This is a genomic window from Streptomyces sp. NPDC107546 (assembly GCF_055639175.1).
The window spans coordinates 1-57,088 of sequence record NZ_JBVKBA010000032.1 but is presented as its reverse complement, the minus strand read 5'-3'; the positions used below and the strand labels follow the sequence as shown (position 1 = coordinate 57,088).

46 protein-coding genes, 7 pseudogenes and 2 riboswitches (1 of these 55 cut by a window edge) are annotated in these 57,088 nt (G+C 69.1%); of the genes and pseudogenes, 21 read left to right on the top strand and 32 right to left on the bottom strand.

Translation table 11 applies throughout. The features are described from left to right. From ACZ7L1_RS32075 to ACZ7L1_RS32010, 14 genes and pseudogenes are all read right to left on the bottom strand, one after another. On the bottom strand, positions 1-427 hold the 5' portion of the coding sequence (locus ACZ7L1_RS32075; protein ID WP_471442172.1) for a transporter substrate-binding domain-containing protein. 599 nt of this gene lie to the left of the window's left edge; 427 of the gene's 1,026 nt are visible here — the first part of the coding sequence; the start codon lies at positions 425-427; the stop codon falls past the left edge of the window. 63 nt (positions 428-490) lie between these two features. Next, entirely contained in the window at positions 491-1,288 is a 798-nt protein-coding gene (locus ACZ7L1_RS32070; protein WP_471442170.1) for an amino acid ABC transporter ATP-binding protein, read from the bottom strand. Then, a complete protein-coding gene (locus ACZ7L1_RS32065) occupies positions 1,285-2,265 on the bottom strand; it encodes an amino acid ABC transporter permease (RefSeq protein WP_471442168.1) in 981 nt (326 codons plus the stop codon). The genes ACZ7L1_RS32070 and ACZ7L1_RS32065 overlap by 4 nt, the downstream gene beginning before the upstream one ends. Before the next feature lie 322 nt (positions 2,266-2,587). Next, positions 2,588-2,696: riboswitch (SAM riboswitch) on the bottom strand. Positions 2,697-2,734: 38 nt separating this feature from the next. After that, positions 2,735-3,025 (bottom strand): annotated as a pseudogene (locus ACZ7L1_RS32060) (glutathione S-transferase family protein); the annotation flags it as partial. 381 nt (positions 3,026-3,406) lie between these two features. Next, positions 3,407-3,739 (bottom strand): 4Fe-4S binding protein, encoded by a 333-nt coding sequence (locus ACZ7L1_RS32055; RefSeq protein WP_471442166.1) that lies wholly within the window; start codon positions 3,737-3,739, stop codon positions 3,407-3,409. After that, entirely contained in the window at positions 3,736-5,340 is a 1,605-nt protein-coding gene (locus tag ACZ7L1_RS32050) for an FAD-dependent oxidoreductase (RefSeq protein WP_471442164.1), read from the bottom strand. Before ACZ7L1_RS32050 ends, ACZ7L1_RS32055 begins: the two co-directional genes overlap by 4 nt. A gap of 27 nt (positions 5,341-5,367) precedes the next feature. After that, a complete protein-coding gene (locus ACZ7L1_RS32045) occupies positions 5,368-6,180 on the bottom strand; it encodes an ABC transporter permease (RefSeq protein WP_471442162.1) in 813 nt (270 codons plus the stop codon). Then, entirely contained in the window at positions 6,177-6,959 is a 783-nt protein-coding gene (locus ACZ7L1_RS32040; RefSeq protein ID WP_471442161.1) for an ABC transporter ATP-binding protein, read from the bottom strand. Before ACZ7L1_RS32040 ends, ACZ7L1_RS32045 begins: the two co-directional genes overlap by 4 nt. Next, positions 6,952-8,286 carry an LLM class flavin-dependent oxidoreductase gene (locus tag ACZ7L1_RS32035; RefSeq protein ID WP_471442159.1) on the bottom strand — a complete coding sequence of 445 codons (1,335 nt, stop codon included), beginning with the start codon at positions 8,284-8,286 and terminating at the stop codon, positions 6,952-6,954. The genes ACZ7L1_RS32040 and ACZ7L1_RS32035 overlap by 8 nt, the downstream gene beginning before the upstream one ends. Beyond that, positions 8,283-9,341, bottom strand: a complete 1,059-nt coding sequence (locus ACZ7L1_RS32030; protein ID WP_471442157.1) for an aliphatic sulfonate ABC transporter substrate-binding protein — start codon at positions 9,339-9,341, stop codon at positions 8,283-8,285. The genes ACZ7L1_RS32035 and ACZ7L1_RS32030 overlap by 4 nt, the downstream gene beginning before the upstream one ends. A 47-nt stretch (positions 9,342-9,388) precedes the next feature. Beyond that, positions 9,389-10,120 carry an ABC transporter ATP-binding protein gene (locus ACZ7L1_RS32025; protein WP_471442155.1) on the bottom strand — a complete coding sequence of 244 codons (732 nt, stop codon included), beginning with the start codon at positions 10,118-10,120 and terminating at the stop codon, positions 9,389-9,391. Beyond that, the gene (locus ACZ7L1_RS32020) at positions 10,117-11,013 is read right to left on the bottom strand and encodes an ABC transporter permease (protein ID WP_471442153.1); all 897 of its coding nucleotides are present in this window, start codon (positions 11,011-11,013) and stop codon (positions 10,117-10,119) included. Before ACZ7L1_RS32020 ends, ACZ7L1_RS32025 begins: the two co-directional genes overlap by 4 nt. Beyond that, entirely contained in the window at positions 11,010-11,906 is an 897-nt protein-coding gene (locus ACZ7L1_RS32015) for a TauD/TfdA dioxygenase family protein (protein WP_471442151.1), read from the bottom strand. The genes ACZ7L1_RS32020 and ACZ7L1_RS32015 overlap by 4 nt, the downstream gene beginning before the upstream one ends. A gap of 836 nt (positions 11,907-12,742) precedes the next feature. Beyond that, the gene (locus tag ACZ7L1_RS32010; RefSeq protein ID WP_471442149.1) at positions 12,743-14,983 is read right to left on the bottom strand and encodes a 2-oxoglutarate and iron-dependent oxygenase domain-containing protein; all 2,241 of its coding nucleotides are present in this window, start codon (positions 14,981-14,983) and stop codon (positions 12,743-12,745) included. A gap of 558 nt (positions 14,984-15,541) precedes the next feature. Between ACZ7L1_RS32010 and ACZ7L1_RS32005 the strand changes: the two genes are divergently transcribed. The 6 genes from ACZ7L1_RS32005 (at position 15,542) to ACZ7L1_RS31980 (ending at position 20,675) form a co-directional block, all read left to right on the top strand. Further along, complete coding sequence (locus tag ACZ7L1_RS32005; protein ID WP_471442147.1) at positions 15,542-16,648, top strand: LLM class flavin-dependent oxidoreductase; 1,107 nt, start codon at positions 15,542-15,544, stop codon at positions 16,646-16,648. Then, positions 16,645-18,045: an NtaA/DmoA family FMN-dependent monooxygenase gene (locus tag ACZ7L1_RS32000; protein WP_471442145.1), complete on the top strand. Its 1,401-nt coding sequence runs from the start codon at positions 16,645-16,647 to the stop codon at positions 18,043-18,045. The genes ACZ7L1_RS32005 and ACZ7L1_RS32000 overlap by 4 nt, the downstream gene beginning before the upstream one ends. 91 nt (positions 18,046-18,136) lie before the next feature. After that, a complete protein-coding gene (locus ACZ7L1_RS31995) occupies positions 18,137-19,060 on the top strand; it encodes an LLM class F420-dependent oxidoreductase (protein WP_471442143.1) in 924 nt (307 codons plus the stop codon). Positions 19,061-19,129: 69 nt separating this feature from the next. Further along, positions 19,130-19,954, top strand: a complete 825-nt coding sequence (locus tag ACZ7L1_RS31990) for a DUF1684 domain-containing protein (protein ID WP_471442141.1) — start codon at positions 19,130-19,132, stop codon at positions 19,952-19,954. An 88-nt stretch (positions 19,955-20,042) separates the two neighbouring features. Continuing rightward, positions 20,043-20,157, top strand: a riboswitch (SAM riboswitch). Positions 20,158-20,176: 19 nt separating this feature from the next. Continuing rightward, positions 20,177-20,308 (top strand): putative leader peptide, encoded by a 132-nt coding sequence (locus ACZ7L1_RS31985; RefSeq protein WP_471442139.1) that lies wholly within the window; start codon positions 20,177-20,179, stop codon positions 20,306-20,308. Between the two features lie 241 nt (positions 20,309-20,549). Next, positions 20,550-20,675, top strand: coding sequence for a hypothetical protein (locus tag ACZ7L1_RS31980; protein ID WP_471442137.1), 126 nt, complete (start codon positions 20,550-20,552; stop codon positions 20,673-20,675). A gap of 10 nt (positions 20,676-20,685) precedes the next feature. Here the strand turns inward: ACZ7L1_RS31980 and ACZ7L1_RS31975 are convergent, their stop codons facing one another. The 6 genes and pseudogenes from ACZ7L1_RS31975 to ACZ7L1_RS31950 form a co-directional block, all read right to left on the bottom strand. Then, positions 20,686-20,847, bottom strand: a complete 162-nt coding sequence (locus tag ACZ7L1_RS31975) for a hypothetical protein (RefSeq protein ID WP_471442135.1) — start codon at positions 20,845-20,847, stop codon at positions 20,686-20,688. A gap of 50 nt (positions 20,848-20,897) precedes the next feature. Then, the gene (locus ACZ7L1_RS31970) at positions 20,898-21,278 is read right to left on the bottom strand and encodes an AbfB domain-containing protein (protein ID WP_471442196.1); all 381 of its coding nucleotides are present in this window, start codon (positions 21,276-21,278) and stop codon (positions 20,898-20,900) included. Between the two features lie 72 nt (positions 21,279-21,350). Then, positions 21,351-23,115, bottom strand: a pseudogene (locus ACZ7L1_RS31965) (family 43 glycosylhydrolase); the annotation flags it as partial. Positions 23,116-24,217: 1,102 nt separating this feature from the next. Beyond that, the gene (locus ACZ7L1_RS31960) at positions 24,218-26,155 is read right to left on the bottom strand and encodes a heavy metal translocating P-type ATPase (RefSeq protein ID WP_471442133.1); all 1,938 of its coding nucleotides are present in this window, start codon (positions 26,153-26,155) and stop codon (positions 24,218-24,220) included. Then, positions 26,155-26,406 carry a hypothetical protein gene (locus ACZ7L1_RS31955; protein ID WP_471442131.1) on the bottom strand — a complete coding sequence of 84 codons (252 nt, stop codon included), beginning with the start codon at positions 26,404-26,406 and terminating at the stop codon, positions 26,155-26,157. The genes ACZ7L1_RS31960 and ACZ7L1_RS31955 overlap by 1 nt, the downstream gene beginning before the upstream one ends. Before the next feature lie 186 nt (positions 26,407-26,592). Then, positions 26,593-26,853: pseudogene (locus ACZ7L1_RS31950) on the bottom strand (Fe-Mn family superoxide dismutase); the annotation flags it as partial. 182 nt (positions 26,854-27,035) lie between these two features. Between ACZ7L1_RS31950 and ACZ7L1_RS31945 the strand changes: the two are divergent. Continuing rightward, positions 27,036-27,290 (top strand): annotated as a pseudogene (locus ACZ7L1_RS31945) (NUDIX domain-containing protein); the annotation flags it as partial. A gap of 85 nt (positions 27,291-27,375) precedes the next feature. On the opposite strand, the gene ACZ7L1_RS31940 reads toward ACZ7L1_RS31945, so the two are convergent. Both ACZ7L1_RS31940 and ACZ7L1_RS31935 read right to left on the bottom strand, forming a co-directional pair. Beyond that, positions 27,376-29,328 (bottom strand): bifunctional metallophosphatase/5'-nucleotidase, encoded by a 1,953-nt coding sequence (locus ACZ7L1_RS31940; RefSeq protein WP_471442129.1) that lies wholly within the window; start codon positions 29,326-29,328, stop codon positions 27,376-27,378. Between the two features lie 584 nt (positions 29,329-29,912). Further along, entirely contained in the window at positions 29,913-32,462 is a 2,550-nt protein-coding gene (locus tag ACZ7L1_RS31935; RefSeq protein ID WP_471442127.1) for a GH32 C-terminal domain-containing protein, read from the bottom strand. A 283-nt stretch (positions 32,463-32,745) separates the two neighbouring features. Here ACZ7L1_RS31935 and ACZ7L1_RS31930 point away from each other — a divergent pair, with 283 nt between their 5' ends. Then, complete coding sequence (locus ACZ7L1_RS31930) at positions 32,746-33,789, top strand: LacI family DNA-binding transcriptional regulator (RefSeq protein ID WP_471442125.1); 1,044 nt, start codon at positions 32,746-32,748, stop codon at positions 33,787-33,789. 217 nt (positions 33,790-34,006) lie between these two features. Here ACZ7L1_RS31930 and ACZ7L1_RS31925 read toward each other — a convergent pair whose 3' ends face one another. Next, on the bottom strand, positions 34,007-34,450 hold the full coding sequence (locus ACZ7L1_RS31925; protein WP_471442123.1) for a resolvase: 444 nt from the start codon (positions 34,448-34,450) through the stop codon (positions 34,007-34,009). A gap of 295 nt (positions 34,451-34,745) precedes the next feature. Here ACZ7L1_RS31925 and ACZ7L1_RS31920 point away from each other — a divergent pair, with 295 nt between their 5' ends. Both ACZ7L1_RS31920 and ACZ7L1_RS31915 read left to right on the top strand, forming a co-directional pair. Beyond that, entirely contained in the window at positions 34,746-37,055 is a 2,310-nt protein-coding gene (locus tag ACZ7L1_RS31920) for a molybdopterin-dependent oxidoreductase (protein WP_471442121.1), read from the top strand. 69 nt (positions 37,056-37,124) lie between these two features. Next, positions 37,125-37,676, top strand: a complete 552-nt coding sequence (locus ACZ7L1_RS31915) for an EF-hand domain-containing protein (protein WP_471442119.1) — start codon at positions 37,125-37,127, stop codon at positions 37,674-37,676. A gap of 193 nt (positions 37,677-37,869) precedes the next feature. On the opposite strand, the gene ACZ7L1_RS31910 is transcribed toward ACZ7L1_RS31915, so the two are convergent. Further along, positions 37,870-38,682 carry an alpha/beta hydrolase gene (locus ACZ7L1_RS31910; protein WP_471442117.1) on the bottom strand — a complete coding sequence of 271 codons (813 nt, stop codon included), beginning with the start codon at positions 38,680-38,682 and terminating at the stop codon, positions 37,870-37,872. A 178-nt stretch (positions 38,683-38,860) separates the two neighbouring features. On the opposite strand from ACZ7L1_RS31910, the gene ACZ7L1_RS31905 reads away from it, so the two are divergent. Continuing rightward, complete coding sequence (locus ACZ7L1_RS31905; RefSeq protein ID WP_471442115.1) at positions 38,861-39,337, top strand: MarR family winged helix-turn-helix transcriptional regulator; 477 nt, start codon at positions 38,861-38,863, stop codon at positions 39,335-39,337. 198 nt (positions 39,338-39,535) lie between these two features. Then, entirely contained in the window at positions 39,536-39,931 is a 396-nt protein-coding gene (locus ACZ7L1_RS31900) for a VOC family protein (RefSeq protein WP_471442113.1), read from the top strand. Here ACZ7L1_RS31900 and ACZ7L1_RS31895 read toward each other — a convergent pair. The 4 genes and pseudogenes from ACZ7L1_RS31895 to ACZ7L1_RS31880 all read right to left on the bottom strand — a co-directional run bounded on the left by ACZ7L1_RS31895 (position 39,870) and on the right by ACZ7L1_RS31880 (position 44,805). Then, positions 39,870-40,657: pseudogene (locus ACZ7L1_RS31895) on the bottom strand (carbohydrate kinase family protein). The gene ACZ7L1_RS31900 and the pseudogene ACZ7L1_RS31895 sit on opposite strands and share 62 nt — an antisense overlap. Positions 40,658-40,867: 210 nt before the next feature. Then, positions 40,868-42,337, bottom strand: coding sequence for a glycoside hydrolase family 32 protein (locus tag ACZ7L1_RS31890; RefSeq protein WP_471442111.1), 1,470 nt, complete (start codon positions 42,335-42,337; stop codon positions 40,868-40,870). Next, positions 42,330-43,709 carry a glycoside hydrolase family 172 protein gene (locus ACZ7L1_RS31885; protein ID WP_471442108.1) on the bottom strand — a complete coding sequence of 460 codons (1,380 nt, stop codon included), beginning with the start codon at positions 43,707-43,709 and terminating at the stop codon, positions 42,330-42,332. Before ACZ7L1_RS31885 ends, ACZ7L1_RS31890 begins: the two co-directional genes overlap by 8 nt. A gap of 88 nt (positions 43,710-43,797) precedes the next feature. Next, the gene (locus tag ACZ7L1_RS31880; protein ID WP_471442106.1) at positions 43,798-44,805 is read right to left on the bottom strand and encodes a LacI family DNA-binding transcriptional regulator; all 1,008 of its coding nucleotides are present in this window, start codon (positions 44,803-44,805) and stop codon (positions 43,798-43,800) included. Between the two features lie 436 nt (positions 44,806-45,241). On the opposite strand from ACZ7L1_RS31880, the gene ACZ7L1_RS31875 reads away from it, so the two are divergent. The 5 genes from ACZ7L1_RS31875 to ACZ7L1_RS31855 all read left to right on the top strand — a co-directional run bounded on the left by ACZ7L1_RS31875 (position 45,242) and on the right by ACZ7L1_RS31855 (position 49,865). Beyond that, a complete protein-coding gene (locus ACZ7L1_RS31875; RefSeq protein ID WP_471442104.1) occupies positions 45,242-46,582 on the top strand; it encodes an ABC transporter substrate-binding protein in 1,341 nt (446 codons plus the stop codon). A gap of 133 nt (positions 46,583-46,715) precedes the next feature. Beyond that, entirely contained in the window at positions 46,716-47,519 is an 804-nt protein-coding gene (locus tag ACZ7L1_RS31870; RefSeq protein WP_471442102.1) for a carbohydrate ABC transporter permease, read from the top strand. Continuing rightward, a complete protein-coding gene (locus tag ACZ7L1_RS31865; RefSeq protein WP_471442100.1) occupies positions 47,516-48,421 on the top strand; it encodes a carbohydrate ABC transporter permease in 906 nt (301 codons plus the stop codon). The genes ACZ7L1_RS31870 and ACZ7L1_RS31865 overlap by 4 nt, the downstream gene beginning before the upstream one ends. Before the next feature lie 41 nt (positions 48,422-48,462). Further along, positions 48,463-48,657 (top strand): hypothetical protein, encoded by a 195-nt coding sequence (locus ACZ7L1_RS31860; protein ID WP_471442098.1) that lies wholly within the window; start codon positions 48,463-48,465, stop codon positions 48,655-48,657. 26 nt (positions 48,658-48,683) lie between these two features. Then, complete coding sequence (locus ACZ7L1_RS31855; RefSeq protein WP_471442096.1) at positions 48,684-49,865, top strand: NosD domain-containing protein; 1,182 nt, start codon at positions 48,684-48,686, stop codon at positions 49,863-49,865. 311 nt (positions 49,866-50,176) lie between these two features. On the opposite strand, the gene ACZ7L1_RS31850 is transcribed toward ACZ7L1_RS31855, so the two are convergent. Then, on the bottom strand, positions 50,177-50,422 hold the full coding sequence (locus ACZ7L1_RS31850; RefSeq protein WP_471442094.1) for a hypothetical protein: 246 nt from the start codon (positions 50,420-50,422) through the stop codon (positions 50,177-50,179). 19 nt (positions 50,423-50,441) lie between these two features. Between ACZ7L1_RS31850 and ACZ7L1_RS31845 the strand changes: the two genes are divergently transcribed. Further along, positions 50,442-51,014 (top strand): hypothetical protein, encoded by a 573-nt coding sequence (locus tag ACZ7L1_RS31845; RefSeq protein WP_471442092.1) that lies wholly within the window; start codon positions 50,442-50,444, stop codon positions 51,012-51,014. Positions 51,015-51,153: 139 nt separating this feature from the next. Next, positions 51,154-51,717: a cysteine hydrolase family protein gene (locus tag ACZ7L1_RS31840; protein WP_471442090.1), complete on the top strand. Its 564-nt coding sequence runs from the start codon at positions 51,154-51,156 to the stop codon at positions 51,715-51,717. 63 nt (positions 51,718-51,780) lie between these two features. Here ACZ7L1_RS31840 and ACZ7L1_RS31835 read toward each other — a convergent pair. The 3 genes and pseudogenes from ACZ7L1_RS31835 to ACZ7L1_RS31825 form a co-directional block, all read right to left on the bottom strand. Continuing rightward, a pseudogene (locus tag ACZ7L1_RS31835) lies at positions 51,781-52,086 on the bottom strand (ATP-binding protein); the annotation flags it as partial. Between the two features lie 98 nt (positions 52,087-52,184). Next, positions 52,185-54,074 (bottom strand): ATP-binding cassette domain-containing protein, encoded by a 1,890-nt coding sequence (locus tag ACZ7L1_RS31830; protein ID WP_471442088.1) that lies wholly within the window; start codon positions 54,072-54,074, stop codon positions 52,185-52,187. A gap of 572 nt (positions 54,075-54,646) precedes the next feature. Continuing rightward, a pseudogene (locus ACZ7L1_RS31825) lies at positions 54,647-54,739 on the bottom strand (IS5/IS1182 family transposase); the annotation flags it as partial. A gap of 365 nt (positions 54,740-55,104) precedes the next feature. Here ACZ7L1_RS31825 and ACZ7L1_RS31820 point away from each other — a divergent pair. Both ACZ7L1_RS31820 and ACZ7L1_RS31815 read left to right on the top strand, forming a co-directional pair. Beyond that, a complete protein-coding gene (locus ACZ7L1_RS31820) occupies positions 55,105-56,352 on the top strand; it encodes a sensor histidine kinase (protein ID WP_471442086.1) in 1,248 nt (415 codons plus the stop codon). Next, positions 56,340-56,990 (top strand): response regulator, encoded by a 651-nt coding sequence (locus ACZ7L1_RS31815; RefSeq protein WP_468784126.1) that lies wholly within the window; start codon positions 56,340-56,342, stop codon positions 56,988-56,990. The genes ACZ7L1_RS31820 and ACZ7L1_RS31815 overlap by 13 nt, the downstream gene beginning before the upstream one ends. Positions 56,991-57,088: the final 98 nt, after the last annotated feature.

Here is a 57,088-nt window from a genome sequence, read left to right as displayed (position 1 = left end):
CGATGCCGACGAACAGGTTCTCCCACGTGGAGTTCTTCACCTCGGGCTTGAGACCGAACACCGCGGCGACCAGGCGGCCGAGGTCGGGCTCAGAGCCGGTGAGGGTCTTCTGGTCGTTGCCGACGTACGCCAGCGGCGGGAACCCGGCGGGCAGGGCACCGATGCCGATCTCCAGCTTGCCGCTCTTCTTGACGGCGGCGGGCAGTTCGGCGCTGATGGACTTGACCTCGGAGACCTTGATGGTGGTCTGGGTGGCGGCGCCGTTGGAGACACGTCCGATGACGACCTCGCCGGACTTGGCGCTGTCGGTGGCGGTGGCCGCGTCGCTGTTGCCACCGCAGGCGGCGAGCCCGGTGGCCAGGGAGGCGACGGCGGTCGCCGCGGTGATGCCGCGTATCAGGCTGCGTCGGGTGAACTGGGTGGGCATGGCCGTTCCTTGTCGCTGAAGGTGATGAGGGTGGCGTGGGGGGAGGTCTGGGGGTGCGGAGGGTCAGAGGACCTTGCTGAGGAAGTCCCTGGTCCGCTCGTGCCGGGGGTTGTCGAGGATCTCGGAGGGCGGGCCCTGCTCGACGATCTTGCCGCCGTCGATGAAGACGACCCGGTCGGCGATCTCGCGGGCGAAGCCGATCTCGTGGGTGACGATGATGAGGGTGGTGCCGCTGGTCGCCAGGTCCTTGATGACGGCGAGGACCTCACCGACGAGCTCGGGGTCGAGGGCGGAGGTGGGCTCGTCGAAGAGGATGACTCCGGGGCGCAGGGCGAGGGCTCGGGCGATGGCGACGCGCTGCTGCTGGCCGCCGGAGAGCTGGCGCGGGTAGGCGGCGGTCTTGTCGGCGAGGCCGACCCGGTCGAGGAGTTCGCGGGCGAGTTTCTGGGCCTCGGGCTTGCCGAGCTTCCCGGTGGCGACGGGCGCGGCAGCGACGTTGTCCAGCACGGTCAGGTGCGGGAACAGGTTGAAGTTCTGGAAGACGAAGCCGATCCGGCTGCGCTGGGTGAGGATGGCCCGCTCGCTCAGCTCTTTGAGGCGGTCGCCGTGCCGCTTCACACCGATCGGCTCGCCGTTGACGCTGACGTAGCCGATCTCGGGCTTCTCCAGGTGGTTGATGACCCGCAGCAGCGTGGACTTGCCGGAACCGGACGGGCCGAGGATCACGGTGATCTCGCCGGGCCGGACCGTCAGGTCGACGCCGTTCAGCACCCGGTGGGTGCCGTACCACTTGTGCACGTCGTGGACCACGACGGTGGCGGCCTCGACGTCCGCCAGGGCCTCGATGGTGTCGGCGGTCATACGGCGGCCTCCCGGCGGATACGGGCCCGCAGGTCGGTGAGCCCGGTGCGGAGCTTCTGCAGCGGCGTCGGCGGCAGGCTGCGGGTGGCACCGCGGGCGTAGTACCGCTCGACGTAGAACTGGACGACGGAGACGACGCTGGTCAGGATCAGGTACCAGACGGTGACGACCAGCAGCAGCGGCACGATGTCGCCGGGGTAGGTGGAACCCATGGTCTGCGCGGAGCCGAACAGGTCGAGCAGGGAGACGTAGAAGACCAGCGAGGTGCCCTTGATCAGGCCGATGAGCTGGTTGACGTAGTTCGGGATGATCGAGCGCAGCGCCTGCGGGAAGACGATCCTGCGGAACTGGTAGCCCTTCGGCAGGCCCAGCGCCGCGGCCGCCTCGTGCTGGCCCTGGTCGACGGAGAGGATCCCGCCGCGGACCACCTCGGCCGCGTAGGCCGCCTCGTTGAGGCTGAGGCCGACGACCGCGACGACCATGTCGGTGGCGAGTCTCGACTCGTCGAAGGAGAAGAAGGCCGGGCCGAAGGGGATGCCGACGCTCAACGTCTTGTACAGGGCGCTGAAGTTGTAGAGGAAGATCAGCACCACGATGAGCGGGATCGAGCGCAGCGCCCAGACGTAGGTCCAGCTGATCGCGCGCAGCACCGGGCTTTTCGAGAGCCGGCCCAGTGCGAGCACGATGCCGCCGACAAGACCTAGCACCGCACTGTAGGCGGTGACTTCGAGGGTGATCACGAGGCCGTCGAGGATGGTGGGGCGCAGGAACCAGTAACTCCAGCGGTCCCACTGGTAGAAGGAGTTGGTGACCAGTCCGTGCACGAACTGGGCGACCAGGACCAGTACGACCGCGGTGGCGATCCAGCGTCCGGGGCGCCGCAGCGGCAGAACTCGCTGTGCGCTGAGGGGCTTTGACGGTTCGTCGGCGGTCGGCGCCTCGGCGAGGATGACGGTGGCTCCAGGGGGTTCACTCATGGTGGGCTCCGGCTGGGTGGGAACATCCCGGAAGCACGGCGGCATGCGGCGGCGCACACGACGGCGAGGTACCGGGCGGGGAGGGCAACGGCACACCGCGGGCGCGGTGTTCGTCAGGAAGTGCGGGGACTGCGGGGAGGTGTCAGCCCCGACAGCGGGCACGGCCCGGTGCGGTACACAGTGCGCTGTTCACGCGGAGCAGATCGACGGCACGGTCGGCGACGAGCAGGTTCGCATACGGCCGTACGCAGCCCTGCGGGCGGCGCGTCGCCGTCCTGGGAGCTGCGTGCATGGCGTCACCGTCACTCTTCCGGCCCTGGGGGCCTCGCGCTTACCGAAACTTCATCGGTCGGGTCGTCACCTGGGGCACCCCACCGCGGCGCGAGGGTTGCCGGTCAGCAAGCCAGGGCTTGACGCTGACACTCATGACCGTTCTGAGCCGTAATTAAGACAACGGCCCGAACATATGTCAACGGCGGTCCACCAGATGGAACGGCCAGAGGGCGGCGTAGGCCGTCCAGTCCAGGATACGGATGGCCGCTCCGGAGTCCTCCAGGCCCCGGCAGTGGGCGCTGTGGCGGCGTTCGATGCCGTCGAGGTCGAGGTGGCCGCCGAGGGCCGGGTGAACGGCCAGGCGGCAGCCGTGGGCCCACAGCGTGGGATGGTCGGCGACGCGCTGGACGGCTGCGGCATCCAGGTGATCGCGGTGCACGGTGTCGAGCTGGACCAGGGCGACCCACAACTCGACATCGGCGGCGGAGCGCAGGGCACAGGTTTCCCATAGCAACCGTCGGGAGGCGACGGTCTCCTGTGATGGAACTCGCACCGATGTCCTCGGCCGGGTCGGGGCGCCCGAGGACATCGCGTGGTGCGCGGTGTATCCGGCGTCGGACGAGTCGGCGTGGGTGACGTGCCGACGAGCAGCGTGCTCACTGCTGAAGGCTCACACAAAAGGGCCCCGCCGGCTCTCGCCCGCGAGGACCCTTCGCACCGTCGTGACCACAGGATTTGAACCTGCGACCTTTGCCCACTTTTGCGGATCGTCAGAGTGGCGTGCGACAAGTCAACCTTCGAGGTCGGTGTCCAGCGTCCTCGGCCGAGTGAGGAGTCTGGGTGTTGAACCTGCGCCGGCTCAGGCCGGTCAGTCCGGATACTCCGGTCCGACCGCGGTGCGGGCACCGAGCGTCCTTCCCCTGCCCCAGCCGAGTTCACGCCGGTATCCGCCGAGCAGACCGGATTCCTCGAGCTGTGTCACATCACGGAAGCGCGAGCCCGGAGCGACCGCGGTCACCAGCGGGGCGACGAACAGCGCGTCGGTCGGGCAGTACGCCTCGCACTGGAAGCAGGTCTGGCAGCTGTCCTGTCGCGCGATCACCGGAACGCCGTCGGCGCCGCGGTCGAAGACGCGCGTCGGGCACACCTCGATGCACCGGTCGCAGGCGATGCAGCGGTCCGGCTCGACGATCTCGATCATGCGGCTCGGCCTCCGATCGTGACCAGTGCCCGCGACGCCGGCTCGGGAGTGCTCCAGACCTCGTCGAGCCCACCGGTGAGCAGCCGATAGTGCTGGGCCGGATCCTGCGTCGGCTTGTCGGCCCGCTTGCGCATACCGCGCGATTCGGTGCGCTGCAGTGCCGCGTGGTACATCCAGCGGCCGTGAGCCACCATCGCGGCCGCTTCCCTGGCCCGGAAGAGCTCCTCACCGCTCGCCCCCAGCCCTTCGCGGATCGCGGACCACGTCCCGTGCAGCGACCGCAGAGCCGGCTCGAGACGGTCCGCGTGCCGCAGGTAGTTGCGGTCGTACGGCAGGACCTCACGCTGTACGGCGGCGACGACCTCACGATGGCCGACGTTCACGGCACCGGTCGGGCGAAGGCCGGCCGTCCCCACGGACCGCAGTCGGCTGCCCGGTCGGCCCCGCCGGTTGGCGAACACGGCGGCGCCCCGGCCCGCCCAGCTGCCCGAGGACGCCGCCCACGCGGCGTTGTGGCTGCCGCCTCCGGTGAAGCCGCCGCAGATCAGCTCGCGGGTCGCGGTGTCGCCGGCCGCGTACAGACCGGGGACGTCGGTCGAGCAGTCGTGGTCGGCGATGCGCACACCACCCGTCCCGCGTACCGTGCCTTCGGCCAGCAGAGTGATCTCGAACAGGTCGGTGAAGGGGTCGATGCCCAGCCGGTCGAAGACCAGGAAGGTGTTCGGCTGACCCTTGCGCATCGCCCGCTGTTCGTCAGGGCCGGCTCGGTCGAGCCGGGCGTAGACCGGCTCCGTGAGCAGCGTCCTCGCGATCACCGACCGGCCGCGGGTGCTGCCCGCACCTTCCAGCACCGAGCCGTCGGCGCGGTAGAAGGTCGCCCAGGAGTAGTAGGCGGTCTTGGTCAGCGACGTGCCTTTCGGGGCGATGGCGTAGGCGTTGGAGAACTCCATCCCCGACAGCCGCGCCCCCGCCTCCACGGCCAGCAGCGCACCGTCCCCGGTGTTGACGTCGCAGCCGAGGGTCTTGGAGCGGAACGCACATCCGCCTGCGGCGAGCACGACCGCCCGCGCTTCGATGCGGACGGTGTCGCCCGTCGTGCGGTCGAGCGCCTGCGCGCCAGAGACGACGCCGTCGGCGTCGGTCAGGAGCTCCAGCGCGGGAGTGTGGTCGAGGATGCGGACGCCGAGCCGCCGTACCCGGGTGCGCTGCCGGCGCATGTACTCGGGTCCCTGAAGGTCGCCGCGCAACTGACGGCCGTGGGCGTCGACGGGGAACGGGTAGCGCTGGATGCGGGCGAGTTCGTCCATGCGCGCGTGGGTTTCGTCGAGGACGCGCGCCATCCAGTCGCGGTCGGCGAGGAATCCGCCGAGCGCCTCGCGGCTCGCCATGGCGCCCTCCCGCAGTTCGGGGACGTCGTCGACGTACCAGATGCCGGTGCCGACGGAGGCGGTCGCTCCGCTCGCGCCCGTGTAGCCCTTGTCGGCCAGAACGACGTCGGCACCGGCCTGAGCGGCCTTGATTGCGGCCCAGGTGCCCGCGGGGCCGCCGCCGATCACCAACACGTCGGTGGACAGGGTCTGTTCCGGTTCGGTGCTCGTCATGACGTTGCGTTCCTTCCGTTGCGGGGTTCAGGGCTTGAGGCGACCGGTGCCGAACATCGCGGCCGACCAGGCCGTCAGTACCGCCGCGAGGGCCCAGACCACGGCGAGGGCCCAGTCCGCGCCGACGTCGCCCTGGCCGAGGAAGCCGATCCGCTCGACCTGGACCAGCCAGAAGACGGGGTCGAGGCGGCTCAGGACGTCCCAGAACTGCGGCAGTTGGTGGACCGAGTAGAAGACGCCGCCGAGAAGGCCCAGCGGCAGCAGGATGATCGATTCCATGGAGTAGACGTGGTCGAGGGACTTGGCGTGGCCGCCGGCGATCACGCCGACCTGTGCGGCGACCAGGAGCACGCCGAGTGTGCCGAGCAGCAAGACGAGGGGCCGGGCCGGGGTGCCGCCGTGGGTGAGCGGCAGTGCGACCGCCAGGACGCCCGCGCCCACGACGACGCCTCGGGCGATGCCGCCGCCCACCAGCGCCGCGTTGATCTCCCACCACCTGAGCGGGCTCGCGAACACGTCGTTGATGTACTGGTCCCGGCGGGCCTCGAACAGGCTGGTCGTCCCGTTGAAGAAGCCGACGTTGACGATCGCCTGGGTGAAAAGACCGGGCACGATGAAGCTGCCGTATCCGATGCCGTCGATGGTGTCGACGTGCTGTCCGAGGGCCGACCCGAAGACGACGACGAACAGCACGGTCGACATTACTGGGCCGACGATGCTGTAGCGCCAGATGGTGAGGAAGCGCAGGATCTCGCGCTCCAGGAGCCACAGGAACGGCGCGCGCTCCGCCCGGAACGGCTCGTCGTACGCCGGGAGGGCCGGGGCTTCGGTGCCGCTCACGAGGCGACCTCCTCCGCCGTGATCACCCGGTCGTAGACCTCCGAGATGTCCCGGGCGGCGTACCGTTCCCGCAACGAGGCCGCGGAGCCGCGGTCGACAATCCGGCCCGCGCGCAGCAGCGCGATCTCGTCACACAAGGTCTCCGCCTCCTCCAGGTAGTGCGTGGTCAGCAGGACGGTGGTGCCCGCTGCGTTGAGGCCCTTGACGACCCGCCAGATTTCCGAGCGCAGCTCGACGTCTACGCCGGCCGTCGGTTCGTCGAGGATGAGCAGACGGGGGCGGTGCATGAGCGCCCGCGCGAGGACGAGGCGCCGTTGCATGCCGCCGGACTGTTCATAGGCGCGTACGTCGGCCCTGTCGTCGAGGCGGAACAGGGCGAGCAGTTCGTCAGCGCGCCTGGCGGCGGCCTTCCTGCCGATGCCGTGGTATCCGGCGTGGTAGATCAGGATCTGCCGGATGGACAGGAACCGGTCGACGTTGATCTCCTGTGCGGCCAGGCCAAGGAGCCTGCGGGCCTGACGGCTGCGGTGGTCGTGGCCGAAAACGGAGAGGGTGCCGGCGGTGGGGCGGACGATGTTGCACACCGAGCCGATCAGGGTGGTCTTCCCGGCGCCGTTCGGGCCGAGCAGGCCGAAGAAGGAGCCGTCCGGTATCTCCAGGTCCAGCCCGGCCACCGCGATGAAGCCGTTTTCGTAGGTCTTGCGGAGCCCCTCGACCCGCAGCGCGGGCGGACTCCCGCCGCTCCGGGAAGCGGTGGGAGTCGCGAGCGGGTCAGCCATGGAACTGGTTCGCCGGGACCGGGAGCCCGTAGTGCTCGCGCAGAGTCGTGCCCTCGTACTCCTCGCGGAACAGCCCCTTGCCGCGCAGGATCGGCAGCACGTGCTCGACGAAGGCCGCCAGGCCCGACGGCAGGGCGGGCGCCATGATGTTGAACCCGTCCGCGGCACCACCTTCGAACCAGGCGATGATCGTGTCCGCGACCTGCTCCGGCGTGCCGACGAACTCGAAGTGACCACGCCCGCCGCCGAGCCGGGAGATGATCTGCCGGACCGTCAGCTGCTCGCGCACCGCGAGTTCGGTGATCAGGTCGGAGCGGCTCTGCGAGCCCTCCAGCTTCGGCCTGGCGAGGATGAAGTCCGGCAGGGGCGCGTCGAGTTCGAAGACCGACGGCTCGGTCTCGAACACGGCGGCCAGCTGACGCAGCCCGTACTCCGGAACGCGCAGCTCGTCGAACTGCCGTGCAAGCGCCCGGGCCTCCGCCTCGGTCGACCCGATGTACGGGACGATGCCGGGCAGGACGATCACGCCGTCCGGGTCGCGGCCCGCGGCCCTGGTCCGCGCCTTGATGTCGGCGTAGAAGGCGGCCGCGCGCTCGTACGTCGTGTGCGCAGTGAAGATGGCCTCGGCGTGGCGGGCCGCGAAGTCCTTGCCGTCCTCGGAGGAGCCGGCCTGGACGAGCAGCGGGTAACCCTGCGGTGGGCGCTCGACGTTGAGCGGGCCGGCCACCTTGAAGTATGTGCCCTGGTGGCCGAGCCGGTGCAGCCGCTCGGGGTCGGCGTAGCGTCCGGTGGTTCTGTCCGCGACGACGGCCTCGGACTCCCAGCTGTCCCACAGCGCCTTGGCGACCTTCAGGAACTCGTCGGCGCGGGCGTAGCGTTCGGCGTGGCCGGGGCGGTCGTCGAGGCCGAAGTTGGCCGCCTCGTCGGCCCCTGCCGAGGTGACGATGTTCCAGCCCGACCGGCCCCCGCTGACGTGGTCGACGGAGGCGAGCCGACGGGCGAGGTTGTACGGCTCGTTGTACGTCGACGACACGGTCGCGATGAGGCCGATCCTGCTGGTCGCCTGGGACAGCGCGGTCAGCAGGGTCAGCGGTTCGAGCTGGCCCGGCGGGCGGAACTCGCCGGTGCCGATGAGGGCCGGCCCGTCCGCGAGGAACAGCGAGTCGAACTTCGCGCTCTCGGCCAGCTGCGCCAGCTCGATCCAGTGCCCCAGGTCGAAGTCCGCCCGGGGGTTGCTGTGCGGAAGCCGCCACGCCGCCTCGTGATGGCCCGCTTCCATGAGGAAGGCGTTGAGGTGAAGCCGCCGCCGTCGTCGTCCCCCGCTCATGAGGTGACCTTCAGCTTGGAGCTGTCGTAACCGGCCGGGAGGAGGTTGTCGGTGATCGACTTGACGTCGACCTTCTTGGTGATCTGCCCCGCCTCCAGGAAGGCGTCGGCCAGCTTCTGCTCCAGCTCGATGTCCGCCTGCTCCACCGGCGTCACCCGGTTCGAGTAGGCGGCCAGGGACGCCTTGGCGTCGGCCAGCGGGATGCCCTGCTCCTTCGAGAGCGCCTGCGCGTACCTGTCGGGGTTCTTGACGGCCCAGGCGAACTCCCGCGAGAGCCTCTTCAGGACGTCCGTGAGAGCAGCACGCTTGGTCTTGTCCTTCAGCGAGGTGTCACTGGCGACGTAGTAGCTGCTCGTCTGGTCGATCGGCGGGAGACCCTTCACCAGGATCCGCGCGCCGTTCTTGACCGCGATCGCGGACTGCGGGTTCCAGATCGACCAGGCGTCCACCTTGCCGGTGTTGAACGCCGTGGCGCCGGCCGCCGGGTCGAGGAAGACCAGCTTCACGTCCTTGGGGGTGAGGCCGACGCTCTTCAACGCGTTCAGGGCCAGACCGTGGGCCGAACTGCCCTGGGGAACAGCGATCTTCTTGCCCCTGAGGTCGGCGGCCGTCCTCAGCTTCGAGCCGTTGGGCACGATGATGTTCTCCACCGCCTGGTCCGGCGTGAGCGAACGGTTGACGGCGACGACCTTGAAGCCGTACTCCTTCGCGGCACCCGTGATCGGCGGTACGTCGCCGACGCTGCCGAGGTCGATGTCGCCCGAGGCCGCGGCCTGCACGAGCGGCGGGCCGTAGGTGAACCGGGCGAACTTCACCTTGTAAGGCGCGTTGTCGAACACGCCGGTCAGCTTCGCCAGCTCCTGGCTGCCGTCACCGCCGTTGTCGCCGATCGTGAAGGTGTACTTGCTCCACTCGGGGTGCTTGGCGTCGCTCGCGTCGGCGGCGTTGCTCAGCGGCGCGGCCGTGTCCGACGAGGACGATCCGCAGGCGACGAGGGTACCCGCCAGGGCGAGCGAGCCGACGGCGCCGATGAGTCTGCTGGTTCTCTTACGCATGGGATGTGGTGTGCTTTCTGTGCTGAGTGAGGGTTATGGGGGGAAGGTCAGTGCTGGCCGGCGAGTCCGAGGTCGTCCAGCAGCCGGGCGCGGAGTTCCTCGCGTGCGACGCTCGCTTCGCGGTCCGCGGCGGAGAGGTGCACCTCGTGCGAGGTGCCGATGCTGCCATTGCTCATGACGACGATGCGGTCCGCCAGGGCGATCGCCTCGTCGACGTCGTGGGTGACCAGCAGCATGGCCGCGTGGTGCCTGGTTCGCAGGGCTCGTACAAGGTCGTGCATGCGCAGCCGTGTGATGGCGTCCAGGGCCGCGAACGGCTCGTCGAGCAGCACCAGTTCGGGCTCCGAGACCAGGGCCCGCGCGAGCGACACCCGCTGGGCCTCGCCGCCGGAGAGCTCCCTGGGCCACGCTTTCTCACGCCCCGAGAGCCCGACCTCGGCGAGCACATCGAGGGCCCGCTGTTCCGCGTCGGGTCCGTGCAGGCCGAGCGTGACGTTGCGCAGGACCCGCTGCCACGGCAGCAGCCGGTCGGCCTGGAAGACGATCGCACGCCGCGCCGGGACCTCGACCCGCCCTGCGTCGGGCCGGTCAAGGCCGGCGAGCAGTCGCAGCAGGGTGCTCTTCCCGCAGCCCGAGGGGCCGAGCAGGATCACCAACTCCTCGTCGGCGATGGTGAGGTCGAGGTGGTCGAGCACCACCCGGTCACCGAACCGACGGACCACCTGCTCGACGACGACCCCGGTCTGCCGACGGAGCTCCGTCGCGATCGTGCTGCTCATGACGCCTCATAACTGGGTCGCCACCGCAGCAGCACCCGCTCGAGAACCCGGACGAACTGGTCGGCGAGCAGACCGAGGAGCGAGTAGATCACCAGCCCCACGAAGACCTGATTGGTCTGGAGATAGGTCTGCCCCTGAGTGATGAGGAAGCCAAGTCCCTTGTCGGCGTTGACCGTTTCCGCGGCGACCAGGCCCAGGACGCTGTACGCCAGGGAGAACCGCAGGCCGACCAGGAACCCCGGCAGGGCCCCGGGCACCAGCACCCGCGTCACCAGGCGCCAGGTGCCCGCGCCCGTCGTCCGCGCCATCTCGATCAGACGCTGGTCGACACCCCGGATCGCGGAGAACAGGTTGAGATACATCGGCACACCGGCTCCGAAGGAGATCAGCAGCACCTTCGTGAGCTCGTCGATGCCGAACCACACGATCATCAGCGGGAGCACCGCGAGGAGCGGGATCGTGTTGAGCACCTGCACGAGGCCGTTGAACAGGTACTCACCGCTGCGCAGCAGCCCGCCCAGCACCCCGGTGACGATGCCGACCGTCAGCCCGATCGCGAGACCGATGCCGGCCCGCTGCAACGAGATGGCCAGGTCCGGCCCGAGGACGCCCTGCTGCCACAGATCGGCGGCGGACTTCACGATCGAGGTCGGCGCCGGAGCGTAGGTCTTCGCCAGTACCCCCAGCCTGGCGAGGATCTCCCAGGCGACGAGGATCACGACCGGGGTCGTGTAGATGCCCAGCGGCCAGCGCAGGCGCTCGCGGAGCGCGGTGAGCGGAGTCGTCCGGCGGCGGGCGTCGCGCGGCAGGAACACCTCACGCTCGCGCGCGCTCGTCGTCTCGGCGGCCGGGCCCTTGGTAACGGCCAGGGCCGGGACGCGGACTTCGGTCATGCGGCCACCGCCAGCACGCTGCTGTAGTGCGAGGCATCGCCGACGAGCTGCTCACTGCGGCGGCCGTCGACACCGGCCGGCACCTCTCCGGCGACCGTCACCCGGTTGAGGCGGCGCGGATGATCGTCGTAGTTGTCCACCCCGTAGTGCTGGGTGATCCGGTTGTCGAAGATCAGCAGCTGGTTCGGGGACCAGGTCCAGCGCAGGATGTTCTCCGGACGCGTCACGTACGACTGGAGGAGGCGCAGCAGATCGGCCGAGTCGCTGCTCGACAGGCCGACGATCCGCTTGGCGAACCCACCGATGAACAGCCCGCGTTCGCCCGTCAGCGGATGCACCCGTACGACCGGGTGCTCCGCCTCGTACGGCGTCGACACGAAGGCCCGGTCGTACTCCTGCCGCTGTGCGGTCGTGGCCGCGGGGCGGGCGTAGTCGTACTGGTTGGTGTGCACGACGCGCAACGTGTCCGCGAGGGCGCGCAGTGGTGCGGGCAGGTCGCGGTAGGCCGCGGCGGCGTTGGCGATGAGCGTCTCTCCGCCATACGGCGTGGTCACGATCGACCGGAGCGTGGTGAGCTGCGGCGGGTTGATCACGAAGGTGACATCCGTGTGCCACTCGTTGGCCTTGGACGTCTCGCTGTCGACGGCGAGCACGTTCGTCGTGCCGTCGGCGGCCGGCACGTTGGGGTGGGCGGTGGTGAGTTCGCCGAACCACCGGGCCACGCGCTCCTGGCCGGCGTTGTCGAGGTTGACGTGATCGAAGACGATCGCCTTGTGCTCGTTGAGGGCGTCACGGAGGGCCGTGACCGTCGAGAGATCGGGGGTCGCCGTGAGGTCGACGCCCTCGACGACCGCGCCGATGCGGCCGGTGAGCTTACGGATGGACACAGGCATGAGGGAGTCCTTCTCGGGAGGAAGTGGGCGCACAGCTGAGAGCTGGGTGCTCGGTGCGGAGAGCGGAGAGCGTGAGTGAACGGCCGACTCGCGAGCCGATCGAGGGGAGATCGGGCAGTCGGTGCGATGGCGACGCAGGGGAGACCGAACCTCAGCCTGTGCGGAGCGCGCGGAAGAGGTGAGGCCGGAGGAGCAGTCGCTCAGGAGGCGGACACGGCGATCCCACAGGGCGGCGCTGCATTACGGGCGGTTTCGGACCGCCTCCGCACGACGCGCACCGTCGGTGCGCACCGGTTGCCGCCGGGGACCACTTACCGGGTCAGCGACAACAAAACGCGCTGGAGACGTGCGCCAGATCGATGTGGCGCCGCCGAGTGAGCTCCACGCGCGGGTTCATGGCACGGGAGTTCAGCAGAGGTCCACCACGTTGGTCAACAACTTTCCGGACAGGTCTCGCATCGCGGACACGTGACCGGCGTGGACGCTGCGCGCAGACGTTGGCCCCTGACGCGCGCGTCAGGGGCCAACGTCTGCGCGCCCGCACCGGCCGGTCGTCCCGCTCGGCCCGCTTCGCTTCTCCCGATCAGGAGCCCCCATGGCCACTCCCTGCCGTCCGCCACCCGCGAGATCCGGCTCGTCACTGCCCCTGAGGGGCTGCCCGGCCCCGCTCCGCAACAGGAGTCCGTCCGCGCCGGAATCGACAACCCGCACGGGACACCGGGTGCTCAGGTGACCGCCGAGGTACAGGCTCAAGTGCAGTACGCGTCCGGGTTTCATGTGCATGCGAATCCTGGTGTCAGTGGGAGGAACAGGCTCGCGGCCCGATGCACCGAGGGTCAACGCGGCGCAAAGAGCCCTCCAGCGTTCTGCAGGACGTACCGCGCCACGTTCGTGCCGAGCGTGATCCCCGCCTCGTCGGCCGACCGGGTGTGGATGCCGGAGAAGACCCGGGCGTCGACGTTCTCGTCCGAGAGCTGCTTCCAGGTGGTGTAGGTCCGGGTCACGCCCGGCGCGGTGGGGCTGGGCAGTTCGAACGGGGCGGTACGCGGACCGACAAGCGCCGACAGGACGGTCTGCGCGGCGCCCGCGTAGGTGTTGTGGCCGCTCGGGTAGTCCGGATACGCCGGGGTGGTGTGCAGCGGCGTCCAGTCGGGGTCGGGGTCGATGGTGTCGGTGCGGATCGCGGTGACGGGACGCCAGCGTTCATAGGCGTACTTGCTGTCGGAGGTGGCGATCTGCGTGTCCACCAGCGCCACATGGAACAGCGCGACCAGCCGCGCCTGCCCGGCGATCCCCTGATGTGTGCGGGAGAGCGCCACACGCAACGGCTCGGTGTAGAGGGTGAGGGAGGAGCCGAGCCAGAAGGTGGCGGTCTCGGTCTGGCGGGCGCTGCGCACCGCGCTGTCGACGGCGCCGTAGGCGCGCACCTCCGCGAGGTCGGCGGCGTAGCGCTCGGAGTCCAGGGCGGGCGGCGGGGCGAGCCGGAACTGGCTCTGCGTCCTGAGCAGGAACGGCTTGGCGAGCCGGTTGCCGTACTGGGCCGCCGGAGCGTACGCGGGCGGCGTCGGCTGCCAGACGCCCGGCGCCGCGGGCTTCACCGGATAGGGCGCGTCGACCGAGGCGGGGTCGAGACCGTCGTCCTGCCTCGACGCGAGGACGACGTCCGCCTGCCGCTCTCCCGCCACGACGCCCCGTTCCTCGGCCGGGCCGTCGGGAATCGCGTCGAGGGTCTCCTTGAACGTCGCGTCGAGCTGCTCCGTTCGGCTCGGGGCCAGCGTCACCAGCGCGCGGTGCACAGCCCCGGCGAGCGCCGCCTCCTGATACGCACCGCGGTCGACACCGGCGGGCACGCTCTGGGTGGCCCTCGCGGCCGCGAGCCAACTGATGGCCCAGGTACGGCTGTTGGTGATCTGGATGGACGCCCCGGCCGTCGCGATGGTCTCGGCTGTGGCGTCGTACCAGGCGAGAGCCGTGGACGTGCGGCCGGCCGCCGAGGCCTGTGGAACGGCGACGGAAGCGCTCAACAGCACCGCCGTGCCCAGGGCGACTAGGGCGGGCCGGGTTCTGGTCGAACTCACGTGTTCTCCTTGGGTTTCAGTGGGGTGAGGCTGCCGACGGGGTACGGCACCCGCGCCACGGGCGGTCAGGTCGTCTCCTTGGGGCGGGGGCCCACTCCGGCGCGTTTCGCCGGCGCGAATGCCGCCGGTCGTGGGGTCGGGGACGGCACCGGAGTGGACCTGGCGTGTCTCGAAGGCCCAGTCGGTCGTCGAGTAGCGGTGGAGGTCCGACCGCGGACTCACGACCCGGTGCTGAGTGGCCTTCAGGTATCCCCGGGTGGCGATCTCCAGCATCTCTCCGATGTTGAACACGAAGGCGTCCGCCACCGGCACCGCGTCGATCCACACCCCGTCCTCGCGCTGCACCTGGAGCCCGCCGACCTCGTCCTGCTGGAGCAGGGCGAGGTAGCCGTAGTCCTTGTGCGCGCCCACCCCTTGGTCGGCGTCCTCGGCGGCGGGCGGAGGATGGTGCACGATCTTCACGTGCACGGCCGCCTCGTCGTCGAACCACTGGTCGAAGTAGCCCTCGTCCTGTCCGAGGGCCGCCGCGAGCGCCCGCAGCACCTCACGGCTCACCCGCAGCGCTTCCGCCTGCCGGCGCAACACGATGTCCTTCAGCTCCGGCAGCGCGGACGGCCATTGATTGGGGCCGATCAGACGCAGGTAGTCGGGATCGTCCGGGCCGGTTTCAAGCGCCGTCCGCTCGGGGCCGATGTCGATCTGCTCCCGCCGGTCGGCGCTGCCCGCGGTGTATTCGGTGCCGGTGCGCGTATTGCCCCGGGACTGAGGCGAGTTGAGGTTCTCGATCTCCAGCCGCTGCTCCTCCGGCAGCGCGAAGAAGTGGCGTGCCGCGCCCAGCACCTCTTCCCGCAGTGCTGCGGGGACGCCGTGCCCGGTGACGTAGAAGAAGCCCACCTCATGTGGGGCGGAGCGGAGTTCGGCGAGGAAGGCGTCGCGGTCGGCGTCCGGGGCGTGGAAGCGGGAGATGTCGATGCCAGGCAGGGCTGTGGACTGGGCCATGGGGGTTTCCTTCACGGCAGGGCGGACGCGTGCGCCTCACAACTGCGCCCGGAGAGCGGCTGTCCGAGGGCAAGAGAAGGCTGCAGGCAGAAAGAAGAAGAGCTTGATCGCGAGCCGTCGAACGGCGATCAGCAACAGACCTGGTCGAACTGATCGGCACGGCGGCTCACCCAGAACGGGTCGAGCAGCACCGTGTGCGCCGGGCCAGTGGTCTTCATGGCCGGATCAAAGCACAACGGGAAAGATGGGTCCACCACGCGTCCCAGCGGATGAGATGCCCCTCCGCCATGGTCGACCTTGACACTCACAGGGGCGGGCGACGTACGTTGAACGGGAAAGTTCCTGACCGGTGGAGGCTTTGATGCACGTACTGGGCGCGGCACCGCGCGGTGCGTGCACCGGTGCGCGGCTCATCACCCGGCGGCATGTCGACTACTGCCGTACCTCCTCCGCCGTCTGTCCTTCCGTACACGCCTGACCCCTGCCGGCCGTCCCGCCGGCTGTCTCGTCGTGGCCCTGTGGCCGCGAGTTTCTCATGTTTCCCGGAAGGAACTCCCATTGTCCGGCCCTGCCCTGCACCTCGCCGTCGAGATCGACGGCGACGGCGCCCACCCCGCGGCCTGGCGCCGCGCCGCCCACTCCCCCGATCATCTGCTCACACCGCGCCGCGTGGCCCAGGTCGCCGCCATCGCCGAGAACGCCGGGTTCACGCTGATCACCCTGGACGACGGCGTGCTGCCGCCCGGCGCCTCACCGGATCCGGTGGGCCGTATCGGCGCGGTGGAGCGGGCAGCCTTCATCGCGGCGTCCACGAGCACCATCGGGATCGCGCCCGTCGTCCCGGTCACGTATGCCGAACCCTTCCATGTCTCCGGCCAGCTGGCGTCCCTGGACCACGTCTCCGCCGGTCGCGCCGGGTGGGTGGTGACGGAGGAGGAGCGTCCCGAGGCGGCGCGTGCCTGGGGGCGGCAGCTGATCGCCGACGCCGCCGCACGGGCCCGGGAATCCCGTGACGGCGTGGAGGTGGCCCGCGCCCTGTGGGACTCGTGGGAGGACGACGCGGTCATCCGGTCCGTGGCCACCAGCCGCTACCTCGACCGCGAGCGGCTGCACTACATCGACTTCACGGGCGAGACGTACGCCGTCAAGGGGCCGGCGATCGTGCCGCGCCCGCCTCAGGGGCAGCTTGTCGTCCTGGGCAGGCCGGACCGGGTTCCCGCCGCACAGCTCGACGTCGCTCTCGTCGAAGGGCGCGAACTCGCGGAAGTCGCCACGGCCGCTGCTGCCGCCGGTACGCCCCGCGTCTTCGCCGAGGTCGACGTGGCGCTGGACACCCCGCAGGCCACGGCCGCCGAGCGCGTCGCCGACCTGGAACGGCACGCGTCGTGGACCGACCGGAGGTGGCTGCGTCACGTCGGCTCGGCGGACCAATTGGTCTCACTGCTGGCTGAGTTGAGCCGTCACGTCGACGGCGTACGGCTGCACCCGCTGGTGCTGGACGAGGACCTGCCCGTCCTCTCCCGCCTCGTCCTGCCGGCCCTGTCCGAGCGACGCCTCGTCGCCCGACCGCTGCCCGGTACGTCCCTGCGCTCGACCCTGGGTCTGGAGCGCCCCGCCAATCGCTTCGCAGCCGCGGCCGTGGCCGCCCAGGAGGATGCCCGATGACCCGCACCGACCCCCTCGACGTCCCCCGGCCACACGCCCAGCTGCACTTCGGAGTGTTCTTCCAGGGCGTCAACCACTGGACCATCTGGTCCGCCCCCGACAGCGGCTCCCAGATCGACCCCGCCTCCTTCCGCCGGGTCGCCCAGACCGCCGAACGGGGCCTGTTCGACGCGTTCTTCCTCGGCGAGGGGCTGCGGCTGCGCGAGGTCGACGGCAGAATCCATGACCTCGACGTGGCCGGACGGCCGGACGCCATCACCCAGCTCGCGGCGCTGGCCGCGGTCACCCGCCAGATCGGCCTGGTCTCCACCTCCAACTCCACCTTCAACGAACCCGCCGATCTGGCCCGCCGCCTCTCCGGCCTGGACCTGCTCTCCGAGGGCCGCGCCGGCTGGAACGTGGTGACCACGGACAACGCCTGGACCGGCGCGAACTTCCGCCGCGGCGGCTACCTCGACCACGCCGACCGCTATCGGCGCGCCGAGGAGTTCCTCACCGTGGCCCGCGCGTTGTGGGACGGCTGGGGGGACGGAGCAATCGCCGACTCCGCGGGTGCACGGGAATGGTCGGTGCCCGGTGCCGTACGCCATGTACGGCACCGCGGACCGCAGTTCGACGTCGACCTCGCCCCGACCCTGCCGCGCAGCGCCCAGGGCCACCCGGTGATCTTCCAGGCCGGGGATTCCGGTGAGGGACGCGACTTCGCCGCCCGCAACGCCGACGTCATCTTCTCCGCGCACGGCAACGACTTCGACGACGCACTCGCCTTCGCCGAGGACATCCGCACCCGCCTGCGCGCCGTCGGCCGACCCGACGACGACCTGCGGATCCTGCCGGGCACCGAGATCATCATCGGCGCCACCGAGGAGGAGGCCCAGGAGAAGAAGCGCTGGATCCGGCTCCAGCAGGTCACGCCCGCCACGGCGCTGGGGATCGCCGGACTGCTGTGGGGCATCGACCTGTCCGACCGCGACGCCGACGGCCCGCTGCCCAAGGAGGATCCGGTCGTCACGGAGAACGACGGCTCCTTCGGCGCCCGGCGCATCGCCGACCCGCGCGCGGTGGTGGCCGAATGGCGGGCGAAGGCGGAGGCGCACGGCTGGTCGCTGCGCGAGACCGTCATCGCGCTCGGCCCGCAGCGCGGGCACGTCGGCACCCCGTCCGGCCTGGCCGACAAGTTCGCCCACTTCGTGCGGCACGGCGCGATCGACGGCTTCAACGTCACGCCTTACCTCATCCCCGACGGCCTCGACGACATCGTCGACCTGCTCGTCCCGGAACTGCAGGAACGCGGGATCTACCGCACCGAGTACACCGGCACCACCCTGCGCGAGCACCTCGGCCTGCGCGCACCCCTCACCCACAGGTCCGCACCGGACCGACGACAGGCGGGCTGAGCCCCCGAGCCGGCCCTTGTACACATGACTGACAAGAAGCTGTCACACGCCGACCGGAATGCAGGTGCGGCCGACGCCCGTTCTGACTGACATGACTGTTGGAGTAGCGCTCAACGCGTCCGACGCGCCGAACCAGGTCGACGCCACCGTCCAACTGGCCCAGGAGGCCGCGGAGTTCGGTGTCACGTCGGCCTGGTTCGGGCAGACCTTCGGCGCGGACTCACCCCAGCTCGCGGCGAGCGTCGGGCGCGAGGTGCCCGGACTGCAGGTCGGCACCTCCGCCATCCCCGTCTTCGGCCGGCACCCGCTGCTCGTCTCCAGCCAGGCCCAGACCGCCCAGGCCGCGACCCACGGCCGCTATCACCTCGGTCTGGCTCTGGGCACGAAACTGCTGACGGAGACGGGCTTCGGCCTGCCTTTCGAACGACCCATCGCCCGGCTGCGTGAATTCCTCACCGCCCTGCGGCAGTTGACCAAGACCGGTACGGCCGACTTTCACGGCGAGCTGCTCACCGCCACCACACCGATCCCGGCGCGGGTACCAGGTGCCGAGAACGGCGTCCCCCTGCTCGTCGCCGCGATGGGGCCGCAGGCTCTGCGGGCCAGCGGCGAGCTTGCCGACGGAATCCTGCCCTATCTGGCAGGACCGCGCGCCCTGGCGGACCACATCGTGCCCGCCCTGAACGCCGCGGCCGAGGCCGCAGGCCGCCCCGCGCCCAGGATCGTGGCCCTGGTGCCCGGCGTGGTCACGGACGATGTCGACGCGGTGCGGGCCAAGGCCACCGAGAACCTCGCCTTCTACGAACAGATCCCATCCTACGCGCGAGTCATCGAACTCTCCGGCGGCCGGCGGGCCGCCGACCTGGCCGTGATCGGCGACGAGAAGACGGTCGAGGCCGAGGTACGCCGTTACCGCGACGCCGGCGCCACCGAGGTCGTGTTCTCGGGCACCGAGATCGCGGGAGAAGCCGATCGCCGACGCACCTGGCGACTCCTCGGCGAACTGGCCGGCTGAGTACACCCGTCCGCTCGACAACCCCCTGTATCCCCTGCCCGAAGGCCCCCGGCACAAAGGAGATCCCCCATGACCACCGAGGCCGCCACCACGGACCTCCACGCCTTCACCGAGACCTGGCTGGAGTGGTACCGAGCTCAGGAGGCCCGGCTCGCCGCCCCGCACGGGTTCCTGGCGATCACCGGCCTGCACTGGCTCGACGACCGACCCCAGCGCTTCCCGGACGCGCCCGGTGCGTGGCGCACCGGCCCTGAAGGCGTCGTCGTAGACCTCGACGACGCCGAGGAATTGGTCGTCGACGGGGCGCCGGTGCGCGGCGAGCACCGCTTCGGCGTGCTTCCCGAGCGCGGCGGCGTCGACGCCCTCTGGGGAGACGCCGTCATCGAGATCGCCAGGCGCGGCGGCCAGGACATCGTGCGCCCCCGGCACCCGGACGCGCCGCTGCGCACGGCTTTCACCGGAACGCCCGCCTACGCCCCCGACCCGCGCTGGGCCGTGACGGGCCGCTACATCCCCTTCGACACTCCGCGGCCGACCACCGTGGGCGCCGCGGTCGAGGGCCTTGAGCATGTCTACGACGCCCCGGGCAGAGTCGAGTTCGAACTCGACGGGCGCCCGCTGTCGCTGACCGCGTTCCCCGGCCACGGTGCGGGACGGCTGATGGTGCTGTTCACCGACGAGACCTCCGGGGTCACCACCTACGCCGCCAACCGGGCCCTGGCCCTCGATCCGCCCGCCGCCGACGGTACGGTCGTCCTGGACTTCAACCGTGCCACCAACCTGCCGTGCGCCTACACGGACCTGGCCACCTGCCCGCTGCCCCCAGCCGAGAACCGGCTGCCGGTGGCGATCGAGGCCGGCCAGAAGATTCCCCGCGAGCGCGGCGGCTCCTGAGCTGGACGCACTCTCGCCCCGACTCCCCATACAAGGCGTCCTTTTGCGCCGTTGGCGTACGACAAGACCGCTCCGTACGATCACGAACGGCATTGAGTGTCAGCGTCAAGCCCTGGCTCGCTGACCGGCAACCCTCCCGCGCGGTGGGGGTGCGCCAGGTGAAAGCCCGCCGGGATCACCGATGATGTCCGCAAGCGCGTGGCCCCGTGACCGGGGCCGGATATGTGGAGGACCGATATGCGGCACGGTGGTGACCTCAGCGCCCGCTTCGCCGGCGCCACCGTGTTCTCCCGTCTCTCGCGCCGGCGTCACATCGACCTCAAGCGCTTGACCAGCTGTCTCTGTCAAGCCTGACGGGCCTTCCCGCCGCTGGTCGCAGTACGGCACCTGTCGTCGCCGCACCCGCCTGCGCCTGATCTCCGTCTGTCTTTGATCCCCCCTTGACGAGCGCAATCCCGGCGGCCAGTACGAGATCCCCGCCAGCTGCTTCCTTGGTCGGGAAGTAGTGGTCGAGCTGCGATCTGCCGGCGATCTGCTGATGCCCGCGGCGCGGCGGAGCTGCTCGTTGTTCGTCGCATGGACTCCCTTTGTGTGGATGAGTTCCGCAGCGTGCTCCACGATGGGGGCGTCGCAGGTGATGGTCGCGGAGTGGGTGTCCAAGCTCACCGCGGACAAGCTCCAGAAGCTGGCCGACCTCGGGCTGGAGTGGGCGGCTGCCTGAAGCGGTGCGGTCAGACCGACCGTCGGTGGCGGGCGAGGGCGGCGTGGAGTTCGCTGTGCAGCAGGTCGGGCAGGGCGGCGCCCGTCACCGGCGGCGCCAGCCAGGACCGGCAGATCGTCAGCGTCCGACCGACGGCCCGCGAGGCCGCGTCCGACCGGCGAAACGGGGTCACATCCTGCCAGGACGTGACCCCGTTTCTGCTGTACGAGCCGCACACGGCGGTCAGGCCCAGGGGCTGACCGGTGTGAAGGAACTGTCGGCGCGGAAGGTGGCGTTGTCCTGGTAGGTGTCGAGGCGCAGCTCGTAGTTGTAGTGGCGGATGTAGCGGCCGGGGTAGTTGTACGATTCCAGGCTGACCGAGCCGGTGGTCGAACCGGGCCGGGCGCAGTAGGTGGCGTCCTTGTTGAAGAGTGCCGTGCCGTTGCTCGCGTCGGCGCGGATCCGGAAGTCCTTGTGGCGCAGGTAGCGGCCGGAGGGGTCACGGAAGGAGTAGCAGCTTCCGTCGGCCAGGCCGGGGACGACGGTGAAGGTGGCGCTCTGCTTGACCGCCGTGGTGCTGGAGGACGTCACCGGGTCGAGGTAGCCCAGGCTGTCCGAGCGCACGACGGCGTAACGGCCGGGGAAGTTGACGGACCGGAGCGAGCGGGTGGTGTTCGTGGGCAGGGCGGTACCGCCCGAGACGGGGTCGACGCTGCTCAGGGTGGGGACGACCTTCTTGATCAGGCCGTCGGTGTCGAACTCCATCTTGTCGACGGTGGTTTCGCGGTGGGTGCCGTCACCGCCGGGGATGGCGAAGCGGTGGTAGGCGATGTACCAGTCGTCGGTGCCCGGCACCTGCACCACGGAGTGGTGACCGGTGCCCTTGATACCGAGCGAAAGGTCCTTCTCCAGGATCACGCCCCGCTTGGTCCAGGGTCCGGTGGGCGAAGAGCCGGTGGCGTAGGCGACCCGGTAGTTCTCGTCGCGCGTGTCGTTCTCCGACCACATGAGGTAGTAGGTGCCCTTGCGCTTGATGACGAAGGAGCCTTCGTTGTAGCCGCTGGGAGTGATCTCGGTGACCTTCGAGGCGTCGAACGAGACCATGTCGTCGTTCAGCGGGACCACGTAGGCGTGACCGTTTCCGAAGTAGAGGTAGGACTGGCCGTCGTCGTCGGTGAAGACGTCCGGGTCGATCATCTGGCCGGCGTAGGCTCCGCGGGCGATCAGCGGCTTGCCCAGGGGGTCCTTGAAGGGACCGGTGGGCGAGTCGGAGACCGCGACACCGATGCTGGTGTCGGCGGAGTAGTAAAGGTAGTACTTCCCGTTCTTCGCGGTCGCCGTCGGGGCCCAGGCCCGGCTGTCGGCCCAGCCGATGTCGGGACCGAGGTCGAGAATGACGCCGTGGTCCGTCCAGTGGACCAGGTCCTTGGACGAGTACGCCTTGAACTGCGTACCGCTCCAGCCCGCGAAACCGTCCGTGGTCGGGTAGATGTAGTACGTGTCGCCGAAGCGGACGATGTTCGGGTCGGCGGTGAGCCCCGGCAGGACCGGGCTCCTCATGATCTGCGCGGAGACCGTCCAGGTCCGCTTCGTCCCGTCGGAGCCGGTCACCTGGTACGTCACGGGGTTGGTGAAGTCGCGCGGTGTGCCGGAGGCCGGGCTGATCGACGAGCCCTGGGGAGAGGGTGAACTGCGGGGCGATCGCGGTGAGGCCGGTGCCCTCCTTCATCGGCAGGGTGATCCTGCTGTTGGCGTCGTCGATGAGGGCGGCGATCTTCCGTGAGGGGTCGGTGACCGTGGCGATGCCCGTGGTGTTCCCGCTGACCGTGAGGACCTCGGCGGGCGTCAGCGCGCGGTTGTAGACGCGGAAGTCGCGCATCTTGCCCTTGAAGAGCTTGTCATTGGTGAAGAGGGACTTGCCGATGTAGTCGGCCGTGGTGGTACCGGACCCGATGGAACCGGGGGTGAGGGTGACCGACGTGTTGCGGGCCACCTCCACGCCGTCCCTGTAGAGGACTCCCGTGGTGCCGGTCTGGGTGTAGGTGACGTGCTTCCAGACCGAGCGCGGCAGCGCGGTGGAGGTCCGAGTGTTCTGCTCGGTGGACGGGGCCCCGGAGGCGATGGCGGTCCGGAAGGCATCGCCGGTGGTGAAGAGGTACCCGTTGCCGGCGCCGTTGCTGGTGTTGCCGAAGCCGTAGAGGAAGTACGGCGTGGCCTGGGCGGCGTCGATCTGCACATCCATCGAGACGGTGATGGAGTTCATGCCGCTCATGATGTTGTCCGGCACCTTGATGTAGGTGTCGGAGCCGTTGAACGTCAGTCCCTCCCCTGTGCCCGACCAGCCCGCGGTGCCGTTGACGGTTCCGTTGCGGCCGTTGCCCGAGGAGTCCACTGCCACGGTGCCCGAGGTCGCGTCGAGTTTGTACCAGAGAGCCAGACCGTCGGTGATATCCGCTGCCTGGGCGGGAGCTGACAGACCGACCGTACCCGTCAGGAGCGCGGCGGCGACCACGGCGGCGACGGCGCTCGGCCGGAATCTTCGGCGGCTCTGAGGTCTCACGCTGTGCATGGGTTCACATCCCCGTGATGAAGACATTCCTGAGAGGGCGGCTCGCGGCCTTGGCCGAGGTGCTGACGTGCCGCCAGAACGACATTGCGCTGCGTGAGTGTGAATTGGGATACGAGTCGGCGTCAATACTTTCGAACGACATCCGATATACCGAACACCAATGACCTGTACGGACGGCTTATCTGACGATCGACCACTCCGACGTCTTGACATCCTTTTTGCCAGCCCTATAGCGTCTGGCCGATTTTCCGAGGGGCTTTCTAAATATCGAACGATGGGTCATCGGTTCCCTTCTGCCACGGCTGAACTCCTCTCCTCGATTGAGGCACCCGCGCCACGGCCTGGATGCGCCGTTGACGCTGTGCCCCTCGACCACCGACCCGGCTGTGGCGCGAGGGTGGCTGGAGCGGACGGCGGCCGGGGTGGAGGGGCTGTGCTTCAAGCGGCTGGACGAGCCCTACGTCGGGAGCGCTTCGTGCCCGTCCCTGATCGGCTTCATGCTCTGGTCGACGTCCACGGCCGACGCCGGTTCATCCGGGGCAGGGATGTTCACCCAGCTGAATGGCATCGACAGCCGGACCCGGCGCGTCAGCCGCGGAAGCGGGAGAGCCACGTGCCCCTGGCTTTCTGCTCGGGCACGGCCTGCTCCTGCTCCTGGCCCTCCTGCTCGTCCCGCAGGAGGCCGGGGCGGCCAAGGGCTTGGAGGACCGCCTCCTACGAACTGGGGCGGTGGACATCTCGGCTTCTACCAGCGGCTTTCGACTTCTCGCGGCCCCCTGACACGACGCCGATCCACCGTCGGGGGCCGCTGACACACGAGCGCCGTGTCGCCTCCTCCAGCGTCACTACTGCAGGCAGGACGCTTAGCCATCAACCGCGATCGCGTCCCTCTGCATGGGAGCAGCCTCAACTGCCGGAACCTCCGGCAGGCCTCCTGATCGATGCCGTGGAGCGTTTCGGTGGTAAAGACGTAGGCCGCTACCAACGGACCGCTTCAGGACGAGCCACGATCAGTTTGGGTGAAGTGACTGGCCCGACCCTTCAGCTGTACCAGTCGACCCACCTGGGCAGCCTTGGCCCTGGGCATGAGGGTCCAGGTGCCGTCGGTGCGCTGCAGGGCGACGGCCTCGTTGACACCGTCGCCGACGACCGCGACCCGGTAACCCTGCTCCTGCAAGTCCCGTACGAGGCCGGCCTTGTCCTCGGGTGTGCAGCGGGCGTGCACCTCCTCGATGCCCAGGGCCGATGCGACTGCCTGCGCGGGGGCCTCCCGATCGCCCGTGGCGAGCACCGGGCGGACGCCGAGGCGCCGTAGGCGGTCCACGGCACGGTAGCTTCCGGGGCGTACGACGTCCCCGACCTCGATCAGGGCCTCGGCCACGCCGTCCACACGGACCAGGACGGGCGTGTGGGCGGCGGCCTCAGCCACAGGCATGACGTCCGCAAGGGCCGTGGGCAAGGCGTCGTCCGGCGCGAGGACTTCGACCATCCGTCCCTCGACGCGGCCGCGTACGCCCTGCCCCGGTACGGCACTGAAATCGCTCACCTCCGGCGCCGGATTCACCGACAGGGCTCGTTGGGCGTAGGAGGTGATGGCCCGGCCCAGCGGGTGCTCCGACCCCCGCTCGACCGCGCCGGCCAGCCGCAGTACCGCTTCTTTCCCCAGCCCGTCGGGCACCGCCGTGACGCGGGCTACGGTCATGTGGCCCGAGGTGAGCGTGCCCGTCTTGTCCAGCACAACGGCGTCGATGTGCTGCAGTCCCTCCAACGCCTGCGGCCCGCTCACGAGCACCCCCAGTTGGGCGCCCCGCCCGGTCGCGGCCATCAGCGCGGTCGGTGTCGCCAGGCCCAGCGCGCAGGGGCAGGCCACGACCAGGACCGCCACGCAGGCGGTGACAGCGGCCTGCGGATCGGCCCCCGCGCCGAGCCAGAATCCGAGCGCCGTGACGGCCAGCGCCAGCACGACGGGCACGAAGACGCCCGCCATCGAGTCGGCCAGCCGCTGCACCCGGGCCTTGCCGGCCTGGGCCTCGGTCACCAACCGGGTGATGCGGGCGAGCTGGGTACCGGCCCCAACGGCTGTCGCCCGCACGAGCAGCAGTCCACCGGAATTGACGGCTCCGCCGACCACAAGGGATCCGAGCTGCACCTCGACCGGCTCGCTCTCCCCAGTGACTAGGGACAAGTCCACCGCGGAGCTGCCCTCCACCACCTCGCCATCCGTGGCCACCCGCTCGCCGAACCGCACGACGAAGACCTGTCCGACGCCCAGCTGCTCGATCGGGACGAGCCGTTCCGAGCCACCCTCCCATAGGAGGTAGATGTGCGCCACGCCGTCCGAGGCCGACGGCACGAGCGCGAACGGCATCCACATCCCGGGCTCCCCGGCTCCCCCGAGGAACAGCGCGTACGCGGACCAGGAGAAGGAGGCCACCACGCCCAGCGACACCAGGGTGTCCATGGTCGCCGCCGAATGCCGCAGCCCCCGTACGGCCCGCATATGGAACGGCCAGGCGCTCCACACCGCGACCGGCGCGGCCAGCACGAAGCACAGCCACTGCCAGTTCCGGAACTGCAGGCCCGACACCATCGACAGCACGAGCACCGGCAGCGCGAGCAGCGCCGTGATCAGGAGCCGGTCACACTCCTGCCGCGCGCCGTCGGCGTCTTCGTCGTCCTGACGCTGCTGCTTCCTGGGCGCCTCGGACAGTGCCGCCGTATAGCCGGCCTGCTCGACGGTCGCGACGAGCTGCTCCGGGCTGATCTGTGCCGGGTGACTCACCCGGGCTCGTCCGGTGGCCAGATTGACGGTGGCTGTCACCCCGTCCAGCTTCCCGAGCTTCTTCTCGACCCGCTTCACGCAGGCCGCGCAGGTCATCCCGCCGACGGTCAGGTCGGTCGCCACCAGGACGACCACGGGTTCCGCGCCCATCAGCGGCTTCCCCCGTGCATGTCTCCCATGTCGTCCATGCCTCCTGCCCCGCCGCCGTCCCCACCGCCGCCGCCCCGGCTCGTGCCGGTGCCGTGCATGTCTGGCGCAACGGGCCCAGCAGTGGCCCCGAGGGCGTACGACACCGCGAACACCAGGGCCAACAGCAGGAGGAACCCGCAGAGGGCAGGCGGGGGTGTCAGCTTCCGCAACACCGCGCCCGCGCCGGAGGAGGATTGCCGGGACTCGTCCATCAACCGCGTCTCCAGATCACGTCGTACGGCGAAGGTCGGATGAGCCGTACTGCTTCAGGAGTCGGGGCAACCGGTGGCCGAGTTCCGGAGCAAAGTTGTGGCACCCGTCGCTTCGTGTGCCCGGAGAGGGGGCCGGGAAGCCTTCCGGTCTCCCGGCCCGTCGGCGACGCTGCGGTCGCGCCCTTTTCAGGCGCCGGCGGTCGCGGCGGCGTACCGGGCGGCGACGTCCTCCCAGTCGACCAGGTCCCACGGCTTGGTGACGTAGTCGGGGCGGACGTTCTTGTACTGCAGGTAGTAGGCGTGCTCCCAGGCGTCGAAGACCAGCAGCGGCGTGGTGCCCTGGCCGACGTTGCCGTGGTGGTCGTAGACCTGCTCCACGATGAGGCGCCGGCCGAGGGGCTCCCATGCCGGGACGCCCCATCCGGAGTTCTGGACGGAGGAGGTGGCGGCTACGGTGTTGGCGGTCGGCCCATGGGCAACAGCGCGAGGGCCCCATGGCGGCCGCTTCGGGTCAGGGCCGCACTGAAGACCCCCGCCTCCCAGGTTTCCACAACACCTGGTGAAGCGGGCCCGCACGTCCGTCGGAGGCACCGCAAGCCGCCCGGCGGGCCAGCCAGAGGGACGTCACCATGTCCACCGACGATCCAGCACACCGCGAACCGCATCCGGGCATCCCGCTGATCGCCCACACCATCCTTACCGACTCCCGCCACCGGGTCCTCATCGTGCGCACCACGGGCAGGAATCCCCGCTGGATCCTGCCAGGGGGTCTGGTGGAGCCGCTGGAGGCACCCCGCGATGCAGCTCATCGAGAGGTACGGGAGGAGACCGGTCTTGACGTGGAGATCGGGCATCTTTTGGCGCAGGAGTGGGCTGCTCCTCGGAGGCCGGGGCGACGCGCCCGGCTGACGTTCGGAGACGGGGCGGTGGTGCCGCCCGGGTCGAGGGCGGCACCGCCGGTGCCGCTTGTCAGCAGGGGATACGGAACGCCCGCTCCGCGTTGTCCGCCCGGGCGAGCTGTGCGGCCTGCGCACGGGAGGCCGCACCGTCCCGGCCGAGGGCGTGAGGCGCCATGGCGATCTCGCCGACGCTTGCCGAGGACGCCGACAGGTTCCTGGCCGTGACCCGGTTCAGTGCGGCGGGGCTGAGGACCTTGCGTGCCCGGACGAAGGCCACGAAGCTCTCGAAGTCGCGCGTGTGGCGGACCGGGGCCGTGAATCCGGTGAAGGCGGTGAACCCGTCGGCGCCGAGCAGCGTGTACGAGGTCGCCGCCAGCCGGTAGTGGCGGGAGAGGTCCAGACGGTGGCCATTGATGAGGACGTCGGCCGGGTCGACCCGGTCACCGGCAGCGCCGCCGGCGTCGAAGGTGTAGCGGACGTTGCGCGACACGGCCAGCGGCGCATACCGAAGGCTGCCGTCGGCCGCCTTGGACCACTGCTGCTCCAGAGCGTCGTGAAGCTGCTGTCCGCTGACGGTGACCGTCAGGATGGGGTCGCCGTAGCCGATGGCGCTCCACGCCTGGCCGAAGGTGATGGTGCCGCCGGACGGGGCGTCGTAGGAGAGGTCCTTGTTGATGACGCTCTGTCCGACCCGCGGCGCCGCGGCGATCAGGGCGAGCTCGGCCGGGGTGTTGGGGTGGTCATTGCCGTCGTTCATCGGGCCGAGCGGCTGCTGCCCGGCCCAAAGCGCCCAGTCCGCGGCGAGGTCGCCCATGGTGCTCTCGCCGCTGGTGTTACGCGCGCGAGTGAAGGAGGCGGTCTGCCTGCCGATGGGTGTGCGGGCACGCTTGGCGGCATATCCCTGCCAGTAGTCGGCCACCTGCTGCAGTTCGCGGTCCGGGGCGATGTCGCGGGTGTTCGGGTGGTTGGTGGTCGTGGTCAGGGCGCGGACGACCTTGCCGCTACGCGGATCGAGCCGCAGGTTGATCTCGTTGATCAACTGGCCGTGGCACCCCGCTTCGACGAACGGCCGGGGCACGCCGTGCGGGTCCGGAAGCATCATGTTGAAGCGGCAGTGCCAGTGGCCGGTGACGATGGCATCGATGTCAGGAGAGACCTTGAGTGCCAGGTCGTAGGCGGGTCCGGACGGGTTGCTGCCGGCGGTGAAGTCGCTGCCGGCGACCGCCCCGTCGTGCATGCTCAGGACGATCGCGTTCACCCCGCGTGCCTTCAGCTCGGCGGCGCGGCGGTTGGCGGTGACGATCTCGTCCAGCGAGGAGAGCGCGGGCTGGTAGGAGGTGGACCCGGTGTCGGTGCCCACGGCGGTCAGATGGATGAAGCCGATCGGCAGTCTGCGTCCGTTGCCGACGTTCACCCACTCGATGTTGTACGGCGGCAGTACGGTGCGGCCGGTGCGGGACCACACCATGTTGGCGCTGTAATAGCGGAAGTTCGCGCCCCGGAAGCGCCGGCCGGTGGAGTCGGGGAACGTGTCGTCCTGTCCGACGACGGGGAAGGGGACACCGTCTTCCATGTGCGCGGTCAGGAAGGCCGGGGACTTGTCGAACTCGTGGTTGCCCGCGGTCGCGAAGTCCAGGCCGAGTCGGTTGAGCGCCTCGATCGTCGGCTCGTCGGCGAGGCTCTCGGCGTCGAACTCCCAGCCGGAGAAGAGGTCTCCGGGCGCGAAAAAGATCGAGTTGCGGCGGCCGCTGCGCAGGTGTTCCAGGTGTGCCGCCAGGTAGCCGACCCCGCCCACGGTGTACGTTCTGCCCCCGGCTCCCTTGATGACGGCGTCACCTCCCGGGGCCGCCTGCAAGTAGCCGTGCAGATCGGTGATGTTGAGCAGCTGGACGTCCACCAGATTGTGCGCGGTGGCGGCGTCCCGTGCGTCGTCGGTGGCGTACGCGGGCGTGCCGACCGCGGCAGCGGTGACAGCGGCCCCGGCCGCGGTGAGGAAGGTGCGTCGTCCGATCTCTCGCGCCATCTCGGCCTCCTGGTCGTCGGGAACCACCTGGAAGTCAAGTGGGCGTTCGGAGCCCGGCGGCCACCGTGAGACAGACCTGACATGAACAGTCAAAGGACGCCGTACCGGGCTCGGTACGAAGGCCGTCAAACCATGGCGGGCTTCCGTCGGCGCACGCCGGCGAGGCCACGCCCGGGGCCACCCGACACGCGCGGACGCGCTGACGGTGCTTGTCACGTCCGGACGAACCTCGGCGCCCGAGCACTCATCTCTCGCAGACGGAGCAGCGATCCGACCGGTCCGACTCCCCTCTGCTGCCATATTCGTAAGCCACTTCGAAGAGGGCCGGGAGGTGGCTGTGACGACAGTTCGACGCCAGGGAACGTTTCGAACGGCTGCTGGACAAGGACTCCTTCACGGGAACCGGGCTCTTCGTCCGGGCACGGCCCACCGGTGACGGCGCCCGCCGCATTGATGCGGAACCTCCTGGCGTTCGGTGCGGCTCTCGCAGTCCAAAACAACGTCAGAAGGCGGGCACCGCCTTCACGGGCCGACCTGGCGTGTTGCCCGGCAGCGACGTGCCGGGCAACACACCTAGGGTTGGGTCACTTCCATATGGATGCCAGTTGCCACGCCTGCAGGCGGGTGAGGTTGGCGGTTCCGTCGTCGGCGAAGACGTCGACGCCGGTGCTGGAGGGATCGGGGAAGATCTGGTCGGTGAGGACGACCTGTTCGCCTGCAGCGTTCCGGGCGTATACCTCGACGGAGGAGGCGTCGACGAGGACGTGCAGGCTCAAGGGCTTGCCATGGAGGGCGAGGGGGGCGCGCTGGACGCTTGCGAAGGTGGGGTCGAAGTCGGTCGCGCCGGAGGCGGTGCGGTCGATGTAGACCTCGCCGGTGGCGGTGTCGTAGCCGATGCGGGTGCGCTGTCCGGCGCCGGTACGGACGTCCAGGCCGAAGCGGTTGGCGGTGCCCGGGGTGAGCTCGGCCTGGAGTTCCAGGGCGCTGCCGTGGACGCCGAGCGGGGTGGTGCCGTTGGTGACGGTGGTGGGCCGGACGGTGGTGCCGGCGGTGCGAAGAGATTTCAGTTCGCCGACCGGCTGCTGGACCAGCTCGGTCCTGCCGTTCACCGTCCGCAGGGACAGCTGGCGCGGGAACGTATCAGCGCTGCGCCAGGAGCTGGTGGGGATGTTCCCGCCGTAGTTCCAGTTGTTCATCCAGGCGATCATGACGCGTCGGCCGCCGGGTGCGTCGTTCCAGGTGTTGGCGGCGTAGAAGTCCGCGCCGTAGTCGAGCCAGTGGGCCCGCTGGGTCGTAGATTGTGCGGGTTTGTCGGCTGCGGTGAACTGGTCGGCGAGGACGTGTCCCCAGCCGCCGGTGTTGGCGTCGACGATCTGGATCTGGACCTGCTTGCCCTTGTAGGCGGTGGTGTTGAAGGACGCCCAGTCGAGGTTCTCGGAGTCCGAGCCCGTGGCGCTCTGCACGATCTTGCCGTCGACGAGCAGGTTGACGCCGGTCTCGTTGGAGTGGGGCGTTGCCTGGGTGTCGGAGAGGACGACCTGGTCGATGTTGATGTGGCCCCAGCCGCCTGTGTTGGCGTCCACGACCTTGATCTGGGCCTGCTTGCCCTGCAGGTCGGACAGGTCCCAGGAGGCCCAGTTCAGGGCCTCGGCGTTGGCGCCGGTGGCAGAACGCACCACTTTGCCGTCGACGACGAGCTCGACGGCGGTAGGGGCGTCGGAGCTCGCGGCGTGGTGGCCGCCGCTGATGAGGAAGTCCAGGTACTTCTTGTCGATGGTGAAGGTCGGCGAGGTCAGGGTGCCGGTGGTGGCGTCGCCGTCCAGGTAGCTGTTGACCAGACCGTGGCCGAGGTAGCCGGAGACCTGCTGCTGGTTGGGGAGAGTGCCCTGGGCCGGCCCGGTGCCGAAGGCGTCGCCAGTGGTGGTCCAGTCGCCGATGGGGCTGGTGTAGGTGCTGCCCTCGAAATCGGCGAGGACTTCGCCGGTCGGTGTCGGCTCGTCGCCCAAGATGGAGCCGGGCTGGTACGGGTGGTTGCCTCCGCCGACCTTGAAGTTGATGTAGTTGCTGGTCACGGTGAACGCGGGCGAGGTCAGCGTGCCGGTAGTGCCGTCGCCGCCGTGGAAGCTGTTGGCGAAGTCCTGGCCGTCGAAGCCGGTGACCGGACCCTGGCCGTCCACCGCCCCGGTCGCCGGGGCGCTGCCGAACGCGTCACCGGTGGCCGTCCAGTCGCCGAACGAGCCGGACTCGAAGTCCTGCATGACGGTGCCGCTCGGCGGGGTGTACGTGCCGGAGTCGTCGGAGGTGAACTTCTTGCCGTCGAAGTCGCCGACGAAGTGCTGGGCGCCGGAGCCGCCCGCGATGCCGCCGGGGTTGAGGTTGACGGCCAGCACCCACTTCGTCTTCTTCGGGTCGCCGTCCACGGGCAGCGGGAACAGGTCCGGGCACTCCCACACCCCGCCGGTGGCGCCGGCCGGGCCGAAGTCGCTCTGGTGGGCCCAGTGCTTGAGGTCGGCCGAGCTGTAGAAGGAGATCTTGTGCTGGTCGGCGAGGGAGACCGCCATCAGCCAGCTGTGCGTGGGCGCGTACCAGAAGACCTTCGGGTCGCGGAAGTTGTCCGAGCCGATGTCCAGGACCGGGTTGCCGGAGTACTTCTTCCAGGTGGTGCCGCCGTCGGTGCTGTAGGCGAGGGCCTGTTGCTGCTTGCCGGACGCCTTCTGCGCGCTGGTGTAGACGGCGACGAGCGGCGGGTTGGTCTTGGTCCCGAAGCCGGTGGTGTTGTTCTTGTCCAGCACCACGCTGCCGGAGAAGACCATCTCCTGGTCGTCCTGGGGGATGGCGAGCGGGAGCTGCTTCCAGTGGACCAGGTCGGTGCTGACGGCGTGGCCCCAGGACATGTTGCCCCAGGTGTTGCCGGACGGGTTGTACTGGAAGAACAGGTGGTACTGGCCCTTGTAGTAGATGAGGCCGTTGGGGTCGTTCATCCAGTTCTGGGCCGGGGTGAAGTGGAACTGGGGGCGGTACTGCTCGTGGTAGAGGGTGTCGGCCGTGGCGGGAGAGGCGGCGACCAGGCCGAGCCCGGACAGCACGGCCAGCGCGGCGAGCAGTCTTCGGCGCGGGCGGGACATTCTGGACATGGTGCTCCTTCGCAGACGTGCCGGCTCAGCGCAGGCGTGCGGGACTGACCCGCGTCGGGGGCGCGCCCGAGTGCGGCAGGGCTGTACCCGCGGCCTCATCCCAAGGCCAGGGGCCAGCCTGTCGAAAGCGTGCGGCGCCTAGCGGTTCCACCCACCGGCTGGAAACGTTTCGCCGCAACGTACGAGCACGATCTCGCCCATGTCCAGACTCTGTGCAAGAAAATCCCTGCATGCGAGGATGAGCTTGGCTGTGCGGTGCGCGATTGACCAGGAGGAGAAAACGTTGCCAAGCCCGGAGAACGACGCGGGTCGGCGGTCGGCAACCATGCGCGACGTCGCGACCATGGCCGGAGTCGGCATCGCCACCGTCTCACGGGTCGTCAACGGCAAGCCCGTCACCCCTGACCTTGCCGAACGGGTGACTCGCGCCGCCGAGTTGCTCGGCTACCGCCACGACCTGACGGCCAGCAGCCTGCGTCGCAACGACCGCCGCACCCACACCCTCGGCCTGATCCTCGAGGACGCGGCCAACCCCTTCTCCGCCCAACTGCACCGCGCGGTGGAGGACGCCGCTGCCAAGCACGGCGTTCTCGTCCTGGCCGGCTCCACCGACGAGGACCCGGTCCAGGAACGCGGCCTCGTGAAGACCTTCACCGCCCGCCGGGTCGACGGCCTCATCGTGGTGCCCACCGGACACACCGACACCGACCTTGAGGCGGCCCGCCAGGCCGGCACACCCGTCGTGTGCGTGGACCGCCCCACGAGCGGGCTGCAGGTGGACACCGTCACGGTGGACAACCGCGCGGGCGTGCGGGCGGCAGTGAAGAGGCTGCACGCGGCGGGTCACCGGCGCATCGCCTTCCTCGGCGACCTCCCCGAGATCTGGACCGCCGAAGAGCGCCACGCCGGATTCGTGGAAGGACTCGCCGAGGAAGGATGCGTCCTGCACCCCTCCCTCGTACGGCGCGGCCTGCATGGCGCGGACGCCGCCCAGGAGGCCACCCGCGAACTCCTCACCCGCCCTCAGCCGCCCACCGCGCTTGTCTCCGGCCAGAACCTCCTGACCGTCGGCGCCCGCCGAACCTTGCAGGAGCTCCGGCTGCAGCACCGCGTCGCACTGATCGGCTTCGACGACCTCCCCCTCGCCGACCTGCTCGAACCCGGCATCTCCGTGATCGCCCAGGACCCCGTCGCCATCGGCCGGGAAGCCGCGGCCCTGCTCTTCGACCGTCTCGACGGCGAACGCGGACCTGCCCGCCACCGCGTACTGGCCACCCACTACCTCGCCCGCGGCTCCGGCGAACTCCCTCCAGCCGAAGACAGCTAACCTCTCTCGGTCACCACGCTCGTGAGCCGGGTGGCGCGGCGGGAAGCCGGTGCCTGGGAAGGCTCGGCCTCGGGGAACATCGGTACAGCGGTTAACGCTAAGCCGGTGATCATGGTCAGGCCGAGGCCCCGAGAGCGGTGACGCGGTTCTCGTACTCGCGGCGGGCCTTGCACTGGGCCGGGGCCGCCGGGACGCCATGGCCGCCGTCGAGCGGCTGTCAGCGGGCGAGGAGCCCGCAGTGCACGGCGGGGACGGCGGTGACGCGCAGGGTGTAGCCCTGGCCGCGCCGTACGGTCACCCCTTGGTCGAGCGCGGCCCGCTCGGCGGGCTCCAGCTCAATGGTGCGAACGAAGTCGGCGACCTTGCCCGGCATTTCGAGGGTGACCGGCAGCTCCGGAGTAGGCGCGTCCTCCTCGATGGCGGTGTGCTCGGGCATGAGGTCGGCGACGGCCGTGCGGATCGCGCCGCGGCTGACGCCGTGGTCGCGGGCGAGGGCTGCGATCGCGCGGCCCTCCAAGTACGAGGTGCGCACGTCGCCGGTCCTGTCGGCCGGGACGGCGGGGCGTCGTCCGCCCTTGCTGCCCTTGGCCTCGGCGGCGCGCAGTCCGTCGTAGGTCAGCTCGCGCTGGAGTTCGCCGGCGGCGGCGAGGGTCTGCACCATGAACTTCGCCGACGCGCGGGTGGCGGGCGGTGAGGTCCATGGCAGAGAACGCGCCGTCGTGGGTGCGCAGCGCCACCTGGTCGCGGTGGAGGACGTCGAGCACGTCGAGGATGTGGCCGGTGCCGCGTACGAGGCGGAACAGGGTCGATGCGGCCGGGGCTTCTGTGCGGCCGTTGGCGGTCGCATCCAGCGGCGCGGTTGGGCAGGAGGCCATAGGGGAAGTCTCCGTCCCGCGGACCGTCGACTGACCGTTGTCCGAGAGCAGCGGAAACTTCAGGGATGGAGTTGATGCACGGTGGAACGACGCGTGTCGGTTGCGACGCACTGGGGCAGTTTCATTGCGGTGGTCGATTCCGGCCGGTTGGTGCGAATTGAGCCGAGGGGCGATGACCCCGCGCCGTCACCTATCGGCCCCGGAATGGTGGCAGCCGCCGACGACAGCGCTCGCGTGCTGCGCCCCGCGGTGCGCAAGGGCTGGCTGAAGGGCCTGCCGCGCGTCCACGACACGGCCAGAGGCGCGGACGCCTTCGTGGAGGTGAGCTGGGACGACGCGATCACGCTGGTGAGCGATGAACTGCGTCGAGTTCGTTCACAGCACGGAGACAGCGCGGTGTTCGGCGGATCTTACGGCTGGGCGAGTGCGGGCGGCTTCCACAACGCGCAGGGTCAACTCCATCGGTTCCTGGCGTTGGGCGGCGGATACACCGACTCTCGCAACACGTACAGCACCGCGGCTTTGGAGGTCATCCTCCCCCATGTGATCGGCGGGCATCCGTGGAGCTACCAGTCCCGGATGCCGATGTGGGATGAGATCGCCGAGAACTGTGAGTTTGTGGTGGCGTTCGGAGGGCTGGCCCTCAAGAACAGCCAGATCAACCCCGGTGGGCTGGCCAGGCACCAGACGCAGAACCTGCAGCGCCAGTGCCGTGAGGCCGGGGTGCGGTTCGTGAACGTCAGCCCCATCCGCAGCGATGTCGCCGGCTTCCTCGACGCCGAGTGGCTGCCCGTCACCCCCAACACCGACACCGCCGCCATGCTCGGCATCGCACACACGATGCTGGTCAACGGGTGGCACGATGAGGACTTCCTTCGCCGGTGCTGCGTCGGGTTTGACCGCTTCGCCTCCTACTTGGTCGGCGAGCTCGACGGCGTCCCCAAGGATGCTGCCTGGGCGGCGAGGATCACGGGCATCAGTCGCGACGCGATCGCCGATCTCGCTCGCCGCCTCACCACGCAGCGTTCTCTCATCATGGTCAACTATGCGGTGCAGCGGGCAGACCACGGCGAACAGCCGATCTGGATGTCTGTCGTGCTGGCCGCCATGGCGGGCTCGATGGGCCGGTCTGGCTGCGGCTGGGGTGCGGGTTACGCGACGATGGACGCGACCGGCGTTGCCCGAGGCCGCCCCTTCGTGGCGGCGATCCCCGGGGTTTCCAACCCCGTTCCGGATTTCATCCCCGTCGCAAGGATCGCCGACACCCTGCTGCATCCGGGTAAGACCATCGACTACGACGGTCGGCGCCTCACGCTGCCCGAGCTTCGCCTGATCTACTGGTGCGGAGGGAACCCGTTCCACCATCACCAGGATCTCCATCGGCTGACCCGAGCATGGCAGACTCCTGACACGGTGGTGGTTCACGAAGCCTGGTGGAACACCACGGCCAAGTTCGCGGACATCGTCCTTCCCGTCGCCACCGGCTTGGAGCGCGACGACTTCGCCGCCGGATTCTCGGACCCCCACATCGTCGCGATGCCGAAAGTCCGCGAGCCGGCGGGTGAGTCGCGCACCGACCACCACATCTTCACCGCCTTGGCCTCCCGGCTCGGATTCGAGCAGGAGTTCACGGAGTCGCGCTCCGAGATCGAATGGGTCCGACACCTTTACGAGCAGACGAAAGCCGAACTCGGCGACGATGCCGCCTTGCCGAGCTTCGACGACTTCTGGCGAAGCTCCGCCGCCGAGCTGCCGGCGTTGACGGGACCGTTTCCCGGCAGCTTCGAGGCGCTCCGTTCAGATCCGCAGCGGTTCCCCCTACAGACGCCGTCGGGCCGGATCGAGATCTTCTCCGAGGAGATCGACTCGTTCGGCTACGACGACTGCGCCGGGCATCCGACGTGGTTCGAACCAGCCGAGTGGCTCCGTGGCGATCTATCGGACCGATTCCCGCTGCATCTGATCTCGAATCAGCCCGCTTCACGCCTGCACAGCCAGTACGACAACGGTGGCCACAGCCTCAGTTCGAAGATCCGTGGCCGTGAGCCCGTGACGATCAACCCGTTGGACGCCGCGTCACGCGGCATCGAGAACGGCATGATCGTACGCGTCTACAACGACCGAGGCAGCTGCCTTGCGGGCGCAGTCCTGTCGGACGACGTCATGCCAGGCGTCGTACAACTGTCCACCGGAGCGTGGTGGGATCCAGTCCAGCCAGGGCTGAGCGGAACACTGGACCGCCACGGCAATCCGAACGTCCTCACGGCGGATCGGCCGTGCTCACGCCTGTCCCAAGGACCGAGTGCCCTCAGTGCGCTGGTCGACGTCGAGCTCTACGGCGACCCCCTTCCCGATGTGCTCGCCTTTGCACCACCCAAACTCGAACACTGACACGAGCACCGGAAACTCTTCCACTCCCCCGTTTGCGCGCACGTAACGACATGAATACTGTGCGCAACCGTGACTGCACTTCAAAACCTCAAGTACGCCCAGTGGTTCAGGGGCGCCGACGTCGACGGCGACGGGTTCATCACCCAGCGCGACGTCCGAATGATGAGCGAGCGTTACATCGCCGCCCGCGGCACCGCTCCGGACTCCGCGCCCGCCCGCCTGCTCACCGAGGGGATGGACGGGTTCTGGAGGAACGTGATCGCCCCGATGGACCAGGACGGCGACGGGAAGGTCGATCTACGGGAGATGACCGAAGGGTTCAGGCGGGTCCTGACCGACCCCGCCCTGTACCCGCAACAGATCGAGCCGGTGACCGATTGCTTCTTCGACCTCGTCGACCTCAACGGAGATGGCAAGATCGACCAGGCGGAGTTCCAGCAGATGTTCGACGCGGTCGCCGGCGTTCCCGGCGAGGACTGCGCCGCGGTCTTCGCCGCTTTGGACCGGGACGGCTCCGGTGCACTGGACCGCGCCGAATTCCACCAAGCGGTCACGGAATTCTTCTACGGCAACGACCCCAACGCTCCTGCCAACCACCTGTTCGGCAGGGTCGCCGACTGACGGCCTCACCACGCTCGGGGGAGAAGGTCGGCAAGGAGCGGTCGACGCCGAGTTCGCCAAGACGATCAAGGGCAGCGACATCGCCGCGCGCGCTCCCCGGCAGCGGTGCGTGACGGCCGCGAAGCGACTGACCAAGGCGAGGGCCCGCAAGCTCATCACCGCCCTGGTCGGCCACGACTAGGGCGTGCGGGCTTCAGCCTGCCGACGTGTGTGCCGTGCCCCTGGTGCGGATGTGCTGACTGAGAAAGAGAGCGGCGCGCTCCAGCGCCTCGTCGGCTTCGTCCAGGACGCCGGCGAACGCCTGGAAGACATGTGGAACGTCAGCGGTGACATCCAGGATGACGTCCACTCCGGCTTCCCTCGCGCGCGTGGCCATGCGTGTGGAGTCGTCCAGGAGCATTTCGTTGGTGCCGGCCTGCAGAAGCATCGGGGGGAAGCCGGTCAGGTCGGCGAGGGTGGCGGGGCTGAGCATGGGCTGGTGCGGGTCCTGTCCCGCAAGGTACATGGTCCCGGTGTGTTCCATGCCCTCACGGGTGAAGAACGGGTCGATGCCCGCCTTGGCGTCCATGCTCTCGCCTGTCCGGGTCATGTCGAGTCCTGGGGAGAACGCCACGATCGCGGCGGGCATGGGTAGGCCCGCGTCGCGGGCGGCGAGGCAGGTGGTGACGGTGAGGCCGCCACCGGCGGAGTCCCCGGCGAACGCGATCGCCGAAGGGTCTTCGCCGCTGTCGAGAAGTGCGCGGTAGGCGCTCAGCCCGTCCTCGATCGCGGCCGGGAACGGGTGCTCAGGGGCAAGCCGGTAATCCAACGAGAATGCCCTGAACCCTGTTTTGGTCACCAGGTTCCCCGTCAGCGACATCGCCGTCTCCGGTGAACCGACCACGTAGGAGCCGCCGTGGAAGTAGAGGATCGTCCCGGCCTTCGGAGTGCCGGCCGGCTCGACGAGCACCGCGGGCCGGTCGCCGAGCGTCGCAGTCCGGGTGCGGATCCCAGCCGGGACGATCATTTCCCCCATCATCGCCCTGAACCCTGCACGCAGCTCCTCCACCGACCGAGGGCCCTCAGGCTGAGGCCGTCGGACCATCGCGTCGATCTCCGCGCGCTGTTGCCTGCTCACTGTCGCCTCCATCGCGAGTAAATGCCAAGGAACTATATGCCTAGGCATTTAGGTTAGGATATATGCCATGGCATCCAAGTCAAGCGGTGGCCGGGTCGACCTCCCGGGCTTCTTCGCCGATCTCGTCCGCTGCGAGACGCGCCTCTACAACGCGCTGAACGACCGTCTTCGCGAGCGGCATGGGATCGTCACCTCGCAGTTCGAGGTCCTGAGCTTCCTGCGGGACCACCCCGGGTCCCGGGTGGCGGACCTCGCCGCTGAGTTCGCCGTCGGGATCGGTGCGACCAGTAAAGGCATCGACCGCCTGGAGAAGCAGGCATGGGTCGTACGGCGAACCAATCCATCGGATCGCCGCTCATCACTGCTGGACCTGACCGATGACGGCCTGCAACTCGTCGAGGCCGCGGAGGCGACCTTCACCGAAGCGCTGGCCGAGCTGACCGCGGACACCCTCGGGGGCCCCTCAGGACTGGCCGCGGTACAGATCCTCTCGGAGCTCCGCTCCGTGCTCGAACGCGATCAGATCGGCCTGCCCACAGGCTGACCGGAATGCGCATCCAGTGCGACTACCCATTGGCCGCGTGATCAGCGTCTGTCACGAGGATGAATCCCGCGGATTGATCACGACTCGATACGCACCCTAGATGATCGACTCCAAGGGTTGGTGGTCGTAGCGATTCCGGACCGGAGGGGTGGCGCGGCCCCATAGGCTGAGCCCCCGTCTGCACTGTATGGGGGAGTAATGACCAGTAGGTTCACCGAGTTGGTTGTCGACTGTCACGATCCGGAGCGGCTCGCGGCCTTCTGGTGCGCGGTCCTGGGCTTCAAGGTGATCGACCGGAGCGAGGGCAAGGTCGAGATCGGTTCCTGGGAGCCGACCGTGGAGGAGGTTCGGGCCCGCCAGATGCCGCCCACCCTGGTCTTTATCCGGGTGCCCGAGGGCAAGAGCCTGAAGAACCGGCTCCACCTGGACGTCAGCCCGATCGACGGCAGTACCGACGACGAGGTGGCCAGGCTGCTTGGCCTTGGCGCCGCCAAGGTGGACGTGGGCCAGGGCTCTGGCCGGAGCTGGGTGGTCATGGCGGACCCCGAGGGCAACGAGTTCGACGTCGTGCGCACCCTGGCACCGTCCAACTAGTCCGCGACCTCTTCGAGGCGCAGCCGGTTGAGCCGGCCGCCGAGTGTCCGAGGGCGGCGAGTCGATGCAGCAGTCCCGCGGTGAAGGAGTCACCCGCGCCGACAGTGTCGACGACCTGCGTTGTCACCGCTGGCACCTGGACCCGCCGTCGAGCGAGGCCAGCGCGCCGTCAGCGCCGAGAGTGATCACGACGAGCCGGGCCCCGGCCGCGTGCCAGGCGTCGCAGGCCTGCTCGGGCGGGGTGCCCGGCCGCAGCAGTTCCAGGTCGTCCTGACTCAGCCGCAGAATGTCGGCGAGGGAACACCAGCGGGCCAGCTGGCCGCGGTAGACGTCGGGGTGCACCAGCAGCGGCCGGACGTTCGGGTCGATGCTGACGGTCGCACGGGAAGCGGCCGTTGCCAGGAATTCCTCGACGACTGCCGCGCCAGGCTCGCGTACCAGCGCCAGGGAGCCGGTGTGCACACAGGTCGTCTCGGACAGGTCCACCTTGGCCACTTCCTCGGGCGTCCACTGCCGGTCGGCGGTGTTCTGGGCGTGGAAGGAGAACGTGGCCTGTCCCGTGGTGTCCAGCTCCGCCACGGCGAGCGTGCTGGGCTCGGTGGCCGCTACGGCGTACGACAGGTCGACGCCGGCCGCCTCCAGACGGGCCCGGAACAGGCGGCCGAACACGTCGCCGGACAGCCGTGCGAGGAAGCGGACCGGAGTGCCGAGGCGGGCCAGGGCCACCGCGGTGTTGGCGGGTCCGCCGCCGGGCAGTACCCGCAGTGCGAGTTCGTTCGCGGCCCTTGAGGGTCCGGTGAAGGCGTCGGCGACGCCCCCCCCGGGGTTGTGATCTGATGTGAGCTCATGAGCTGCTCGATTTCGGAAAATAGGCTTCGGCAGCCCGAGACGCCCGCCGGCGCGGAGCGACGTCAAGCAGGGCGTCTCGCGGCAGCATCAGTTGGTGTGCTGGCCATCGCGCTGTTCAGGCGGCGTCAGGTCCCATGCTCCGATCGTGTACGCGGCGGATCCGACGCCCGTGGCGCCCATCTGCACGCGCCAGGGCCCGTCGCCGACGGGGTACAACCGCAGGGTCAAGGCCCGGCCGGCAGCGGTGAAGATCTCCGCGACCGAGTGATCCAGCAGGATCCGCAGGGTCATGTTGGGCCCCTCCCCCGGCAGGCGCCAACTGCCGCCCTTCGCACGCGGGTCGAGGGAAGCGTGGTCGCGGTCGACGACCAGTTCACCGCTGACCAGGTGGTGGACGATGTCGAGGTACTCGGTCCCGTCCGGTGAGGTGAGCAGCCGCAGGCGACCACCGCGCTGCAGAGTCACGGTCAGGTCCGTGGCCCAGGACACCTCGCCGAGCTCCACCGGCTGCTCGGCGCTCGCCTTGCCCTCCGCGGCGATCCGCCGTTCGCCGCGCAGAGCGCGCAGTTCACGGGCAGGCCGCTGGACCAGTTCGCCGTCCGGGCCGGGCGTCAGTTCGCGGGGCAGGGAGAGCATGCCCGCCCAGCCCGCCTCGTCTGTCCAGGCGCTGGGAGCGCCGACACGTTCCTCGTCGCGGGCCTCCCAGATCCAGGCCCACATCAACCACCGTCCGTCGGGAGCGTGCAGCAGGGCGGGGGCGTAGAAGTCGGGGCCGTGGTCGAGGAGGTGGGGTGTCGCCGCGGCCTGGAACTCGCCGTCCTGTTCGCGGCCCGGCCAGTAGATCGCGCAGCTCGCTCCCTCCCGCGGGTCCCAGGCGCTGGCGAGGACCGCGCCAGTGCCGTCGGGGAAGGCGGTGTACTGGGCGCACTCCCAGCCTTCCTCCGTGTTCCGGCCATCGCGCAGGGGGTGCGGCGGGCGGGCCAGGAAGACGCCCTCGTACGACCAGTCGTCGAGGTCGTCGGAGGTGTACTGCAGGGCGGCCCCGCGTCCGTCGGCCAGGGCCGCACCGACGAGCATGCGCCAGCGGTCGCCGTCCCTCCACACGTACGGGTCGCGGAACATCGTGGTGCCGTCGGCCGCCTCCGGGATCAGGAGGCTCTGGCGCTTGGTGAAGGTGGTGCCGCCGTCGACGGACGCCGCCGAGGTCACCGGCTGATGCCAGCGGTCGTCGCGCTTGGCGGAGTAGAAGGCGGTGAGGCGGCCGTCATGGGAGACGGCGTTGCCCGACCACACCCCGCCCTCGTCGTCGCCGCCCGGGGTGGGGCCCAGCGCCACCGGCATGAGTTCCCAGTGGATCAGGTCCCGGCTGCGGTAGTGGCCCCAGTGCATGTTGGCGTGGCGGGCGCTGTGCGGGTTGTACTGGAAGTAGACGTGGTAGTGGCCGTCGTGGAAGACGAGGCCGTTGGGGTCGTTGATCCAGTGGGCCGGCGGGCGGAGGTGGACGGCCGGGAAGTGGGTGTCGAGCGCCACCGCCGCCCGGGTCTCGGTCTCAGTCATCGGCGCGCCCGTCGTAACGGCGGCGGATGGCCGCGGCCTGCTTGATGTTCGCCTCGGACTCCTGCAGCGAGCGTTCGCCGCGCTGCCGGGTGCGCTCGGCGAGATTGTTCATGTGGCGTTCGAAGCGGGCCTGGTACCGCTCGCGCATGACGGCGATCTCCTCGGCGACCGCGCCCGTACGCGAGGCCGGGACCGGCATCGGCTGCCCGGCCGGGCGCACGGGCAGGCGCTTCTCCAGCGGCAGGATCGTGGCCTTCGGGGAGGGCAGGGTCTGGTACCAGTACGCGGTCGAGGCCCAGTCGTCGGCGAGGTGGTTGCCGTGGCCGTGCTCGATGGAGACCTTGATGCGTTCCTCGAAGCGGATCGGATCGGCGACGTGGAAGCGGTAGTTGACCGAGTAGCCCGGGACGTCGGCCTCGTGGAGGATCGCGCCATGGTAGAGGTAGGCGTTCTTCTGCATCCCCCAGGCGTGGTTGAAGTAGTCCTCGGTGCCGGTGCCGTGCAGGGAGGGCGGCCAGCTGGTGGAGCCGTCGGGCAGGAAGTCGTCGTCGATCCAGATCATGTCGTTGCCCTCGCCCCACCAGCTGCCCTGCCGGTGGTGGACGGAGAGGTTGCAGCCGACGTAGTGGCCCTTGCCCTCGGTGTCGAGGATGACGTAGTTGTCCTCGCCGGTGAGATCGACGATGTTGACCTCGGGGCTGTTGGTCTGGATGTCGGGCGCCCAGCCGTTGCAGGGGTCGTTGCGGTTCCAGCGGGCGTGGAAGTAGAGGGTGTCCTCGGGCAGGTCCTCGGGGAACAGCTCGTAGTCGATGTAGAAGTACTGCTGGATCGGCAGGTCGTTCTCGTTGACCAGCTCGATGCGGGCCCGCTTGTTGAACGGCATCGGCGCCCAGCAGTTCAGGGCCGCGCTGCCGCCGAAGATCAGCGACTCCTCGGGCTTGGCGGAGACGGTGAACAGGGCCGACTGGTAGCTGTTGGGCATGCAGTGGCCGATGCCGAAGAAGTCGCCGAGCGGGACCAGGACGGCGGGCTGCTCCTCGTCGTCCCAGGTGATACGGATGAGGACCTTGCGGTAGTAGTCCGGGTCCGGCTCCTCCCAGTTGACGCCGAGCGCGTTGTGGATCTCCATCACCGGGGCGACGGTGTCGGCTTCAAGGGGGTCGATGAGGCCGGGGCCGAGCGTCTTGCGGCAGAACTGTGTCATCCAGATGTGCGTGATCCGGCCCGGCCCCTCGAGGTCGGCCAGGACACGGCTGGAGTGCGCGGGGGTCGTCCAGTAGTCCTGGTTGCGGCCCCGCTGGTCCCAGCTGGAGACGCGGGCGGTGCGGGCCCGGGTAGGTCGGGTGAGGTGTTCGAGGGCGTGCGAGGGCATGGGAAACTGACCCCTTCAGTGATGGTTCGCTGAACTCGGGCGGCGGGAGACTGGACCTCTCCTGCCGCCCCCTTGCTGTGGTGGTGGCTCAGGCCGGGCAGCCGCAGGACTCCCGGTAGGTGATCTCCGGCTCCAGACGAATGGTGCGGGGGCGGGTGGTGAGGCTGCCGTCGATGCGGCTGAGCAGCAGCTCCATCGCCGTGGCCCCGATCTCGTGGGCCGGCTGGGCGACCGCGGTGATGCCCGGACGGAACAAGTCGGTGTGCGGGAAGCCGTCGAAGGTAGCGAAGGCAAGGTCTCCCGGGGTGACGAGCCCCAGCCCTTTGGCCGCCGCCAGCACGCCCACCGCGGTCTCGGTACCGGCAGCGACCACGGCCGACGGCCGGTGCGGCTGGCGCAGGACACGCGTCATACGTTCGCGGGTGTCCTCCGCCCGGCCGCTACCGGTGACGATCAGGCTGTCGTCGACGTCGATCCCGGCTTCGTCGAGTGCTTCGAGGTAGCCGCGCCGCCGCTCCGCGATGGTGGACACCGCGGTGTCGCCTGCGGCCAGCGCGATCCGCCGGTGACCGTGGTGCTCCACCAGGTGCAGCACCAGCTCCCGCATGGGCGCGGTGTTCTCCACACCCACCTGGTCCGCCTTGACCCCGTTGAGACGGTCGATCAGGACGACCGGTGTGCCCTGGTCGATCACAGCGGTGATCGCATCCCGGTGGGACCGGGCGACGGGAGCGATGAGCAGGCCGTCGACCCGGCGCTCGGCCAAGACCTCCAGCGCCCGTGCCTCCAGCTCCGCGTCCTCGCCCGAATTGGCCAGAAGCACGGTCAGACCGGCGCCCATGGCCTCGCGTTCGACACCGCGGGCCATCGCCGCGAAGGCCGGCTCGGACACGTCCGTGAGGATCAGTCCGATGGAATCGGTGCGGGAGCGACGCAGCGCCCGGGCGAGGCTGTCACGCCGGTAGCCCGTGGCCCTTACCGCCTCTTCGACCCGAGTGCGGGTTTCGTCGCGGACCGGCCGTGTGCCGTTGATGACGTGGGACACGGTGGACGTGGAGACGCCGGCCATCCGTGCAACGTCGGAGATCGTGGCCACTGCCGCTCGCCGCCTCCCTGTGTCGTCGGGCCGGATCCGTGATCCAGTCCGTAACTTCCTAACGCCATACGGTCTACCGGTCCATGCGGTTGGCCGGTTCGCCGTCCACTCGTTCCGCTCAACCCCAGGCTTATCGAAACGATTGCGCAGACCATCGCACGCCGTGACGCAGGCCGTCAATGGATGTGGCCTGCACAGAGCGATCGCCTCGGAGAAACTCCTCTGTCACACGGTATTGACACGCCGGGCCTCGCGAGGCACCTTTCATCGAAACGTTTGCGTCACGAGCGCAGAGCCGCCCCGACGGCGAACATTCGAGCACACCGGACATCCCTGCCGGAACAGACGGCCTGCATCGATACCGAACATCTCCCCGGAGCCCTGTCACCCCCACGCCGGTTCCGCCTCCACCCAGTTCCCGGAAGGCAGCAGCACGATGGCGACCTCTCCTCAGCCCGCGCCCCAGACGTCGAGACGGCACTCCGGCATCTCCCGGCGACTCCTGCTCACCGCCACGGCGAGCGCCCTGTTCGTCACCGCCACGGCCTGCGGCTCCGCGGTGAACACGGCGGGCGGATCGTCGTCGGACGGTCTGATCACGCTGTCCATGCACAACCCGGACAGCAAGACGCAGGACCCGGCGACCTGGCAGATGGTGCAGGAGTTCAACAAGAAGCACCCCGACATGAAGATCAAGCTGGAGGGCCAGCCGGTCGACCAACACGAGCAGCGGATGACCATCGCCGCGCAGTCCGGCACGCTGCCGGAGATCTTCTGGGTCTACGACTCGCTCGCCAAGACCATGGTCAAGAGCGATGACCTGCTGGACCTATCCCCGATCCTCGCCGAGAACAACCTGAAGGCGAAGTTCGCCCCGAGCATGCTCGCCGGCTTCCAGCAGAACGGCGTCCAGTACGGCCTGCCGTACCAGGCTCTGGTCACGGGCTTCTACTACAACAAGGCCATCCTGAACGAGCACAAGATCGCCGTCCCGGAGACCTTCGAGGACCTGCTCGCCGCGGTGAAGAAGCTCAAGGCGGCGGGTGTGGTGCCGATTGCGCAGGGCGCGAACAACTCCTCGTTCAGCGTCTGGGCCTTCCTGACCATGCTCAACCGCTTCGGCTACGAGGCGAAGTACCAGGACATCCTGGCTGACAAGGCCGGCTACGACAACGCCGACTTCCTGCGCCTGTACAAGCGCGTGGAGGAGCTGGCGAAGGCGGGCGCCTTCCCCTCCAACATGAACACGCAGACCTACGCCCAGGCAGTCGCCTCCTACACGGACGGCAAGGCGGCCTTCCTGGATGCCGGCGTGTGGGAAGCGGCGAAGATCCAGAAGAGCGCCGTGGGCAAGGACACCGGCTTCTGGGCCGGGCCGACCTTCTCCGACGGCGTCGGCGAGCAGAAGCTCGTGATGAACGTGCCATCGGCGCCGTTCGTCGTCAGCGCCAAGGTCAAGGGCGACAAGAAAAAGTACGCCGCGGTGAAGGCGTTCATCCAGTTCTACTACAGCGACGCGGGCCAGAAGATCCTCGTCGACAACGCCCAGCCGCCGGTCACCACGTACAAGCCGCAAGTGGACACGGCCAAGAACTCGGTGTTCGCCGCCGTCCTGGCCGAAGCCTCGAAGCCCGGCTGGAAGAGCCCGAAGGCGCAGCCCGACCTGGTGGTCTCCGCGGCCACCGCGAGCGCCATGTACGACAGCTTCTACGGCGTGATGGGCGGCAGCCTCAGCCCTGAAAAGGCCGTGAAGAACGTCCAGAAGACCATCAAGTAGTCACGCTGCCGGCGCCCGCGTGCAGCACGGGCGGCACGCGGGCCCGGACGACGGGAACAGCATGAACTGGCTCACCACACGCCGGCACTTCACCCTTATGATCGCGCCGGCCCTGATCATTTACAGCCTGTACATGATCTATCCGATCCTGTACTCGCTGTATTACAGCTTCACCGACTTCGACGGCGTCTCCGCCAATGGCTTCGCTGGCTTCGACAACTACCAGCAGATGGGCCAGGACGACGCCTTCTGGACGTCGATGCGCAACACCGGGATCATCCTCGGCATCGCCCTGTTCCTGCTGATCCCGCTGGGCTTCCTGCTTGCAATCCTGCTCAGCGGCCGGGTGAAGGGCAGCGGCGCGATGCGGGCGCTCGTCTTCGCCCCGGCGATCATCGCGCCGATCCTCGTCGGCCTGATCTGGATCTTCATCCTGGACCCGAAGATCGGCCTGGTGAATGCCTTCCTGCTGGCGATCGGCGTGCCAGCGCACCCGCAGTGGATCGGCGGTCCAACGCTCAGCCCGTACTCGATCGGCTTCGTCTACCTGTGGCAGCAGATCGGCTTCGTGCTGACCATCTTCTACGCGGGCCTGCGCATGCTGCCGCGCGACATGATGGAGGCAAGCAGCCTCGACGGGGCGAGCCGCTGGCAGCAGCTACGGCACATCCAGATCCCGATGATGCGCGAGACGTTCGGCATAGTCACCGCGCTCGTCGTCACCGGCGTCTTCAAGGTCTTCGAACTCGTCTACGCCCTCACCGGCGGCGGTCCCGTCCACCTCTCCGAGGTCATGGTCAGCTACATGTACCACATCACCTTCACCACCCAGCAGTACGGCTACGGCATGGCCCTGGCGGTGGTGGTGTTCGTGGTGGGATCGCTCGCCTCCGCGGCCACGTTCTTCGGTAACCGCCGTAAGGGAGAAGTTCGTTGAGCACCGACACCAAGGTCAAGATGTCGCTCCCGTCCCCAGCTGCCACCGGTGAGGCCCCGAGCAGGCCGGGACGCCGCAGCCGCGGAAGGATCGTGGTCTCGGCGGTCGCCTACCTGATCACCTTCGTGATCCTGTTCCCGCTGCTGTGGATCGTGTTGCTGTCGTTCCAGAGCAACGACAACATCCTCAACCATCCGTTCTCGCTGTCGGATCTCACACTGGCCAACTACCGGCAGGCCCTGGAGACCCTCAACCTGCTGGTGATGTACAAGAACACTCTGATCCTGGCCGTCGTCTCGGTCACGGTCGGCCTGGTCATCTCCTACATGGCCGCGTTCGCGCTCACCCGCATGGTCTTCCGCAGCGGTAAGCGCCGTACACAGAACACCCTGCGCTTCTACTTCCTGGCCGGCCTCGCCATCCCGGTCTACATCCTGCTTTTCCCTGTGTACCGACTTGACATCACCTTCGGCCTGTTCGGTACGTACTTCGCGCTGATCCTGCCGTACATCGCCGTCACGATCCCCTTCAACATCCTGCTGCTGACCGGCTTCCTGCGGGACTTCCCCGAAGAAGTCGAACAGGCCGCGGTGATGGACGGAGTCGGGCTGTGGCGGATGGCCTGGAAGGTCGTCTTCCCTCTCATGCGGCCGGTCGTCGCCACCCTCGCGATCCTCAACGTCATCTACGTCTGGAACGAGTTCCCCTTCGCGGTCACCCTCATCAACGACCCGAACATGACCACCGTGTCCCTCGGCGTCTCCCAGTTCCAGGGCGTCTACAGCGTCAACTACGGCGCCATGATGGCGTCCGCCACCCTCGTCCTGCTGCCGCAGCTGGCGATCTACGCGGCCTTCCAGAAGCAGGTCATCGCCGGCATGACAGCGGGCGCCGTCCGCTGACCCTCACGCACACCCGCCTTCCCAGTCTGCGAGGAGCCGTCATGCACCCTGCCCAACCACCCACCCCGTCCCGCCGCACCCTCCTCCGAGGCGCCGCGGTTACAGCCCTGACCACCGTGGCGTTCCTGTCCTCCGCACCACCTCAGCCGGCCGCCGCGGCCGTCCCGGAGAAGCCCAAGCCCGGCAAGCCTGACGCCAAGGCCCATCCGTACGCCAAGATCGTCGGCCTCCTCTGACCCAACCACCTACCGGAAGGACGCCCATGGCCAACACCGTCTACGACGTCACCACCTTCAACGGCAGCGTCTCCCCGCAAACCGACATCGGCAAGGTGATCAACGAGATCATCGCCGACATCAAGTCGAACCAGACCACCCAGAACACCAGACCCGGTGCCGTCATATACATCCCGCCGGGCCACTACGACCTGCTCACCCGCGTCGTCATCGACATCAGCTTCCTGACGATCAAGGGCTCCGGGCACGGCTTCCTGTCCCGGGCCATCCACGACGACACCTCCGACACCAGCAACTGGTTCGAGGTGCAGCCCGGCTCGAGCCACATCCGGGTCAAGCACACCGACGGCAACAACGAGGCGTTCCTGGTCCAGCGTTCCGGGGCACCCGCCGAGGTCGGCCGGCTCAACGGCATCGTCTTCCAGGACTTCTGTATCGACGGCGTGGCGTCCACAAAGCCGTACGTGGAGGGCAACCACAAGATCGGCATCTCGGTCCAGTCGGACAATGACTCGTTCCGCTTCGAGGGGATGGGCTTCGTCTATCTCACCCAGGCCATGGTGGTGAAGGGCGCAGACGCGTGCAGCTTCACCAACAACTTCGTCGCCGAGTGCGGCACTTCGATCTCCCTCACCGGCGCATCACAGGTCGCCAAGATCACCAACAACCATCTGATCAGCGCCTGGGCGGGCTACTCGGTCTTCGCGGAGAACGCCGAGGGCATCCTCATCTCCGGCAACACCATTCTATGGGCCTGCAACATCACCCTCATCAACTCCAACCGCTGCACCATCTCCGCGAACAAGCTGCTGAGCAACTTCCCCAGCATGATCGCCCTGACAAACGGCAGCTCGGAGAACCTGATCTCCGGCAACCACTTTCGCCGGGTGTACGGCGACGGCACCAGCACCCGCTTCGACGACCTCCACGGCCTGGTCCACATCAACGGCGATGACAACTCAGTCACCGCCAACCAATTCTCCTTCTCCGTCCCGGCCGCCAACATCTCCCCGTCCGGAGCCGACCCGACTCTCATCCTCGTCACCGGCGGCGCCCGGAACTACCTGGCCACCAACAAGATCAAGGCCAACCTCGGCGTCAAGGTCGTCCTCGACTCCTCCTCCACCGACACGAAGATCCTCTACAGCGCCGCAGAGTCCCAGCTCCAGGCGTACACCAACGACTACAAGCTCGTAGCCACCCCCTGAGCACACCACCCGAGTGCGGACACGGAAAGCACCAGCAAGGTCTCCGTGACCGCGCTCGTTCATGCCCGGGTGCAGCAGGGCGCCAGCATCGCCGACCGACCTGAACCGCGATCACGAAAAGCACGGCGAACCCAGGGGATCCGGGAGGGGTTCGGCCGGCGGTGCTGGATTCAGTACATGCCGCACGCCGGAGCGATCGAGGTCCGTGACATCGGATGGGTGGGTTGATCACTTGCCCTTCGGGTCGGCCGCCGCAGCTCCCGCCGCATCCGGGAACGAGCCCGGCGGCAAGCTCCGCCCGGCCCTTGCCGTCAGCGCCGGCGGAGTTCCTCCGCCCAGTCCCGGAGTCGGTCCTCGAGAACCAGGTTGTCGCCGCAGGCCACGGCCTGCAGCAGCTGGGCGCACATGGTCGCTTCGGCGGCGAGGCCGGCCTGGCTGCCCAGGATCGGGAAGACGGTGCGGACGCGGGCGGCGGTGTCCGGCTGGAGCAGTGTGTAGGCGTAGAGCGTGGCGGCGTCGAAGCCCTCCGGGGCGCCGCCCCATCCCTCCCAGTCCAACAGCCGCAGGGGCGACGCCGTGAGGTTCGCCCAGTGCACGTCGGAGTGCGGTGGTCCAGCGGGTGACGGCGGGTGCCGGGACGCCGACGAACTGGGGGATCGCCCGGTCCATGTACTGCTGTCGTACGGCGACGCGGTCGGTGTCGACGGGCGCCACCTTCTCCAGCGTCCCGGCGAGCTCCTGCCGCCAGGAGTCCGGCAGCTGGGCCTCATGCCGGATGATCGGATCGTCGGACAGGACCGGCTGGTCGACGCGCACCGACAGCTCCAACCGGTAGGCGGTGCCGTCGTCGACGGCGTCGTGGACGGCCAGAAGCGCGGGCCGGTGCCCGTCCAGGTCACCGAAGGCGTGCTGGGCGTCGAGAGCGCCGTCCCGCAACTTCCCCGACGCCTTGTCTTCCGGCGCGGACACCAGCCGCAGCCACGCAGGTTGGCCGTCGGCGGTGCGGGCCGGGGCACCCAGGGTGCGCCCGGCCCACCCCCAGAACTCCCCGCCCGGCTCGACTCGTACGTCCAGGGCCTTCGCGGCGCGGGCGTGGTGGGCGCGCATGCTGCGCTCGGTGTCCGGGTCAGTTTGGGCAGCACTTGGTGATCGCAGGGCGAGAAAATGTCGATGAGAACTGACACCGGTCGTGGGGGCACTGCGACGCGACGCTGCGAAAATCTCCGAAACCTCCACCGCAGCTCGGTTGATCCACCAGACTTGTCCCAACGGAGAAGGGACGGCAAGTATGGCGAACAGCGCCCTTCTGGTGATGGACGTCCAACGGGACGTCGTGGCCATCGCCGATGACGGTTCCGGATATCTGCCGCGCTTGCGCAGGGCGATCGACGGTGCCCGGGCTGCAGGTATCACCGTGATCTACGTGGTGCTCGGGTTACGGCCGGGCGATCCAGAAGTCAGCCCCCGCAACAGGGTGATGACAAACGCCGTGCGGGCCGGCCTGTTCACCGAGGGAGCCCCTGGCACCGAGATCCATGACGACGTCGCGCCCCAGCAGGGCGACGTCGTGGTCACCAAGAGGCGGGGGAGCGCGTTTTCGGGCAGCGACCTCGACTTGGTGCTCAGAGCTCGCGATATCGACAGCCTTGTTCTCACTGGCATCGCCACCAGCGCTGTAGTGCTGTCCACCCTGTGGCACGCCATCGACCTGGACTTCGGCCTCACCGTCCTGGCGGATGCCTGCCTCGACACCGACCCCGAGGTGCACCGGATGCTCACCGAAAAGCTGTTCCCGCAGTGGGCAGATGTGGTCGCCGTCGAGGACTGGATCAAAACCATCGCACCGCACTAGCGGGAGGCCGTCCGGGCCGTCGCGTGCGGGGTAACACGGCATCGCCTCCCGTACAGGGCGAGTTCAGCCGGCAGCGTTCTGTGCTGCTCTCCGGGCCTGGGTGAGGGCCAGGCGGTGGGATTCGGTGCCGGTCTGGATGAGGTTGCCGCCGAAGGTGAGCCGGTCGTCGATGGCCGCGCTGAGCCGGGGGTCGGTGAAGGTTTTGGTCCAGCCGCTGAAACTCTCGTTCGAGGCGATGGCGACGCTGTTCTTCTCCTCGCGCTCGGTCAGCACCTGGAACAGCAGCTCAGCGCCCCTGCGGTCCAGCTCCATATAGCCCAGCTCATCAATGCAGAGAAGATCGACTCGGCCGTAGCGGGCGATGGTCAAGAGTGCGTACCCAGAGTCGGCGGTCAACGAATCCTCCGTACGACGGGCGGTGGGCAAGGGGCGCTGCGCCCCGAAGCGGGGCGCGGCAGCGGGGTTGGTCAGCGGTCGTGGGAGAGGGCCAGGAGTTCGGTGAACAGGCCGCCTGCGGCGGCGAGTTCCTCGTACGTTCCGTGCTCGGAGATCCGGCCGTGCTCCATCACGATGATCCGGTCGGCGACCTGTGTGTTCTCCAGGCGGTGGGTGACCACGATGGTGATGCGGTCGGCGGCGATGGTCTTGATCTGCTCGAAGATCTGGTGCTCGCCGCGCGGGTCCATCTGGGAGGTGGGCTCGTCGAGGATCAGCAGTCCGGGCCGGCGGTACAAGGCCCTGGAGCAGGCGATGCGCTGCCACTGGCCGCCGGAGAGCTCCGATCCGCCGAAGACCTCGCGGGACAGCAGGGTGCCCAGGCCTGCGGGGAGGTCCTCGACGGCTTCGCGCATGCCGACCGCGTCGATGGCCTCCCACACCGGGGTGTCGTCGTGGGTACGGGGCTGGCCCAAGGTGACGTTCTCGCGGACCCGCAGCGGCCACTGGGCGAAGATCTGCGGCACCAGACCGGTGCGGCGCCAGACGGTTTCGGGGTCGACCTCGGCGAGGTCGGTGCCGTTCCAGGTGACCTTGCCCTTGTCGGGCAGGTAGATCCCGGTGAGCAGCCGGGTGAGCGTGGACTTCCCCGAGCCGTTCGCTCCGACGACAGCGAGGATCTGGCCGCGCTCCAGGGTGAGGGAGACACCGTCCACGGCGGGCTTGTCCTTGCCCGGGTACTGGTAGACGACCTCGTCGAGCCGGATCTCCTCGACCGGCGCGGTGAGCTCGCGGGGGCCGCGCTTGGGGGCGCGGGCGGCGGCGTCGTCGAGGAAGGCTTGCATGTCGCTCAGGTACAGGCTGGTGTGGAAGACCGCGGCGCCGTTGATGACGACCTGGGAGAGGGCGGCGAGCGTGGTCTGGACGGCGATGACGGCCGTGGCGGCGACCGCGAGCGCGATCCGTCCTGTCACGGCCAGCCACGCGAGGGCTGCCCAGGTCGCGACGAGGAAGACACCGCCGGCCAGCGAGGAGAGCAGGGCGATCCGCAGAGTCCTTGGCGCGGCGGCCAGCGTGCGCCGGTCGCATCGGTCGGACAGGGCCCGGTACCAGTAGACGAGGTAGTCGGTCATCGAGTTGGCGCGGACCTCGTCGCCGTACTTCGGCGTGGTCGCCCACCAGCGCATCATGCCGCGCACGTTGCGGTCGGCGACGTTGGCGTAGTGGATCTCGTAGTCGACCCGGGCGGTCAGGACGGCGCCGACACCGGCCGGCAGCACGGCGAGCAGCAGCAGGGGCAGCATCAGCGGGTTCAGCACCGACAGCACGCCGCCGGCGGTGACCATGCGGATCAGCGCGGACAGGAATCGCTGGGCGTCGGTGACCATCACGAGGGTGCGGATCACCCCCATCTCGGCTGCCTCGTGCCGGTCCGAGAACCCCTCCTCCGCGTACGCTGCGGCCTCGACCCGGCACACCGCCTCGACCAGCGCGGTGTCCGTCTCCGTTGTGAGCAGCGGGGTGATCCGTCGCTCGGCGTAGGTGGCCACCGCCCCTGCGGTGCGGCCCATCGCCGCGGCGAGTGCCACCACCAGCAGCGCGGGCACGGCGCCGCGCAGCCTCTCGCCGGCGTAGCCGTCCCCGAGGACGGGCTCCATGGCGCGGGCGGTTGCGGCCAGCAGCACGGCGGCAGAGAGGCCCGTGACCACCTGGCAGCCAAGCAGGAGTTGAACCGCGCACCGGTCGGTCCGCCACGACAGCCGGGCGATCCGACCCAGAACGGCCGGAATCTGCCTGCACATCCGCCCGAAGGAGACCTCGGCGAGGGGGTTGACGGAGTACTGCCCGCTGTAGGTGATGTCCGCCGGCGGTGGCGGGGGCGGCGCCGTGGTCTGCTGCTCTTGCGTATCGGCCGAGGTCAACGTGGTCCCCCTTGACGGTCGTCCGGCGTGGTCGTGAGGCTCAACGACCCGGCAGAGGTATCGAACACATGTGTGTCGGTCGCTCTCGAAATCCCGAGATTGCGCGCGTGGCGGAGCGTGGACGATGCATCGACCCGCCCCCGACAACAGGTGTGCGAGGCATGGGGCTTGGCCGAAACGCCGAGCTTTCCGCCCGGCGGCTCACAGAAGGCTCCGAAGCGCGCCCTCGGCCTTGTCCATGGCTTCAGCGAGGCCTGCATGTACGTAGGGGCCGCGCGAGCATGACCCGATGGGCCGTGACTTACGAAGCCAGGGCCCAGCGGAGCGGAGCAGATGTATAAGGGTCCAGCCGGCGGCAGCGGGCTGGATCAGGCAGCAGACGGGCTCGTCACTCCACGACCTCGAACACCACGGGGAAGAACCGTCGGCCATTGACCTGCATCGCGAGTGAGTGCGTGCCGGGCTGGATCACATGGTTTGCCGTGGACCGGAACTTGTGTGCCTTGGCCAGGCCGACGTTCTGGTCTGCTTCGACCTTGAGCCTTTTCCAATCTCAGGCCCATCCGATGCTGAAGCATGAGGACTGCCTGCACGAGGCCGGTGATGCGGGTGGTGCTGCACCGCAGTTCGCGCAGGAGACGCCAGCTCTTCAGGGTGGCCATTGCCCCGACGGGGTCTTCGAGTCCCTGACCTTCGGCAACTTCGATGTCGAGGAGGCTCTGATCGAGTGGGAGGGCATCTTCACCGGTCGGAGCTTTGAGGAAGTCCTTGACGGCGATGCCTCCGCGAGAGCAGCGGCAGCTTCGGCGTCCGGTGCCACGAAGAACTTGGTGACGATGCTCACCGGGGCATAGTGCCTGTTCCACCGGGCCCGGTCTACCTGCCAGCGGCCCGCAGCGGCCGACCTACCGACCCGAGATGCTGTCCGCCCACAGGCCAAGATCCAGATCTACAGCTGGTACTAGGTTCACCATGAGATCGGGTACGGGCTTCATGGCACCGTCCTCCTGCGGTGCCCTAGCGTCGTGCCATGACGATTCCAGCTGGACTGAGACGCACGGTCCTCCGGGCGCAGCGGGACACCGGCTTTCTTGCCGCTGGTGTGCTGCCGCACCTGGCGCTGGTGCCCGTGTGGGCCTGGGCGGCGGCGACTACCGCCAGGACGGGGAACTGGCTCCTTACGGTTTCCGTGTCGGCCGCCCTGGTCCTGCTCGGCACCCCGGTGCTGACGGCCGTTCAGCGGGCTCGCCACCGGGTGCTCATCGGTGTGGACGTCCCCCGGCTCACCCCCACCGCGCCGGAACAATGGACGTGGGCCTCGACCGCCCGGTGGCTCGCGGCGACGCGGCCTTGGCGCAAGATCGGCTACCACCTCCTGCTGGGCCCGCTGCTCGCGCTGCTGGAGCTGCTGGTGCTCGCGGTGGCAGCGGCGTGCCTGGCGGGCGTCATCGCCTACGCCTGGTCATGGGCGCTGCCAACCGGAATCCGCCAGGACTGGTTCGGCTACCTGACCCAGCTGCCGGCTTACACAGCGGCTGGACTCCTCCTCCTGTGCGCCCTGCCCTGGACCGCGCGGGCAGTAGCCCGGGCCGAGGCGCGGCTGGCGTTGGGCCTGCTCGGGCCCAGCCGGGCGCAGCGGCTCCAGGAGCGGGTCGATCAGCTGGCCGTGAGCCGGACCGACTTGATCGAGGCCGTCGACGCGGAGCGCCGCCGGATCGAGCGCGACCTGCACGACGGCACCCAGCAGCGGTTGGTGTCTCTCGCGGTCAACCTGGGTCTGGCCATTGCCACCCGCCCGGACCTGCCGAGTGATGCCCGCGAGGTGATCGCGAGAGCGCACCTGGAGGCGAAGGAGGCGATCGCCGAACTCAATGACCTGGTGCGGGGGCTGCACCCGGCCGTGCTCGAAGACCGAGGTCTGGACGCGGCGTTGTCCGGGCTGGCTGCCCGTACGCCCCTGCCGGTGCGGCTGCGGGTCAGTCTGGAGGAGCGGGTGGCACCCAACGTGGAGTCAGTCGCGTACTTCGTGATCTCTGAGGCGCTGACCAATGCAACGAAGCACGCCAACGCGATGCGTGCAGAGGTGATAGTCCGTCAGGTCGGCGAGGTGCTGCGAGTGCGCGTTACCGACGACGGGCTGGGCGGTGCCGACGCCGCCGCCGGCACGGGGCTGACCGGGCTGGCCAAGCGGGTCGGCTCCCTCGACGGGGCCTTCCACGTCAGCAGCCCCGTTGGCGGGCCCACCACCATCACCGCGGAGCTGCCGTGCGCGCGGTGATCGCCGAGGATTCGGTGTTGTTGCGGGTCGGCCTGATCAAGGTGCTGGAGATGGGCGGGTTCCAGGTCGCCGCGGAAGCCGACGACGCGGAGGGGCTGTTGGCGGCAGTGGCGGAGCACCGGCCCGAACTTGCCTTGATCGACGTCCGGATGCCGCCCGGCTTCACCGACGAGGGGGTGCGGGCGGCGATGGAGATCCGTCGGCGCTGGCCGGGGACGCCGGTGGTGCTGCTTTCGCAGTACGTGGAGGAGCGGTACGCGGCTGACCTGCTGTCTGCGAACACCAGCGGTGTGGGCTACCTGCTCAAGCAGCGGGTTGCCGATGTCGCCGACTTCGTGGCGGCGGTCCGGCGAGTGGCGGACGGGGGCACGGCCCTGGACCCGCAGGTCGTCGCCCAGTTGCTGCTGCGGCGCGACAGCGACCCGCTCGCGCGGCTGACCCCCCGCGAACGGGAGGTGCTCGGCCTGATGGCCGAGGGGCGCTCCAATGCCGGCATCGCGCAGGCGCTGGTGGTCAGCGAGAGCGCCGTGGCGAAGCACATCAACAACATCTTCGCCAAGCTTGACCTGCCCGTGGTCGACGCGGACCACCGCCGCGTCCTGGCCGTGCTGCGGTTCCTCGGAGCGTCCCGGGCCTGACCACTTCGCCGTGCCCTGGCCGCCGCGGCGGCGACGGCTGCCATAGCCCCGCTCGCGCTGCTGTCGGCACCGGCCGCGTTCGCGTCGGAGGACACGTC

Coding starts and splice junctions, on each gene's coding strand:
- ACZ7L1_RS32070 (WP_471442170.1), bottom strand. CDS start 1,288: ATGACCGCCGACACCATCGAGGCCCTGGCGGACGTCGAGGCCGCCACC.
- ACZ7L1_RS32065 (WP_471442168.1), bottom strand. CDS start 2,265: ATGAGTGAACCCCCTGGAGCCACCGTCATCCTCGCCGAGGCGCCGACC.
- ACZ7L1_RS32055 (WP_471442166.1), bottom strand. CDS start 3,739: ATGATCGAGATCGTCGAGCCGGACCGCTGCATCGCCTGCGACCGGTGC.
- ACZ7L1_RS32050 (WP_471442164.1), bottom strand. CDS start 5,340: ATGACGAGCACCGAACCGGAACAGACCCTGTCCACCGACGTGTTGGTG.
- ACZ7L1_RS32040 (WP_471442161.1), bottom strand. CDS start 6,959: ATGGCTGACCCGCTCGCGACTCCCACCGCTTCCCGGAGCGGCGGGAGT.
- ACZ7L1_RS32035 (WP_471442159.1), bottom strand. CDS start 8,286: ATGAGCGGGGGACGACGACGGCGGCGGCTTCACCTCAACGCCTTCCTC.
- ACZ7L1_RS32030 (WP_471442157.1), bottom strand. CDS start 9,341: ATGCGTAAGAGAACCAGCAGACTCATCGGCGCCGTCGGCTCGCTCGCC.
- ACZ7L1_RS32025 (WP_471442155.1), bottom strand. CDS start 10,120: ATGAGCAGCACGATCGCGACGGAGCTCCGTCGGCAGACCGGGGTCGTC.
- ACZ7L1_RS32020 (WP_471442153.1), bottom strand. CDS start 11,013: ATGACCGAAGTCCGCGTCCCGGCCCTGGCCGTTACCAAGGGCCCGGCC.
- ACZ7L1_RS32015 (WP_471442151.1), bottom strand. CDS start 11,906: ATGCCTGTGTCCATCCGTAAGCTCACCGGCCGCATCGGCGCGGTCGTC.
- ACZ7L1_RS32010 (WP_471442149.1), bottom strand. CDS start 14,983: ATGGCCCAGTCCACAGCCCTGCCTGGCATCGACATCTCCCGCTTCCAC.
- ACZ7L1_RS32000 (WP_471442145.1), top strand. CDS start 16,645: ATGACCCGCACCGACCCCCTCGACGTCCCCCGGCCACACGCCCAGCTG.
- ACZ7L1_RS31995 (WP_471442143.1), top strand. CDS start 18,137: ATGACTGTTGGAGTAGCGCTCAACGCGTCCGACGCGCCGAACCAGGTC.
- ACZ7L1_RS31990 (WP_471442141.1), top strand. CDS start 19,130: ATGACCACCGAGGCCGCCACCACGGACCTCCACGCCTTCACCGAGACC.
- ACZ7L1_RS31985 (WP_471442139.1), top strand. CDS start 20,177: ATGTGGAGGACCGATATGCGGCACGGTGGTGACCTCAGCGCCCGCTTC.
- ACZ7L1_RS31980 (WP_471442137.1), top strand. CDS start 20,550: ATGAGTTCCGCAGCGTGCTCCACGATGGGGGCGTCGCAGGTGATGGTC.
- ACZ7L1_RS31960 (WP_471442133.1), bottom strand. CDS start 26,155: ATGGGCGCGGAACCCGTGGTCGTCCTGGTGGCGACCGACCTGACCGTC.
- ACZ7L1_RS31955 (WP_471442131.1), bottom strand. CDS start 26,406: ATGGACGAGTCCCGGCAATCCTCCTCCGGCGCGGGCGCGGTGTTGCGG.
- ACZ7L1_RS31940 (WP_471442129.1), bottom strand. CDS start 29,328: ATGGCGCGAGAGATCGGACGACGCACCTTCCTCACCGCGGCCGGGGCC.
- ACZ7L1_RS31935 (WP_471442127.1), bottom strand. CDS start 32,462: ATGTCCAGAATGTCCCGCCCGCGCCGAAGACTGCTCGCCGCGCTGGCC.
- ACZ7L1_RS31925 (WP_471442123.1), bottom strand. CDS start 34,450: ATGGTGCAGACCCTCGCCGCCGCCGGCGAACTCCAGCGCGAGCTGACC.
- ACZ7L1_RS31910 (WP_471442117.1), bottom strand. CDS start 38,682: ATGATCGTCCCGGCTGGGATCCGCACCCGGACTGCGACGCTCGGCGAC.
- ACZ7L1_RS31905 (WP_471442115.1), top strand. CDS start 38,861: ATGGCATCCAAGTCAAGCGGTGGCCGGGTCGACCTCCCGGGCTTCTTC.
- ACZ7L1_RS31900 (WP_471442113.1), top strand. CDS start 39,536: ATGACCAGTAGGTTCACCGAGTTGGTTGTCGACTGTCACGATCCGGAG.
- ACZ7L1_RS31890 (WP_471442111.1), bottom strand. CDS start 42,337: ATGACTGAGACCGAGACCCGGGCGGCGGTGGCGCTCGACACCCACTTC.
- ACZ7L1_RS31885 (WP_471442108.1), bottom strand. CDS start 43,709: ATGCCCTCGCACGCCCTCGAACACCTCACCCGACCTACCCGGGCCCGC.
- ACZ7L1_RS31875 (WP_471442104.1), top strand. CDS start 45,242: ATGGCGACCTCTCCTCAGCCCGCGCCCCAGACGTCGAGACGGCACTCC.
- ACZ7L1_RS31870 (WP_471442102.1), top strand. CDS start 46,716: ATGATCTATCCGATCCTGTACTCGCTGTATTACAGCTTCACCGACTTC.
- ACZ7L1_RS31860 (WP_471442098.1), top strand. CDS start 48,463: ATGCACCCTGCCCAACCACCCACCCCGTCCCGCCGCACCCTCCTCCGA.
- ACZ7L1_RS31855 (WP_471442096.1), top strand. CDS start 48,684: ATGGCCAACACCGTCTACGACGTCACCACCTTCAACGGCAGCGTCTCC.
- ACZ7L1_RS31840 (WP_471442090.1), top strand. CDS start 51,154: ATGGCGAACAGCGCCCTTCTGGTGATGGACGTCCAACGGGACGTCGTG.
- ACZ7L1_RS31820 (WP_471442086.1), top strand. CDS start 55,105: ATGACGATTCCAGCTGGACTGAGACGCACGGTCCTCCGGGCGCAGCGG.